At 63.3% G+C, this 57671-nt stretch carries 49 protein-coding genes and 2 tRNA genes (1 of these 51 only partly in view); 27 read left to right on the forward strand and 24 right to left on the reverse strand.

What is annotated here, in order from left to right:
- Positions 1 to 38: 38 nt before the first annotated feature.
- From BMW28_RS09425 to BMW28_RS09435, 3 genes are read right to left on the reverse strand one after another with little or no spacing between them, the layout of a single operon-like run.
- Positions 39 to 431 carry a DsrE family protein gene (locus BMW28_RS09425; RefSeq protein ID WP_091817082.1) on the reverse strand — a complete coding sequence of 131 codons (393 nt, stop codon included), beginning with the start codon at positions 429 to 431 and terminating at the stop codon, positions 39 to 41.
- A gap of 1 nt (position 432) precedes the next feature.
- Complete coding sequence (locus tag BMW28_RS09430; protein ID WP_091817084.1) at positions 433 to 888, reverse strand: glycine cleavage system protein H; 456 nt, start codon at positions 886 to 888, stop codon at positions 433 to 435.
- 4 nt (positions 889 to 892) lie between these two features.
- Positions 893 to 1654, reverse strand: coding sequence for a type II secretion system protein N (locus BMW28_RS09435; protein ID WP_159430742.1), 762 nt, complete (start codon positions 1652 to 1654; stop codon positions 893 to 895).
- Positions 1655 to 1773: 119 nt separating this feature from the next.
- Between BMW28_RS09435 and gspG the strand changes: the two genes are divergently transcribed.
- From gspG to BMW28_RS09530, 20 genes are all read left to right on the forward strand, one after another.
- Positions 1774 to 2220 (forward strand): type II secretion system major pseudopilin GspG, encoded by a 447-nt coding sequence (gene gspG, locus BMW28_RS09440; RefSeq protein ID WP_091817237.1) that lies wholly within the window; start codon positions 1774 to 1776, stop codon positions 2218 to 2220.
- 36 nt (positions 2221 to 2256) lie between these two features.
- Positions 2257 to 2763: a prepilin-type N-terminal cleavage/methylation domain-containing protein gene (locus BMW28_RS09445; protein ID WP_091817090.1), complete on the forward strand. Its 507-nt coding sequence runs from the start codon at positions 2257 to 2259 to the stop codon at positions 2761 to 2763.
- Complete coding sequence (gspI, locus tag BMW28_RS09450) at positions 2760 to 3143, forward strand: type II secretion system minor pseudopilin GspI (RefSeq protein ID WP_091817093.1); 384 nt, start codon at positions 2760 to 2762, stop codon at positions 3141 to 3143. The genes BMW28_RS09445 and gspI overlap by 4 nt, the downstream gene beginning before the upstream one ends.
- Complete coding sequence (locus BMW28_RS09455) at positions 3143 to 3973, forward strand: PulJ/GspJ family protein (protein WP_091817096.1); 831 nt, start codon at positions 3143 to 3145, stop codon at positions 3971 to 3973. Before gspI ends, BMW28_RS09455 begins: the two co-directional genes overlap by 1 nt.
- Before the next feature lies 1 nt (position 3974).
- On the forward strand, positions 3975 to 4964 hold the full coding sequence (gspK, locus tag BMW28_RS09460; RefSeq protein WP_159430743.1) for a type II secretion system minor pseudopilin GspK: 990 nt from the start codon (positions 3975 to 3977) through the stop codon (positions 4962 to 4964).
- Between the two features lie 109 nt (positions 4965 to 5073).
- Positions 5074 to 6387, forward strand: a complete 1314-nt coding sequence (gene gspL, locus BMW28_RS09465; protein WP_091817101.1) for a type II secretion system protein GspL — start codon at positions 5074 to 5076, stop codon at positions 6385 to 6387.
- Positions 6384 to 6899 (forward strand): type II secretion system protein GspM, encoded by a 516-nt coding sequence (gspM, locus tag BMW28_RS09470; RefSeq protein ID WP_091817104.1) that lies wholly within the window; start codon positions 6384 to 6386, stop codon positions 6897 to 6899. Before gspL ends, gspM begins: the two co-directional genes overlap by 4 nt.
- Positions 6900 to 6914: 15 nt before the next feature.
- Positions 6915 to 7808 (forward strand): type II secretion system protein N, encoded by an 894-nt coding sequence (gene gspN, locus BMW28_RS09475; protein ID WP_091817106.1) that lies wholly within the window; start codon positions 6915 to 6917, stop codon positions 7806 to 7808.
- Between the two features lie 6 nt (positions 7809 to 7814).
- Positions 7815 to 10037 (forward strand): type II secretion system secretin GspD, encoded by a 2223-nt coding sequence (gene gspD / locus BMW28_RS09480; RefSeq protein ID WP_091817108.1) that lies wholly within the window; start codon positions 7815 to 7817, stop codon positions 10035 to 10037.
- Between the two features lie 12 nt (positions 10038 to 10049).
- On the forward strand, positions 10050 to 11444 hold the full coding sequence (locus BMW28_RS09485; protein ID WP_091817111.1) for a GspE/PulE family protein: 1395 nt from the start codon (positions 10050 to 10052) through the stop codon (positions 11442 to 11444).
- A 4-nt stretch (positions 11445 to 11448) separates the two neighbouring features.
- Positions 11449 to 12675 (forward strand): type II secretion system inner membrane protein GspF, encoded by a 1227-nt coding sequence (gene gspF, locus BMW28_RS09490; protein ID WP_091817113.1) that lies wholly within the window; start codon positions 11449 to 11451, stop codon positions 12673 to 12675.
- 99 nt (positions 12676 to 12774) lie between these two features.
- Positions 12775 to 13230 (forward strand): BREX-3 system P-loop-containing protein BrxF, encoded by a 456-nt coding sequence (gene brxF / locus BMW28_RS09495; protein WP_200785775.1) that lies wholly within the window; start codon positions 12775 to 12777, stop codon positions 13228 to 13230.
- 35 nt (positions 13231 to 13265) lie between these two features.
- A complete protein-coding gene (locus BMW28_RS09500; protein ID WP_091817240.1) occupies positions 13266 to 16994 on the forward strand; it encodes a DUF6079 family protein in 3729 nt (1242 codons plus the stop codon).
- 46 nt (positions 16995 to 17040) lie between these two features.
- Positions 17041 to 19833, forward strand: a complete 2793-nt coding sequence (locus BMW28_RS09505) for a DNA methyltransferase (protein ID WP_091817119.1) — start codon at positions 17041 to 17043, stop codon at positions 19831 to 19833.
- A complete protein-coding gene (locus tag BMW28_RS12920; protein WP_159430744.1) occupies positions 19830 to 19973 on the forward strand; it encodes a hypothetical protein in 144 nt (47 codons plus the stop codon). The genes BMW28_RS09505 and BMW28_RS12920 overlap by 4 nt, the downstream gene beginning before the upstream one ends.
- Positions 19974 to 21203: an AAA family ATPase gene (locus BMW28_RS09510; RefSeq protein WP_091817121.1), complete on the forward strand. Its 1230-nt coding sequence runs from the start codon at positions 19974 to 19976 to the stop codon at positions 21201 to 21203.
- A 3-nt stretch (positions 21204 to 21206) separates the two neighbouring features.
- Positions 21207 to 21860 carry a hypothetical protein gene (locus BMW28_RS09515; protein ID WP_091817124.1) on the forward strand — a complete coding sequence of 218 codons (654 nt, stop codon included), beginning with the start codon at positions 21207 to 21209 and terminating at the stop codon, positions 21858 to 21860.
- Entirely contained in the window at positions 21857 to 24670 is a 2814-nt protein-coding gene (locus BMW28_RS09520) for a DEAD/DEAH box helicase (RefSeq protein ID WP_091817127.1), read from the forward strand. The genes BMW28_RS09515 and BMW28_RS09520 overlap by 4 nt, the downstream gene beginning before the upstream one ends.
- Positions 24667 to 26697, forward strand: a complete 2031-nt coding sequence (gene pglZ, locus BMW28_RS09525; RefSeq protein ID WP_091817129.1) for a BREX-3 system phosphatase PglZ — start codon at positions 24667 to 24669, stop codon at positions 26695 to 26697. Before BMW28_RS09520 ends, pglZ begins: the two co-directional genes overlap by 4 nt.
- Positions 26694 to 27416 (forward strand): hypothetical protein, encoded by a 723-nt coding sequence (locus BMW28_RS09530; RefSeq protein WP_091817132.1) that lies wholly within the window; start codon positions 26694 to 26696, stop codon positions 27414 to 27416. The genes pglZ and BMW28_RS09530 overlap by 4 nt, the downstream gene beginning before the upstream one ends.
- On the opposite strand, the gene BMW28_RS12785 is transcribed toward BMW28_RS09530, so the two are convergent.
- Together BMW28_RS12785 and nhaR are read right to left on the reverse strand one after the other, a co-directional pair.
- Complete coding sequence (locus tag BMW28_RS12785; protein ID WP_143280577.1) at positions 27386 to 27604, reverse strand: hypothetical protein; 219 nt, start codon at positions 27602 to 27604, stop codon at positions 27386 to 27388. The genes BMW28_RS09530 and BMW28_RS12785 overlap by 31 nt on opposite strands.
- 80 nt (positions 27605 to 27684) lie before the next feature.
- Positions 27685 to 28578, reverse strand: a complete 894-nt coding sequence (gene nhaR, locus BMW28_RS09535) for a transcriptional activator NhaR (RefSeq protein ID WP_091817134.1) — start codon at positions 28576 to 28578, stop codon at positions 27685 to 27687.
- A 171-nt stretch (positions 28579 to 28749) separates the two neighbouring features.
- Here nhaR and BMW28_RS09540 point away from each other — a divergent pair, with 171 nt between their 5' ends.
- Positions 28750 to 29508 (forward strand): TerC family protein, encoded by a 759-nt coding sequence (locus BMW28_RS09540; RefSeq protein WP_091817243.1) that lies wholly within the window; start codon positions 28750 to 28752, stop codon positions 29506 to 29508.
- 102 nt (positions 29509 to 29610) lie between these two features.
- On the opposite strand, the gene BMW28_RS09545 is transcribed toward BMW28_RS09540, so the two are convergent.
- From BMW28_RS09545 to cysS, 13 genes are all read right to left on the reverse strand, one after another.
- A tRNA-Sec gene (locus tag BMW28_RS09545) sits at positions 29611 to 29706 on the reverse strand.
- 11 nt (positions 29707 to 29717) lie between these two features.
- Complete coding sequence (gene selB / locus BMW28_RS09550) at positions 29718 to 31637, reverse strand: selenocysteine-specific translation elongation factor (protein WP_091817136.1); 1920 nt, start codon at positions 31635 to 31637, stop codon at positions 29718 to 29720.
- Positions 31634 to 33091 (reverse strand): L-seryl-tRNA(Sec) selenium transferase, encoded by a 1458-nt coding sequence (gene selA, locus BMW28_RS09555; RefSeq protein WP_407640948.1) that lies wholly within the window; start codon positions 33089 to 33091, stop codon positions 31634 to 31636. Before selA ends, selB begins: the two co-directional genes overlap by 4 nt.
- The gene (fdhE, locus tag BMW28_RS09560) at positions 33088 to 34107 is read right to left on the reverse strand and encodes a formate dehydrogenase accessory protein FdhE (protein WP_091817139.1); all 1020 of its coding nucleotides are present in this window, start codon (positions 34105 to 34107) and stop codon (positions 33088 to 33090) included. Before fdhE ends, selA begins: the two co-directional genes overlap by 4 nt.
- Before the next feature lie 60 nt (positions 34108 to 34167).
- The gene (locus tag BMW28_RS09565) at positions 34168 to 34800 is read right to left on the reverse strand and encodes a formate dehydrogenase subunit gamma (protein WP_091817142.1); all 633 of its coding nucleotides are present in this window, start codon (positions 34798 to 34800) and stop codon (positions 34168 to 34170) included.
- Positions 34800 to 35750: a formate dehydrogenase subunit beta gene (fdxH, locus tag BMW28_RS09570; RefSeq protein WP_234970106.1), complete on the reverse strand. Its 951-nt coding sequence runs from the start codon at positions 35748 to 35750 to the stop codon at positions 34800 to 34802. The genes BMW28_RS09565 and fdxH overlap by 1 nt, the downstream gene beginning before the upstream one ends.
- 13 nt (positions 35751 to 35763) lie before the next feature.
- Positions 35764 to 38829 (reverse strand): formate dehydrogenase-N subunit alpha, encoded by a 3066-nt coding sequence (gene fdnG / locus BMW28_RS09575; RefSeq protein WP_143280578.1) that lies wholly within the window; start codon positions 38827 to 38829, stop codon positions 35764 to 35766.
- A gap of 431 nt (positions 38830 to 39260) precedes the next feature.
- Positions 39261 to 39353, reverse strand: a tRNA-Ser gene (locus BMW28_RS09585).
- A 36-nt stretch (positions 39354 to 39389) separates the two neighbouring features.
- A complete protein-coding gene (locus BMW28_RS09590; RefSeq protein WP_091817150.1) occupies positions 39390 to 40661 on the reverse strand; it encodes an aspartate kinase in 1272 nt (423 codons plus the stop codon).
- Between the two features lie 71 nt (positions 40662 to 40732).
- A complete protein-coding gene (tilS, locus tag BMW28_RS09595) occupies positions 40733 to 41884 on the reverse strand; it encodes a tRNA lysidine(34) synthetase TilS (protein ID WP_091817152.1) in 1152 nt (383 codons plus the stop codon).
- A 29-nt stretch (positions 41885 to 41913) separates the two neighbouring features.
- On the reverse strand, positions 41914 to 42891 hold the full coding sequence (locus BMW28_RS09600; RefSeq protein ID WP_091817155.1) for an acetyl-CoA carboxylase carboxyltransferase subunit alpha: 978 nt from the start codon (positions 42889 to 42891) through the stop codon (positions 41914 to 41916).
- 128 nt (positions 42892 to 43019) lie between these two features.
- A complete protein-coding gene (locus BMW28_RS09605; protein ID WP_091817158.1) occupies positions 43020 to 43721 on the reverse strand; it encodes a DNA-3-methyladenine glycosylase family protein in 702 nt (233 codons plus the stop codon).
- A complete protein-coding gene (gene cysS / locus BMW28_RS09610) occupies positions 43722 to 45101 on the reverse strand; it encodes a cysteine--tRNA ligase (RefSeq protein WP_091817161.1) in 1380 nt (459 codons plus the stop codon).
- A gap of 250 nt (positions 45102 to 45351) precedes the next feature.
- On the opposite strand from cysS, the gene BMW28_RS09615 reads away from it, so the two are divergent.
- From BMW28_RS09615 to BMW28_RS09630, 4 genes are all read left to right on the forward strand, one after another.
- Complete coding sequence (locus BMW28_RS09615; RefSeq protein WP_091817164.1) at positions 45352 to 45906, forward strand: tetratricopeptide repeat protein; 555 nt, start codon at positions 45352 to 45354, stop codon at positions 45904 to 45906.
- Positions 45907 to 46022: 116 nt separating this feature from the next.
- Positions 46023 to 46727 carry a peptidylprolyl isomerase gene (locus tag BMW28_RS09620; protein ID WP_234970107.1) on the forward strand — a complete coding sequence of 235 codons (705 nt, stop codon included), beginning with the start codon at positions 46023 to 46025 and terminating at the stop codon, positions 46725 to 46727.
- 57 nt (positions 46728 to 46784) lie between these two features.
- Positions 46785 to 47285 (forward strand): peptidylprolyl isomerase, encoded by a 501-nt coding sequence (locus tag BMW28_RS09625; protein ID WP_091817170.1) that lies wholly within the window; start codon positions 46785 to 46787, stop codon positions 47283 to 47285.
- Between the two features lie 81 nt (positions 47286 to 47366).
- The gene (locus tag BMW28_RS09630) at positions 47367 to 48212 is read left to right on the forward strand and encodes a UDP-2,3-diacylglucosamine diphosphatase (RefSeq protein WP_091817173.1); all 846 of its coding nucleotides are present in this window, start codon (positions 47367 to 47369) and stop codon (positions 48210 to 48212) included.
- Between the two features lie 81 nt (positions 48213 to 48293).
- Here BMW28_RS09630 and BMW28_RS09635 read toward each other — a convergent pair whose 3' ends face one another.
- Together BMW28_RS09635 and BMW28_RS09640 are read right to left on the reverse strand one after the other, a co-directional pair.
- A complete protein-coding gene (locus tag BMW28_RS09635; RefSeq protein WP_091817176.1) occupies positions 48294 to 48596 on the reverse strand; it encodes a hypothetical protein in 303 nt (100 codons plus the stop codon).
- A gap of 200 nt (positions 48597 to 48796) precedes the next feature.
- Positions 48797 to 49930, reverse strand: coding sequence for a JmjC domain-containing protein (locus tag BMW28_RS09640; protein WP_091817178.1), 1134 nt, complete (start codon positions 49928 to 49930; stop codon positions 48797 to 48799).
- Between the two features lie 14 nt (positions 49931 to 49944).
- Between BMW28_RS09640 and BMW28_RS09645 the strand changes: the two genes are divergently transcribed.
- The gene (locus tag BMW28_RS09645; RefSeq protein WP_091817181.1) at positions 49945 to 50499 is read left to right on the forward strand and encodes an FKBP-type peptidyl-prolyl cis-trans isomerase; all 555 of its coding nucleotides are present in this window, start codon (positions 49945 to 49947) and stop codon (positions 50497 to 50499) included.
- Between the two features lie 90 nt (positions 50500 to 50589).
- Here BMW28_RS09645 and argJ read toward each other — a convergent pair whose 3' ends face one another.
- Positions 50590 to 51822 (reverse strand): bifunctional glutamate N-acetyltransferase/amino-acid acetyltransferase ArgJ, encoded by a 1233-nt coding sequence (argJ, locus tag BMW28_RS09650; RefSeq protein WP_091817183.1) that lies wholly within the window; start codon positions 51820 to 51822, stop codon positions 50590 to 50592.
- Between the two features lie 244 nt (positions 51823 to 52066).
- A complete protein-coding gene (gene secA / locus BMW28_RS09655) occupies positions 52067 to 54856 on the reverse strand; it encodes a preprotein translocase subunit SecA (protein ID WP_091817186.1) in 2790 nt (929 codons plus the stop codon).
- Positions 54857 to 55141: 285 nt separating this feature from the next.
- Between secA and BMW28_RS12925 the strand changes: the two genes are divergently transcribed.
- Positions 55142 to 55453, forward strand: a complete 312-nt coding sequence (locus BMW28_RS12925) for a hypothetical protein (RefSeq protein ID WP_091817188.1) — start codon at positions 55142 to 55144, stop codon at positions 55451 to 55453.
- Positions 55454 to 55603: 150 nt separating this feature from the next.
- Here BMW28_RS12925 and BMW28_RS09665 read toward each other — a convergent pair whose 3' ends face one another.
- Positions 55604 to 56554: an alpha-E domain-containing protein gene (locus tag BMW28_RS09665; protein ID WP_091817190.1), complete on the reverse strand. Its 951-nt coding sequence runs from the start codon at positions 56552 to 56554 to the stop codon at positions 55604 to 55606.
- Between the two features lie 23 nt (positions 56555 to 56577).
- A protein-coding gene (locus BMW28_RS09670) for a circularly permuted type 2 ATP-grasp protein (RefSeq protein ID WP_091817193.1) crosses the window boundary here: on the reverse strand, positions 56578 to 57671 show its 3' portion. 346 nt of this gene lie beyond the right edge of the window; the window shows 1094 of its 1440 coding nt (coding positions 347-1440); the start codon falls outside the window, past its right edge; its stop codon occupies positions 56578 to 56580.

Consider the following 57671-nt stretch of genomic DNA (forward strand, 5'->3'; position numbering starts at 1 on the left):
AGACGTTCAGACGTTCAGACGTTCAGACGTTCAGACGTTCAGAAAACCATTGTCCGCCAGCGCAGGTTGGCCGCCCGCGCCATGAACTGCACCGCGCCGCCATGGCCGCTGCATTCGGGAATCAATCCGTGCGGGTCGATCCCATGGGCTCGCAGGGCATCGGTACAGGCCAACAGACGCACTCCCAGCCCCACGGCTTCGCGCATGGCGGTGGCTACATCCTTCTGGTGGTGCGCAGCGCGCAATCCCTCGGCCACGCCCGGTACCAGCAGGCGCACACTGCCTGCCGTGCAGTAGATTTCCACCGGAACATCCATGGCCGCTGCAGCCGCAGCAAAGAAGAAGGGCGTGTGCAGCAGTTCGGGCTTGTCCGGACTGGCAGACCAGAGCAGGATGGCAATGCCGTCGGCGGCATGGTCCACATAGCCCATGTCAGGACTCCAGGCGGTTCAGCCAGGCGTGGTGGCGCATGGCGGGCACGACAGCGTCGCCATGCAGCAGTTGCCCGCGGTCAGCATCCCAGTCCGTCAGGCGCATGCGGACCAGCCAGCCCTCACCGTAAGGTTGCTGATGTACCCGTTCGGGCTGTTCTTCCAGCAGCGGGTTGACTTGCACCACCTCGCCGGACACCGGCGAACGGACCGCGACAATCGACTTGGCCAGTTCGACCACGGCAATCGCGTCTCCCTGCGCCAGCACCGTGCCGGTACGCTTGGGCCGGCACATGTAGATGTCGCCCGCAAGCGCAATGCCCAGAGCCGTGATGCCGACCGTGGCATGGCCTTCGTCGGCATCGACACGCGCCCAGACCTGTTGCTCGATCAGATAGTGAAGATCGGGGGGGCAGTGCTCGACTGCGGCAGGCGAGTTGGCGGAAGCGTGCTGCATTGGCTCAGTCATCGTTGCGTCGGCGCGAAGGCGATTCGTCTGTACTGGAAGCGTTGTCATTGCCCGCATCGACGGGCGTGGTTGCCTGGATGGAGACCGAAGCACCACCGCCGGAACCAGTATCCGCCGTTGCGGTGCTCTGCGCACGGGACATGCGTCCACCAGGTACGGAGGGGGTAGTCTGCACCGCAGGCGCCACAGGAACCACCGGCTGAACCGGCGTGGCCGATGCACCGTGAGGTGGCACCCCGCCAGCCAGCTTCGCCCCCGTACCTGCCGCAGCGAAGGACAGGGTCACCTCGCGTCCGCTCTTGCCGCGCAGCGTAGCCGAACGTCGGCCAACGGCCTGCAGGGTCCAGCCCTCGGCCACTTCCCGTCCCACGCGGAACGGACGCGCCGGCTGCCCTTCCACCGCGATCACGGCAATGCCGGTACCGAACTGGTTGGCCACGGCGCCCTGCAAGACAAAGCGATCAGTGCCGGCTGCCTGCACGTGCGCATTGTCAGCCGCGGCAACCGGCTCTGCCGGTGCATCCACATGGCCCAGCAGACGTGCCATGGCCTCTTCTTCCGCATGCAGCGCGGTGTCTGCCACCATGGCCCCCGCCATGGCTGCATCGCCCCGGGTGCCCAGCAGCCAGAACGCCAGCGATCCGGCAAGCAGCAGCCAGACCAGCAGCGACAGCAGACGGACACCCCAGCGCTCCTGCAGGGACATGCCTTGCAGCGAAGCAGCAGGGAGCAATGGGAGGGCCAAGGCAGACATGCGGGCATTATGCTGCAAGCAGCCAGTCGCCCCGTGCATAAACGCGACGCGTCACAAATTTGTCCCAAACAGTCACTAGCATTGGCCGGTTGTATTCCGCATTCATTGAAGAACCTGCCATGTCCGACCGAATTTCCCGTTCCCTGCGCAAGCGCCGCAACCAGCGCGGCTTCACCCTGATCGAGTTGATGGTGGTGCTTGTCATCATCGGCGTGCTGGCTGCGCTGGTCGTGCCCAACGTGCTGGGTCGCGCCGATGATGCCCGCGTGACGGCCGCCAAGACCGATGTGAACAACCTGATGCAGGCTCTCAAGCTGTACAAGCTGGACAACCAGCGCTATCCGAGCGCGGAACAGGGCCTGTCGGCGCTGGTCACCAAGCCGGCTGCTGCACCGGTGCCTGCCAACTGGAAACCTTACCTCGACAAGCTGCCCACCGATCCCTGGGGCAAGGACTACCAGTACGCCAACCCCGGCATCAAGGGCGAGGTGGACGTGATGTCTTTCGGCGCTGACGGCCAGCCGGGCGGCGAAGGCAGCAACGCCGATATCGGCAGCTGGCAGTAAGCGGCTGCGGGGCAGCCCCGCACCATGCGCCTTTCCATGGCCGTTCCGCCTTCCCGCCCTCTTCCCGGGCACGCTGTCCGTCGTTCACGCCAAAGCGGTTTCACACTGATCGAGTTGCTGGTGGTGCTGGCCATCATGGCCATTGCCACGGCAGGCGCCAGCCTTGCCCTGCGCGATTCCGACCATGTGCGCATCGAACGGGAGGCAGACCGTCTGGCCGCGCTGCTGGAGGCGGCGCGGGCCCAGTCGCGCGCGAGCGGCATTCCGGTGCGCTGGCAGCCTTCCGGTGAGGGCTTTGCATTCACCGGCCTTCCGGAAACCAGCACCCTGCCCCTGACATGGCTGGAGCCGACCATCGTTGTTTCCGGCGGCACGGCACAAGCCCTGCGCTCGAACAACATCCTGCTGGTTCTGGGGCCGGAACCCGTGCTTCCGGCACAGACGCTCACGATCGCCATTGCGGGCAAGCCTCAGGTACAGCGCACGCTGGCAACCGATGGAGTACGCCCTTTCCGGCCTGTGGCTGCAGGAGTGGCGCCATGAAGAATCGCCTGCACCGAAGAACCGAAGCACGGCAAGCCGGCTTCACCCTGATCGAGGTGCTGGTTGCCCTGGCCATTGTCGCCATCGCGCTGGTCGCCGGCAGCCAGGCAACGCAGGCGCTGGTGCGCCATGGCGAGCGCCAGAGCGACATGCTGCTGGCACAGATCTGCGCCGAAAACCAGCTGGTCGCCATGCGCCTGTCCCAGGTGTTTCCGCCCGTTGGTGACAGTGTAGTGAGCTGCCCGCAGGCCGGTGTCGACCTGACGGTCAGGATCACCGTGATGCCCACGCCCAACCCCAACTTCCGTCGGGTCGATGCGCATACGCACAAGGGTGCGCTACCGCTGTTCCGGCTCTCGACCATCATGGGGCGGCTCTGATGACCGCTTCTGTACGTCCATTCTGCCCGAACGATCGGCAAGCTCCAGTTGCGGGCCAGCATGGCTTCACGCTGATCGAACTGATGGTTGCCATCGGCATTCTGGCGCTGGTCGCCCTGCTGAGCTGGCGTGGCCTGGACGTGATGGTGCGCGCCCAGCAGGGCACGCAAGCGCGCAGCGACCAGATCGCCGTGGTCCAGACGACGCTCGCGCAATGGCGCACGGATCTGGATGCCATGCTGCCCGCCAGCACCGGCAAGCAGGCAGTTCTGGACTGGGATGGCAACACCTTGCGCGTGTTGCGGCTGGCCAGCCCCGACACGCTGGAGTCAGCGGAGGATTCCCAGAACAGGCAGCAGTCCCTGTGGACCCCAGCGACGGTGGTCGTCGCCTGGACGCTGCGCAATGCCTGCCCGCGCAATGCCACCGCTGACGGTTCACACCCGGCAGCGCAAAGCGCTGCGGGCAGTTGCTGGATGCGCTGGCAGTCTCCGCAGTTGCGCACCCAGGGCGAGCAGCAGCAGGCCTGGCAGCAAGCCGCCAGCTGGGGATCGGGCACACAGGGCGATGCGGCAGGATCGCAGGTGATGCTGCCGCTGCAGGCCTGGGAAGTGCTGGGCTATCGCGAGCAGGCGTGGGGTCCGGTCAATGGCACTCCTGCCGCACCACGCCCGCCCGGTGAGCAGGATGGCGCAATGCCTGCTCCCGAAGCCGGCAGCGTACCCGACGGACTGCGCCTGCAACTGACCCTTCCGGGCCAGGGCAGCGGTCTGGCCGGTACTCTCACGCTGGATTGGCTGCAGCCAACACTGACGCGGGAGCGTTACTGACATGCCTCGTCTATCACTCCTCCGTTCGCCATCACCCCATCGCCAGCGCGGTGCCGCGCTGCTGCTGGCCATGCTCACCGTCACGCTGGTGGCCACCTTTGCCGCTGCCGCGGTCTGGCAGCAATGGCGCAGCACCGAAATCGAAACTGCCGAACGGGCCCGGCTGCAATCCGGCTGGATTCTGGCGGGAGCGCTGGACTGGTCGCGCCTCATCCTGCAGGAAGATGCACGCCAGGGTGGTGCCGATCACCTGTCCGAACCCTGGGCCGTTCCGCTGATGGAGGCACGGCTGTCCACCTTTCTGGCGGCCGAGCGCAACATTACCGTCGATGCCGGCAACCTGCCCGATGATGCTTTTCTTTCCGGCCAGATCGAGGATGCACAAGGACGCTTCAATCTGCGCAACCTGATGCGCAATGGGCAAGTGTCCGGCACCGACATGCAGACGCTGCAACGCCTGTTCACCAACCTGCAGCTGCCGCCTGCGCAGGCCGAGCAGCTGGGGAACCAGTGGATACGCGCCGCCAGGGCAGAAGCACAGGGTCCGGACAGCGATCCCGGCGCACCCCTGCTGCCCGCACGGCTGCAGCAACTGGCGTGGCTGGGTGTGGAGCCTGCGCTGATCCGCCTGCTCGCCCCGCATCTCACCATCCTGCCGGAGCGCACCAGCATCAATGCCAACACCGCCAGCGTCGAAGTGCTGACCGCCGCTGCTCCGAACGTGCCTTCGGGCGACATTGCGCGCGCCGTGGCGCAGCGTGCAGGCAAACCGTTTGCGGATACCGCCGCGCTGCAGGCAGCCATCCCGGCAGGCGAAGGTCAGGCCGATATCGGCATCACGAGCAAGTATTTCCTGGTGCGCGGCAGTCTGCGGCTGGGCAGCATCCGCATCGACGAGCAGGCGCTGGTGGAGCGCCGCGGCCAGCAGAGCGTCATGCTCTGGCGGGAAAAAGGCAGCGTATCCACGCCCGAAGGGCCGTCGACGCCGTGAAGCGCACTGCCACAAGACACCATGACAAAGCGGCTGCCGCCACGTGTCATCCTGATTGTGTTTTTATGACATTCCGGTGTCATATAGCCCCCCTAGAATCGCGCGATTCATGGCCCAACTCCTTGTCCGCCTTCGTCTTACTGCTGCCTCCGATGCATCGTTTGCCTACGTCCTGAGTCCGGATGGCCAGGCGGTGGACAGGCACGCCCATGCCGAAGCTGCACTGCTCCCGTTCCAGGATGCCGATGAGGTCGTGGCGCTGGTTCCGGCGCAGGCGCTTTCCTGGCACCGCGTGCAGTTGCCCAAGGGAAGCGCCGCCAACCCGGCGCGCCTGCGCACCGTGCTGGAAGGGCTGCTGGAAGAACGTGTGCTGGACGACATGGCCGAACTGAACTGCGCACTGCAGCCCGATGCGGCAAAGGCATCCGGTCCGGTCTGGGTGGCCATCTGTCATGCCGGCTGGCTGCGCGAGCAGCTGAACGAGCTGGAAGCAGCCGGTTGCGTTGCCGGCCGCATCGTTCCCGAATTTGCACCGCAGCCGTTCCGCGCTGCGCCTGTTGTGACCACCGAACCCGGCATGGAAGCCCCGCCCCTGCCCGAGGATGCGCGCATCCATGCGATTGCTGACGAAGATGGCAGCGCCTGGTGGGTACGCACCGGCAGCGACCTGGAAGCTGGCGAAGAAGCACCGGGCGTGTTGTTGTGGCCCTTGCCCGATCCCGCGCTGGCCGACCTCAACCAGGCGGAGCCACCCGAGGCAGTGCGCCGCGTGGCCCAGCATGCGCCCAAGGCCGTGCTGGCCGATGCCGCCATCGCCCAGTGGGCCGAACAGTCCCTGCGGCAACCCGTCACCGTGCAACATACTGCCCAGCGCTGGCTGCATGCGGCCGGCACGCCGTGGAATCTGGCGCAAATGGCCTTTGCCAATCGCCAGTCCGACCGTGTGCGCAAGCAAGCGCTGCAGTTGTGGCAACGCTTTCTGCATGCACCGCAATGGCAAGCCGTGCGCTGGGGGCTCGCCGGTCTGGTGCTGGTGCAACTGATCGGCCTGAACTGGGCCGCGCTACAGGAGCGCCGCATGCTGGCCGACAACAAGCAGGCCATTGCCAAGGTGCTGACCGACACGTTTACGCACGTCAAGCTGGTGGTCGATCCTCCCACGCAGATGCAGCGCGAACTGGCGGCACTGCGCCAGGGCAGCGGTGCGCTCGCGGCCACCGAGGTGGAAGGGATGCTCGCCTTGGTCAGCCGCGCATTGCCAGATGCGCAGGTGCAGGCCCTGCAATGGGATGGCACGCAGCTGCGCATGAAAGGCATCACGCTCTCCACCGAGCAACAAGGCAGCCTGCAGGCCACGCTGCGCCCTTCCCGACTGGCGCTGTCGCAGGACGGCAATGACTGGTTGATCCGTCTCGCACCATGAGTACCGCCACCACTGCCTCCCCGCGTTTTCAGGCCCTGCAGCAACAGCTGCAGCCCTTGCGCACTGCCTGGAAAGGACTGTCCGCCCGCGAGCGCCGTATGCTAGTGGTGGCCGGCGTGGTGTTACTGGTGGCGGTCCTGTGGCTGGTCGCCATTGCACCCGCGCTGCGCACCCTGCGCGATGCCCCGCCGCAGCGTGCCATGCAGGAGCAGCAGCTGTCCCAGATGCGCCAGTGGCAGAGCGAAGTACGTGCGCTCAAGCAGCAGCCGCGCATCAGTCCGGAAGAAAGCCAGCGTGTGCTGCAGGAGTTGGGTGAACGCTTGCTTGGCCCCGGCAGCGTGACGCTGCAAGGCGCACAGGCGCAGGCACGTCTGCAGGGTGTTTCCCCCGAGGCGCTGGCCCAATGGCTGCAGCAGGCCCGCACCCTGGCGCGAGCCGTGCCGCAGGAGATGCAGCTCGAACGGACATCCGATGGCTGGAGCGGCGCCATGGTGCTGCGCCTGCCGTCCTGAAGGAGAGCCGACAGCATGGCATTGCGCATCGCCCTCCCCGCACGTCGCTGGCAAACTGCAGCGCGCAAGAACACCGCTGCACGCGGCAGCACCGCGGCAGGACGCCTCCATCCCTGGCGCTGGGCTGCGGCCGGCATGCTCATCGGCCTGCTGCTCACCTGCCTGATCTGGGCGCCGGCGCGCTGGCTCGCTGGTGCCGTGGCCTGGGCCACGCAGGAAAAGGTGCAGCTAAGTGCCGCACAGGGCACGGTCTGGAACGGATCGGCCTGGCTGGTGCTTTCCGGCGGCCGCCAGAGCCGTGATGCCACCACCCTGCCCAGCCGTCTGCACTGGAAACTGCAGCCGCGCTGGCTGGGCGCCAACATGGAACTGCACAGCAGTTGCTGCACCACCAAACCGGTGCAGGCCCGCCTGCGCTGGCAACCCAGTGGTGCGCGCCTGCATGTGGATGACAGCACCCTACAACTGCCCAGCAGCCTGCTGGCCGGCCTGGGCACCCCCTGGAACACGCTGCAGCTGGATGGCACGCTGAGCGCCAGCATGCAGCAGGTGCAGTTCTGGTTCGGCCAGCAGCGCGTGGATTACGCCGGCACCGTCAACGCCACGCTGCAGCAGGCCTCCACCCGCCTTTCCACCATCCGCCCCATCGGCAGCTATCGTGTGCATCTGCGCGGCGGCAAGCCGCTGGGCGCGAACGAAACACCGGCGCAAGCCACCCCCGCAGAATTCAGCCTCGAGACCCTGCCCGGCAGCAGCCTGCAGCTTACCGGAAGCGGCCAGTGGGTGGGCGGGCGCCTGCGTTTTTCCGGCGAGGCCTATGCCGTGCCCGAGCGGGCTGCGGCCCTCAACAATCTGCTGAACATCATCGGTCAGCGCAGCGGCGAGCGCTCGCTGATCACCCTGGGATAAGCCTCCATGTTTTCGACTCCGTTTTCGCCCCGCCGCCTGCGCAAGCCGCTCGCCCGCCTGACGCTGGCAGCGCTGATGGCGTCCACTTTCACCGCCCCCGCTGCGCTGGCACAGGGCCTGGTCACGCTGAATTTTTCCAACGCCGAAATCGAATCGGTGGCGCGCACCATCTCGGCCATTACCGGCCGCAACGTGGTGCTCGATTCGCGCGCCAAGGGCACTATCAGCATCCAGTCCGAGCGTCCCGTCACCGCCGCGCAGGCCGTCAACCAGTTTGGAGCGGCGCTGCGCCTGCAGGGCTTTGCGCTGGTGGAATCTGGCGGTATCTACAAGGTGGTGCCCGAGGCCGATGCCAAGCTACAGGCGCGTGTGGTGCCTCGCAGCAGCACGGCCATGGGCAACCAGGTGGTGACGCGCGTGTTCAAGCTGCGCTACGAGAACGCCAACAACCTGGTGCCGGCACTGCGCCCGCTGATCAGCCCCAACAACACCATCAACGCCAGCAACGCGCAGACGCTGGTGGTGACCGACTATGCCGACAACATGCAGCGCATCGAGCGCATGATTGCGGGCATGGACCAACCGGTAGGCAGCGACGTGGAGGTGATTCCGCTGCGCTACGGCATTGCCACCGACATGGCGCCGCTGGTGCAGAAGCTGCTGGATGGCAGCAGCACGGCGGCTGCCGCTGCTCCGGGTGGTGCTGGTGGCGGCTTTGGCCGCACCACGGTGCTGGCCGAGGCGCGTAGCAACGCGCTGATCGTGCGCGCCCCCACCAATGCCCAGGCCACCCAGGCGCGCAGCCTGATCCTGCGGCTGGACCAGCCGGCCATGAGCAACCACAGCGTGAACGGCGAGGCAGGCAATATCTGGGTGGTGCACCTCAAGAACGCCGATGCCACGCGCATGGCCACCACGCTGCGCGCCGCGATGGCGGCAAACGAGGTGAACAGTGGCAGCGGCACGCCGGGCATGTCGGTCTCGGTGGGCAACAATACCCAGGCGGGCGGTGCACCCCAGGTGCAGGTCACAGCCACTTCTGCGCTGCAGGGCAGCGGCTCGCCCTCCACCGGCGGCCCGATCCAGGCCGATCCGTCCACCAACTCCCTGATCATCACCGCCAGCGAGCCGGAATACCGCCAGCTGCGCGCCGTGATCGAGAAGCTGGATACACGCCGCGCGCAGATCTATGTGGAAAGCCTGATCGTGGAAGTGAGCGCCAACAAGGCGGCCGAACTGGGCGTGCAGTGGCAGAGCCCGCTGTCGTCAGGCGGTCGCGTCGGGCTGCTGGGCACCAACTTCGGTAAGGCCGGCAACATTCTGGGCATGTCAGCCGAACTGGCCAACAACACGCTGCCCAGCGCCAAGGCCGGCATCAACCTGGGCGCGCTGGCCACCTTCCGCGGCACCCCGATTCTGGATTTTGTCGCCAACTTTCTGCAGACCACGGGCGATGCCAACGTGCTCTCCACGCCCAACCTGATCACGCTGGACAACGAGGAAGCGCGCATCATGATCGGCAAGAACGTGCCCTTCGTGACCGGCCAGTACACCAACAACAACGCCAACAGCGTCAATCCGTTCCAGACCATCGAGCGCAAGGACGTGGGCCTGACGCTGCGCGTGAAGCCGCAGATCAGCGAGAACGGCGCCGTGCGCATGCAGATCTACCAGGAAGTCAGCAATGTGGACCCGGCCTCCTACACCTCGGCCACGGGGCTGATTACCAACAAGCGCTCGATCGAATCGAACGTGGTGGTGGATGACAGCCAGATCATCGTGCTGGGCGGCCTGCTGTCGGACGAATATGCCAACGGCCAGGAAAAGGTGCCGCTGCTGGGTGACATTCCGGTGGTGGGCAGCCTGTTCAAGAACGAGAACCGCAGCCGCCAGAAGATGAACCTGATGGTGTTCCTGCGCCCGGTGATCGTGCGTGATGCGCGCGACAGCGAAAGCCTGTCGCTGGACCGCTACGACATGATGCGCGTGAGCCAGTTGAACACGCAGCCGGCCAGCGGCGTGGTCAAGCCCTATGACGCACCCGTGCTGCCGCCGGTGCACCATCCCGAAACGGCCTGGACGCCGGTGAGCAATCCCGGCCGCACGGCACCCGCACCGCTGATGTACCAACCGCTGGCCGGCGACGCCACCGGCTGGCGCGCCCAGCCTGCCGGCACCGCACCGGCCGAAGAGGCGCAGCCCTACAACGGCGCCGACACCAATCCCTGACCGCCCGCCGCCATGCGCTACCCCCTGCCCTACGCCTTCGCGCGCCGCCACCAGTTGCTGGTTGAACAGCAGGACGACGGAAGCCTGCTGCTCTGGCACGGCCACGGCGTACCGCCCGGCCCGGCCTGGAGCGAAGTGCAGCGCAAGCACCGCATCGCCAGCGTGCAGGCGATCGAACCGCCGCAGTTGGCGCAGCGCATAAGCGCTGCTTATGCGCAAGGTGAATCCAGCGCCGCCAGCGTGGTAAGCGAGGTGCAGAGCGATGCCGACCTGAGCCGCATGATGCAGGAACTGCCGCCGGTGGAAGACCTGCTGGAAGCCGCCGATGATGCGCCCATCATCCGCATGCTCAACGCCCTGCTCACCCAGGCCGCGCGCGATGGCGCCAGCGACATCCACATTGAGCCCTTCGAGCACCACAGCGCGGTGCGCTTTCGCGTGGACGGCAGTCTGCGCGAGGTGGTGCAGCCCAACCGCGCCCTGCACGCCGCCCTGATCAGCCGCCTGAAAATCATGGCCGATCTGGACATCGCCGAAAAACGCCTGCCGCAGGACGGCCGCATCAGCCTGCGTCTGGGCACGCGCGCCATCGACGTGCGCGTCTCCACCCTGCCCAGCGCCTTTGGCGAGCGCGCCGTGCTGCGTCTGCTGGACAAATCCGGCAACCGCATCAGTCTGGAAGCGGTGGGCATGCAGGGCGAAACGCTGCGCCAGTTCGACCATCTGATTCGCCAGCCGCACGGCATCATCCTGGTGACCGGCCCGACCGGCTCCGGCAAGACCACCACGCTGTATTCGGCGCTGAGCCGCCTCGATGCCCACAGCGGCAACATCATGACGGTGGAAGACCCGATCGAATACGAGCTGCCCGGCATCGGCCAGACGCAGGTGAACGCCCGCATCGACCTGACCTTTGCCAAGGCGCTGCGCGCCATCCTGCGCCAGGATCCAGACGTGATCATGATCGGCGAGATCCGTGACTTCGAGACGGCGCAGATCGCCATCCAGGCCTCGCTCACCGGCCACCTGGTGCTGGCCACGCTGCACACCAACGATGCCGCCAGCGCCGTCACGCGCCTGGGCGACATGGGGGTGGAGCCTTTCCTGCTGGCCAGTTCACTGCTGGGCGTGCTGGCGCAGCGTCTGGTGCGCAAGGTGTGCACGCACTGCCACGGCAAGGGCTGCGAACACTGCGGCCAGAGCGGCTACGCAGGGCGCACCGGCATTTTCGAGTTGCTGCTGGTGGACGACGCCATTCGTGCGCAAATCCACCAGCGCGCGTCCGAAGCCGAGATCCGCAACGCGGCGTTGGCCAACGGCATGACGCTGATGCGCGACGACGGCGAACGTCTGGTGGCGGCCGGCATCACCACCACCGAAGAACTGCTGCGCGTGACGCGCGACTGACGCCATGCCGGTCTACCAGTTTCAGGCACTCGACGCCCAGGGCCGCACCCGCAAGGGCACGCTGGAGGCCGACACGCTCAAGGCCGCCCGCACCGCCCTGCGTGCGCAGCAACTGGTGCCGATGGAGGTGCAGGCCCTCAACGCCGACCAGCTGGCACGCGGCAGCGGGCTGAACCGCGCGCTGTTCGTGCCCAAGGCCTTCAACAGCACGGCGCTGGCGGTGTGGACGCGCCAGCTGGCCGGTCTGGTCGGTGCCGGTCTGCCCATCGAGCGCGCGATGCAGGCACTGACCGAAGAAGCCGACAGCGAACGCCAGCGCCAGCTGGTAACCTCGCTGCGCTCCGAAGTGAACGCAGGCAGCAGCTTTGCCAAGGCGCTACAGCAGCATCCACGCGAATTCAGCCCCATCTACACCGCCGTGATAGCCGCGGGCGAACACAGCGGTGGCCTTGGCGCCGTGCTGCTCAGCCTGGCGGACGATCTGGAAGCACAGCAGGAACTGCGCTCCAAGCTGATCGGCGCCTCGCTCTATCCGGGCATCGTCACGCTGGTGGCCATCGTGATCGTGGTGTTTCTGCTCACCTACGTGGTGCCGCAGGTGGCGAACGTGTTTGCCAGCAGCAAGCGCACCCTGCCCCTGCTGACGACCCTGATGCTGGCGCTGAGCGACTTTGTGCGGCACTGGGGCTGGCTGCTGGCGCTGCTGGTGACAGGTGCTGCGACGGCGCTGGTGCAGCTGCGCAAGCGCGACAGCTTCCGGCAGCGCTTCGATGCGCTGTGGCTGCGGCTGCCGGTGGTGGGGCTGCTGGCGCGCAACTTCAATGCGGCGCGCTTTGCGGGAACGCTGGCAATGCTGGTGCAGGCGGGTGTGCCTATCTTGAAGGCACTGCAGGCGGCAAGCGAAACGCTATCGAACCGGGCCATGCAGGTGGACGCGGAAGATGCGATCGTGCTGGTGCGTGAAGGCGCGCCGCTGGCGAGTGCGCTGGCGCAGAAGAAGCGCTTTCCGACGCTGGTGAGCATGTTTGCGCGGCTGGGGGAGCAGACCGGGCAACTGCCGGCGATGCTGGGGCGGGCGGCGAAGCAGTTGGGGAATGAGGTGCAGCGGCGGGCGATCCGGTTGGCCACTATACTAGAGCCGTTACTGATTGTAATGATGGGGTTGGTGGTGATGCTGATTGTGCTGGCGGTGTTGATGCCGATTATTCAGCTCAATCAGCTAACTGGCTGAATCAGGACATTCAGTAGACTCGGATCGTCGAGCTGAAGCTGGTGTCACAACTAGATCAACCCTGGCCAGAGATCACCGAGATGGCCTGAGGGGATGAACATGCTCGCAAAACTCGAACGACTCATCGGCGAAATCGGCGACCTCAACAGCAAGTTAATCCTGCTGGTTGGTCCCAGCCGCAGTGGCAAGACCCAACTGCTGCGCCAGATCGGCACCAAGCTCAACATCGAGCCGCTCAACGTCGGCCTGGAGCTGGGGCGTCGTTTGGCCGCCACGCCGAACAACAAGCGCGGCTTCTCGGCAGGCGAACTGCTGCGGGAGATCACGGACAAGGAACGAACTGAAGACCCTCTGTTGCTCGACAATCTCGAGTTGTTGTTCGAGCCGGGCCTGCAGATCAACCCGCTTGACCTCGTCAGGCGGCTGGCTCATTCCAAGCGCGTCGTGGCCGTCTGGCCTGGCGAGCTGCGCGGTGACCGCTTGTTATACGCAGACATCAGCCATCCAGAACATCGTGACTACAGCCGCGACGGCGTGGTCGCAATCGATATTTGACGCAAGGGAGAAGAGAAAACTATATGGCCATGAACATGAAATACGGAGATCTGATCCAGTTCGAGCAGATCGAGTCAGTCATTCAGCTGCTCGATGCCGGGCGCCCTGACGAAGCCAAGAAGCTCGTCGCGACCTATGTCATCTCCGACGACATGGCCGAGCGGATCTCCAAGCTCATGGTTCCCCAGCTCAGTTTCGACGACTCGGTCGATCACAAGGGCGTGCTGATCGTCGGCAACTACGGTACAGGTAAGTCGCACTTGATGTCGGTGCTGTCGCTGGTGGCCGAAGACGCTGCCTACGCGCCGATGATCCGCCACCCCAAGGTGGCCGAGGCGGTTGCCCCGATCGCTGGCCGCTTCAAGGTGCTGCGTATCGAGGTGGGTGGGCTGCAGATGCCGCTGCGCCAAATCATCACTCTGCAGCTTGAGCGTTTCCTCGAAAAACTCGGCGTCGATTACACATTCCCGACCGCCGACAAGGAGCTCAACAACAAGGACTCCTTCGAGGAGATGATGGCCGCGTTCGCGGAGAAATTCCCGGACCAGGGTGTGCTGCTGGTGGTCGACGAGTTCCTGGAGTACCTGCAGTCCCGCCGCGATCACGAGCTGGTGCAGGATCTGGCCATCCTGCGGCAGATCGGCGAAGTCACCAAGCACCTGAAGTTCCGCTTCGTGGCCGGTGTGCAGGAAGCCATCTTCGACAGCGTGCGCTTCCAGCATGTGGCCGACAGCATGCGCCGCGTCAACGAACGCTTCACTCAGATCCTGATCGACCGTCAGGACGTCAGCTTCGTCGTATCCGCGCGCCTGCTCAAAAAGACGGCTGACCAGCAGAACAAGATCCGCGAATACCTCACGCCGTTCGCCAAGTTCTACGGGTCCATGAACGAGCGCATGGACGAGTACGTGCGGCTGTTCCCGGTTCACCCGGATTACTTGAAGACCTTCGAGCAGATCCACTTCACCGAGAAGCGCGGCGCACTCAAGACCATCGAGGCCGCGATGCTGGCCATCCTCGATCAGGACGTACCCGCCGACAAGCCGCTGTTCATCAGCTACGAGAGCTTCTGGAACACCGTCAAGGCCAACTCGGTCCTGCGCGCCGACCCGAACATCAAAGAAGTCATGCGCGTGTCCGAAGTGCTGGAGTCGCGGGTCCAGCAAGCCTTCACGCGCCCGGCCTACAAAGCCATGGCGCTGCGCGTCATCAACGCGCTGGCCGTCCACCGTCTGACCACCGGCGGCGACATCCATGTGCCCATCGGCCCCACGGCTGCCGAGCTGCGTGACGCGCTGTGTCTGTTCCAGCCGGGCGTGGAGGACATGCCGGGCGATCCGGCCGAGAACCTGTTGTCGATGGTGCAGACTGTGATGCGGGAAGTGCTGAAGACCGTCAACGGCCAGTTCATCTCCAAGGCGCCGGACACCGAGCAGTACTACCTCGACCTAAAGAAAGACATCGACTACGACGCGCAGATCGAAAAGCGCGCCGAAGCGCTGTCCGACGATGCGCTGGACCGCGCCTACTACAGCGCCATCAAGGCATTGATGGAGTGCAGCGACGATCTGCGTTACCCCGGCTTCCAGATCTGGCAGTACCAGATCGAGTGGCAGGAGCGCCGCGTCGAACGCATGGGCTACCTGTTCTTCGGGGCGCCGAATGACCGGCCCACGGCCCAGCCCGAGCGCGACTTCTACATCTACTTCATCCAGCCTTTCGACAGGCCGAAGTTCAGCGATGCCAACCTAGCGGACGAAGTGTTCTTCCGCCTGAAGTCGCCAGACGAGGACTACAAGCGCTACCTGTCGCAATACGCAGCGGCCTTGGATCTCGCATCCACCGCCAGCGGCGGCGCGAAGGCCATCTACCTATCCAAGGCCCAAGATTCCTTGCGATCCATGAGCAAGTGGCTGCAAGAAAAGCAGATGACTGCGTTCGAGGTCACTTACCAGGGCAAGACCAAGACGCTGCAGGACTGGTCCAAGGGCGTATCCCTGCGCGACCGCGCCCGACTGGGCCCGGACGAGCGCATCAACTTCCGCGATGTGGTGAACGTCATCTCTGGCCTGGTGCTGGGCCAGCGCTTCGTCGATCTCTCGCCGGAATACCCCACCTTCTCTGTGCTGGTCACCGAGGCCAACCGCAAGCAACTGATCGGCAATGCGCTGCGCGCACTGGCCGGCGGCACTCGCACCAAGGATGCCCTCGCTGTGCTCGATGCGCTGGATCTGCTCGATGGCGACCGCGTCGATCCGGCCAACTCCCGCTATGCGCAGGAAGTGCTGAACCGGCTCAAGGCCAAGGGCCACGGCCAGGTGCTCAACCGCAGTGAGCTGCTGTCGGGTACCTCAGACGTCGAGTATTTCGCGCCGATCAAGTACCGGCTGGAGCCCGACCTGCTGGTCACCGTGCTGGGCGGCCTCGTCTACTCCGGCGACATCGTGCTCTCCATCACCGGCGACAAGATCGACTCCGGCAAACTGACTCAGCTGGCAGAACGCTCGCTGGAGGAACTCAAACAGTTCAAGCACGTCGAGGCGCCCAAGGAGATCAACCTCGCGGTGCTGCGTGCCTTGTTCGAGTTGTTCGACCTGCCGTCCGGTCTGGCCCAGAAGGCCAGCCAGGGCGACACCGAGCCGGTCATTAAACTGCAGGAGAAAGTCAGTGGGCTGGTGCCGCGTGTGCTCAAATCTGGCTCCGACCTGCAGCAAGGCAAGCTCGGCTTCTGGGGCCAGAACCTGCTGCGCGAAGAAGAAGCCAAAGACTGGCACGCCCGGCTGGATTCGCTGAAGAAGTTCACTGAGTCGCTGGCGCCGTACAACACCGTCGGCAAGCTCAAGAACCTGCGCGTCACGCAGGAAGACCTGGACGGCCAGAAGAAGAATCTGGAGATCCTGGCCGCCGTTGAGCGTCTGCTCGAACTGGTGGTGGAACTGGGCAGTACGGCGTCCTACCTCTCGCAGGCCGAAATGGTGCTCCCTGCCGAGCACCCGTGGGTGAAGCAGGCCGAAGCAGCCCGCAAGGCCCTGCAGGACAAACTGAGCCAGGACCGCACCGCCGAGCACGCCGCCGAATACCGGCAGACGCTCAACCAGCTCAAGAAGGACTACATCACCGCCTACATCGCCAGCCACAGCAAGGCGCGACTGGGCGTGGCCGAGGACAAGACCCGCAATGCCCTGCGCAAGGACGACCGTCTGCTGGCGCTTCGCGTGCTGGCCGGCGTGTCGCTGATGCCCACCAGCCAGCTCACTGCCTTCGAGGAGTCGCTCAACGGCTTGAAGAGCTGCTCATCGCTGGACGAGCCGACCCTGGTCACGGCCGCCGTCTGCCCGCACTGCCAGTTCCGCCCGTCTGCCGAGCAGTTGGAGCTGATCCCGGCGGCCAACCGCCTGCACAAGCTCGACGATGACCTGGATCAGTTGGTGGCCAACTGGCAGCAGACCCTGCTGGAGAACCTGGAAGACCCGTTCACGCAGGACAGCCTGGGCCTGCTGCCGCCCGCGTCCAAGAAGCTGATCGATGCCTTCCTGGCCTCACGCAAGCTGCCGGACCCGATGACCTCCGAGTTCGCCAACGCCGTGCAAGAGGCGCTGTCGGGGCTGGAGAAGATCGCGGTCAAGGGCGACGAGATCAAGCAAGCGCTGCTGCAAGGCGGCTCACCGGCCACGCCGGACGATCTGCGCAAGCGCTTCGACACGTTCATGAACGAACGCTGCAAGGGCAAGGATGCGACCAAGCTGCGCTTCGTGATCGAGTGACACGGTGATCGCTCGACCATGACAAGAAGAATTTGAGGAACGACTGATGAGTGATCTTTTCCAGAACCACGCGGCCAAGTCCGGCCCGGTTGAATGCCTCGGGCAAACATTCCCGAGTGATGAGGCTCGCCGCGAGCACTACCTGAAGCTGCTTGCCGAAAAGCTCAAAGATCCAGCGTTCCGGAAGATCGAAGGTTTTCCCGTAGGGTCGGACGAAGACATCCTGGCGCTTTCCGACCCGCCGTACTACACGGCGTGCCCCAACCCTTTCATCGAGGAGTTCGTCAGGCATTGCGGCAAGAGCTACGACTCATCGGTTTCATACAGTAAAGAACCCTTCGCCGCCGATGTTAGTGAAGGGAAGAACGACCCGATTTACAACGCACATAGTTATCACACCAAGGTTCCGCATAAAGCAATCATGCGGTACATCCTGCACTACACGCAGCCTGGTGATGTGGTCTTTGATGGATTTTGCGGCACTGGAATGACCGGCGTCGCCGCTCAGCTTTGTAGTGACAGATCGGTCGTTACGTCACTTGGCTACCGGGTTGAAGCAGACGGAACGATCTTGGAACCACGCCAAGAGGATGGAAAAACTACTTGGAAGGCGTTCTCGAAAATCGGGGCGCGGCACGCGGTATTGAATGATCTGTCTACAGCGGCCACTTTTATTGCGTACAACTACAACACCCAAGTCGACTCGCTCGATTTCGACGCGCAGGCTAAACGAGTTCTAGGGGAGGTCGAAAAGAAGCTCGGATGGATGTACGAGACCACACATACAGATGGCGTGGCCAAGGGCCGAATCAATTACACGGTCTGGTCAGATGTCTTCACCTGTCCCGAATGCGCGGGCGAAGTAGTCTTTTGGGATGCGGCAGTTGATCAGGTGGGGAAGCGGATCCTTGATGAATTCAAGTGTCCGCATTGTTCTGCACAGATCACCAAGCGGAGCTTGGACCGTGCGTGGGCGACTCTATTCGATGAGTCGATCAAGCAGACGGTTCGTCAGGCAAAACAGGTTCCGGTGCTAATCAACTACAGCGTTGGCAAGTCGCGGTTCGAGAAGACGCCAGATGCGTTTGATCTTCAATTAGTCGAAAGGATTGCCGCGAAGCCAGTCAGTGATTGGCATCCTTCAGAGCGAATGATGGAAGGCGGTGAATCGCGCAGGAACGACCCGATAGGAATGACACACGTCCATCATTTCTTTACACAAAGAAATCTTCACGTCATTTCAACGCTAATGCGCCAGATAACTGACCAAGCCGCATCACCCCTCTTGAAGCTAGCGTTGCTTGATTGTTTTTCTGTGCTGACGCGGATGTCGCGCTTTCGCGCTCCAGCATGGTTCGACAAGTCTACAGGCCCGATGAAGGGGTGGACTGCTGGTACCTTGTACGTGCCTTCGCTCCAAGGCGAGCAAAACGTATTCAACGCTTTTGCCGAGAAGGTCGAAATGATTCGACGCGCCTACAAAGCGGCGCTAAAAAGTCAGTGCGTTACTACCGGTCATAACGCATCGATAACGATGCCGGCGAACAGTGCTGACTATGTATTTTTCGATCCGCCGTTCGGAGCGAACATCAACTACTCAGAGCTGAATTTCCTGTGGGAGTCTTGGCTGAAAGTAATAACTAACAACAAGCCAGAGGCGATAGAGAATAAAGCGCACAAAAAAAGTCTCGATGACTACAGGCATCTGATGACCGCCTGCTTCGCAGAAGCCTATCGGATTCTCAAGCCTGGGCGTTGGATGACCATCGAGTTTTCCAACACGCAGGCGTCAGTGTGGAACGCGATTCAGATTGCTCTGCAGGAGGCAGGATTTGTTGTCGCCAATGTTTCTGCTCTTGACAAAAAGCAAGGAAGTTTCAAGGTGGTCACTACAACAACGGCTGTAAAGCAAGACCTCGTAATTTCAGCCTACAAGCCAAATGGTGGCCTTGAGGATCGCTTCGCCAAAGCCGGCGGCAGCGAGGATTCAGTATGGGATTTCGTGCGAACGCACCTGAGCTATCTGCCAACCGTCAAGGTCAAGGCTGGCGATCTTGAGTTTATTGCTGAGCGCGATCCTCGGATCATATTTGATCGCATGGTGGCATGGTTTGTACGACACAACTTCCCGGTTCCAATGTCCACCCATGAATTCCAGGCTGGTCTTACCCAGCGCTTTGCGCATCGCGATGGAATGGTGTTCTTGGCGGATCAGGTTGCCGAGTACGACAGGAAGCGAGCTCAGGTTGCGCAAGCACCACAAATGGAGATGTTCGTTTCCGATGAGCGCAGCGCGATTGATTGGTTGACTGATTTCTTGAAGCGTCGCCCATCAACCTACCAAGAGGTCCACACCGATTTCATCAGCCAGCTCGGGGCAGGCTGGAAGAAGCACGAGTCGAAGCCGGAACTTGCCGCCCTGCTCGAAGACAACTTCATTCAGTACGACGGCACGGGTGAGGTTCCGAGCCAGATCCACAGCTACCTCTCGACCAACCACAAGGATCTGCGCGGTTTGGAGAAGAACAGCCCAGCCCTTGTGGCCAAGGCCAAGGATCGCTGGTACGTGCCCGACCCGAACAAGTCACAGGACTTGGAGAAGAAACGCGAGAAGGCGCTGCTCAAGGAGTTTGACCACTACCGAGCGTTCACGGGTCGCCGTCTGAAGGAGTTCCGCCTGGAAGCGTTGCGCGCTGGCTTCAGGGCCGCATGGGGCAATAAGGACTACCAGACGATCATCGACATCGCGAAGAAAGTGCCCGACGAAGCGCTGCAAGAGGACGAGAAGCTGCTCACCCTCTATGACCTCGCGCTGACCCGTACCGAGGATGGTCTATGAGCACATTCCAGGAGGTCAATGATGCATCGCTGATCCAGCTCATCGGCGAGGCGCAGCAAGGTGTGGGCGACTGGAATCATGATTTTGATGCGGCCAAGGCGATTGATCATCTAGCTACGGTCAGTACTAAGGAGAAATAGATGGCCATCATTGAAGGATTTCGCGTTCAGAACTTTCGGGCGTTGCGTGATGTGTCACTTGGCAAACTGTCAGGGGAACAGGCTGGTGAGCCACTCACGCCATTCACTGTTGTGATTGGCAAGAACGGGGTTGGTAAAAGCACGTTGTTCGATGCATTCGGATTTGTGGCGGATTGCCTAGCCACCGACGTGGAAACCGCTTGCGACATGAAACAGCGAGGTGGCTTCGAGCGCATGCGGTCAAAAGGCATTACAGAGCCCATTCGATTCGAGATCTACTACCGTGAAGCGCAAAACGAACGCCCTATCACCTACGAGTTGTCGATTGATCTGGATGCCAACGGTCGCCCCTTCGTGCTATCCGAAGTGTTGCGGCAGCGTCGTAAGAATCAGAAATACGGGCGGCCCTATCCCTTTTTGCGTCTTGAACACGGCAAAGGCACAGTGTGGGCAGGTGAAGAAGCCATTGGTGATACCGCAGAGGAAGACAGTTCAAGTAGCCCCGTAGAGCTGACCGACCCACGTGAACTGGGTATTTCGACGCTGGGGACGTTGAAGGAGCATCCACGGATTCGGAAATTCAGAGACTTCCTCAAGGGTTGGTACCTGTCGTACTTCTATCCGGATGCAGCTCGCAGTCTGCCAACTGCTGGTCCTCAGCGACATTTGAACGTTCATGGCGACAACATCGGGAACGTGGTTCAGTTCATGGAGCGCGAGCATAAGGACCGCTTCAGGAGCATTCTGGATCGCATCGCCAGCAAAATTCCTGGTATAGCCAAGATCGATACCAAAGTGACCGACGACAAGCGCGTATTGCTGCGCTTCAACGATGGTGCATTTGGCGACCCCTTCTTTGCCCAGCAGATGTCTGACGGCACGCTGAAGATGTTCGCCTATTTACTGCTGCTGGAAGATCCCGAACCGCCGCCTTTCATCTGTATCGAGGAGCCGGAAAACGGGCTCTATCACAAGCTCTTGGAGGCCCTGGCGCAGGAGTTCCGAGCCCATGCCACGGGTAAAAAGAATGCGCCGCAAGTGTTTGTCACTACACATCAACCCTACTTTGTGGATGCATTGTCGCCTGAAGAAGTCTGGATCTTGGAAAAAGGCTCTGATGGCTATTCCACGATCCGCCGTGCGTCTGAGTTGGAGGTGGTTAGAAACCTGGTAGCCGAAGGTTTGCCGCTGGGCGGGTTGTGGTACAGCGACTATCTTGATGCGAGGTGAGCAATGCATATCGAGATACTGGTCGAAGACAGCTCTGGGGAGACGCTGCTGGAAGTAGTGCTGCCCAAGCTGCTGGGTGAATATGGGAATCCGCACACATGGAGCATGCATTCCTACAAAGGCATAGGTCGCATTCCAAGAAACCTCAAGGGTAGTGCTGATCCGGCCAAGCGGATTTTGCTTGATCAGCTACCTCGGCTGCTGCAGGGGTATGGGCGAACGCCAGGTATTGACGCGGTGGTGGTTGTGCTGGACACAGACAGGCGAAGCTGTGTGGATTTCTTGAATGAGTTAAAAGCGTTGGCTGCAGGCTGTCACCCTGCACCGAACACACTGTTCCGGCTAGCTATCGAGGAGGTGGAGGCTTGGTATTTAGGCGATAGGCAAGCACTGATAGATGCCTATCCGCGTGCCAAGGCGGATGTGTTGAATCGCTATGTGCAAGACAGTGTTTGCGGCACATGGGAGTTGTTGGCAGATGCGATTTATCCAGGAGGTTCAGCTGCAATCAAGAAAGCCGGTTGGCCTTTGCCGGGACAGGTAAAGCATGAGTGGGCGGAGAGAATTGGCCCATTATTGGATCCGGACCGTAATGTCTCTCCGAGCTTCGGCAAGTTGCGTGATGGGCTGCGTCGCTTGGTCGCGGAGGCTGTTTGAACGCTGCCAACGGAAAATTCACCATCGGCGACTGGTGCTGGTTCACCCGGCAGGCATCGCCGTGCCGTGTGATCGAACGTCAGGATGTGTGGGGCGAGGTCGCCTACCGCGTGTGGCTGCCGGCCAAGGACGCGGTGGTGCGCGCCCGAGCGACGGACCTTGCTGCGCTGGAAAGCGTGCGCCCGAGCGTCGAGCAGATCCTGCACACCACGGCGGCAGCCAAGCTGCTGGACGCGCTGGAGGACAACCTGCTGTTGGCGCCGATCCAGTCTAGCGTGGTGCCACTACCGCACCAGCTCTATGCACTGAATCGCGCCATCAGCCGTGATCGCATCCGCTACCTGCTGGCCGATGAGGTGGGCCTGGGCAAAACCATCGAGGCTGGCTTGGTGCTGCGCGAGTTGAAGTTGCGTGGCCGGGTAAAGCGCATCCTGGTGGTGGCGCCCAAGGGGCTGGTACGCCAGTGGCAGGCGGAGATGCGTCTGCACTTCGGCGAGAAGTTCCAGTTCATCGAACCGTCCGAGCTGGCGGCCTTCCGGCAGTGGCGCAGCGGCGGCGCGGGCGAGGAAGAAAACCTGTGGCGCATGCACGACCAGGTGATCTGTTCGCTGGACTCGGTGAAGCCCATGGAAAGTCGGCGCGGCTGGAGCCTGGAGCAACTCAATACCTACAACCGCGAGCGCTTCGAGGACCTGATCTCAGCGTCGTGGGATCTGGTCATCATCGACGAGGCCCACCGCATGGGCGGTAGCACCGAGCAGGTGGCGCGCTACAAGCTGGGCGCGGCGCTGGCCGAAGCGTCGCCCTATCTCTTGCTGCTGTCGGCCACGCCGCACCAGGGCAAGACCGACCAGTTCATGCGGCTGATGCAGTTGCTGGACCGCGAAGCCTTCCCGGACGAGAGCAGCGTCAGCCGTGACCGGGTGCGGCCCTTCGTGATCCGCACCGAGAAGCGTGTGTCCATCAATGCCGAGGGCCAGCCACTGTTCAAGCCGCGCGTCACCCGGCTGCAGGCGGTTGCCTGGCAGGCACGCCACGGTTCGCAGCAGCGCCTGTACGAGGCGGTGACCGACTATGTGCGCCATGGCTACAACCAGGCCATGGCGGCCAAGCAGCGCCACATCGGGTTCTTGATGATCCTGATGCAGCGGCTGGTGACCTCCAGCACGGCAGCCATCCGCACCACGCTGGAAAAGCGCCAGGCCCTGCTGGAAGCACCGCAGCCGCAGGCCAACCTGTTCGAGAACACCAGCGCCGATGAATGGGCGGACCTGGACGGCCAGTCCCAGGTGGATCTGGCCATGCAGTCCAGCGGCTGGGAGTTGGAGAAGTCCGAAGTCGAGATGCTGTTGGAATTGGCGCGGGAAACCGAAGCTGCAGGCACCGATGCCAAGGCCGAGGCACTGCTGGAGCTGATTTACAAGCTGCAGCAGGAGGAAGGTGACCCGGCGCTGAAGGTGCTGATCTTCACCGAGTTCGTGCCAACCCAAGCGATGCTGGCCGATTTCTTGGAGAGCCGTGGCTTTTCGGTGGCGACGCTCAACGGCAGCATGGATCTGGAAACCCGTACCCGTGCGCAGCAGGCGTTCTCCAAGGATGTACGCGTGCTGATATCGACCGATGCCGGTGGTGAAGGTCTGAACCTGCAGTTCTGCCACGTCATCGTCAACTTCGACATGCCGTGGAACCCGATGCGGATCGAGCAGCGCATTGGCCGGGTAGACCGCATTGGACAGAAGCATGTGGTCCGCGCCATCAACTTCGTGCTCGAAGACACCGTGGAGCACCGCGTGCGCCAGGTGCTGGAAGAAAAGCTGGAAGTCATCGCACAGGAGTTTGGCGTCGACAAGGCGGCTGACGTGATGGATTCGGTCGAAGCCGACCCGATCTTCGATGAGCTGTTCGTGCATGGCCTGCAGAACCCGGATGCCATCGAACAGGAGTGCGACGCGGTGGTGTCGCAATTGCGTTCCACCCTGGCGGAGTCGAAGAAGAACAGTGATCTGCTGACCACCGAACATGATCTGGATGCCGACGATGCCCGCAAGTGGCGTGACCACCCGGCGCAGTTCTGGCTGGAGCGCGCCATCACCAGCGGGTTGGCTGCGCGCGGCGGCTCGGCAACGAAGATTGGCAATGCGTGGCGGGTGAAGTGGGCAGACGGCAGTGAGTCGGCACATGCCTGCTTTGACGCCCGCACGGCGGACGAGAACCCGGAGTTGGAATGGGTCACGATGGAAGACCCACGCGCCCGGGCTGTGATCAGTGAGCTGCCACGCTTTGTCGCCGGGCAGCCACTACCGGTGATCCGCGTGACCGGCTTGCCGGATTCGGTTCGCGGTATCTGGTCGCTATGGGAGATCAGCCTGGCGGCTGAGGGCTTGAGTCGGAAGCGCTTCCTTCCGGTGTTCATCAACGAGGAAGGCCGGCCCTTCGTGCCGACCGCCAAGCGCGTCTGGGATCTGCTGCTGACCGAAACCGTAGACGTGCATGCCGTGACGGGTGCCGAGGAGTCGGCGAAGTGTTTCGAGGCATCGCAGGCGGCTGCCAGTACCCAGGGCGAACGGATCTTCAACGAACTACTGACCGAACACCGCGCCCGGCTGAAGGAAGAACGCGAACGTGCGGTGTATGCCTTTGAGGCCCGAGGTCAGGCCATCGGGCGAATCGGCCTGCCCGCCGTGCGCGAGCACCGGCGCAAGCGACTGCAACAGGAACACGATGCACGCATGGCCGCCCTGGACGACATGGAGGCCAGCGTGCCGGATTTGAATGCCGTGATGATGGTGCGCGTCGGAGGTGATGCATGAGCCTTTGGACGGAACGCATCCTGAGCCATTTCACAGCCGACCTCACCCGGCTGTGGGTGGCGTGCGACCCTGACGATGTGTTGCTCGACGAGAAGCTGTTGACCGAGCTGCGCGGGCGCGGCTTCGAGCTGATGCTGTACGAAGACCCGTTCGCCTTCCGCGCGGAATATGAGGAACGCTATCGCGCCGCCTGGGATCGGGGTGAGCAAGGGCCTGCGCCATCGTTGGTTCTGCATCTGCGTAGCGCCGACGCGAATGCGTTGCCGTGGGACATCGTGCATCACGGGCGTGTGGTGCGCCTCAGCCTTGCCGATCTGTTCCCCAAGCTGGCTTACAGCGCAGTGCAGCAAGTCGAGCCGGAGCATCTTGCCGGACTGTTTCATGCCCACCAGATGGAATTGCAGAATGCACGGGGCGAGAACGAGTCCAAGGACTTCATCCTCGAACACGTCTACCAACTGGCGCCGAGGTCGATTCGCAATCCGGTGGACTTCTGGCGTGAGCTGCTGCGGCTTCACTTTGCCAACCGCTCGTTGCCGCCCCTGTTTGCCCAGCACGCGGCAGGCATCATTCAAGGCAAGGGGCTGTTCACCGACCAACCCGTCGCCACATGGCTGGCGTCCAAGAGCTCGCTGCTGCGCGTGGTGCAGGATGCGTGGTATCGCTACCTGAAGACACTTGGACTGGATGGCACGCGCACGGGCGAACCGCCACCGCCAGCTTATTTGGGAAAAGATGGCGTCGCCAAGATCGATATCCCCTTCGATCACTCCGATGTGCAGGTGCTGGTCGACTCCATGTTCCTCGACGGCAGCTTGCATCCCTTGGCGGTGCACAGCGTCCCGGCGGGGATGCCGAGTTGGATCAAGGCGGGGATTGTTCAGGACCCGGCGGCATTGCAGGCTTTGGTGCTCAAGGGCATCGATGGTCTGATCGAGACGACGCCAACGGCCGCCTCGTCGCACAAGGACTGGAGCGAGTTCGCCAAGCGTTACGGTGAGATCCTGGCTCGCACGCATGGTCTGCCAGGCACGGAAGGCAGCGAACACTTGCCTGCGATCCGGGATCGCATCAAGACATTGCAAGCGCAATCGGACGAGCGCCTGCAAGCCTGGGTCGCAGCCAAGCATTACGCCGACCTGATCCTGCAGCCGGTGACCAAGGGCCCGGTGATGGTGCACCACGTGCCGCGTTTCTTGCGCCATCGGCGATCCGCAGGGGAAACCAAGGTGGCTCTGCTGGTCTTCGACGGACTGGCCTTCGACCAGTGGGTGCAGATCCGCGAGCGCCTGATCGCCACCACCAAGCGATTCGCGTTCGACGAGGGAACCGCGTTCGCCTGGCTGCCGACTGTGACATCGGTGTCGCGCCAGGCGCTGTTTTCTGGGTTGAAACCGCGTGAGTTCGATGACTCCATCGACCGGACGGACAAGGAGGAATCCTTGTGGAAGACGTTCTGGCAGAACGAAGGCGTCAACTCGAATGAGGTGATGTACCGACGCGCGCTGCGCCAGATTGATCAACTGGATGTGCTTGAGGCGGACTTGAACGACCGGCGCCCGAAGGTGGTGGGCCTGGTCATCGATGAGGTGGATGACCGGCTCCACAAGGAGCGGTCCAAGAAAGACGTGGCGATGTGGATCGGCAACTGGCTGACAACCGGATTCGTCGACCGGCTGTTCTCGCTGCTGCTGGATAAGGGTTACCACATCTACCTCACGGCGGACCACGGCAACGTGGAATCCACTGGCGTCGGCAGACCCAACCAGGGCGTTATTGCCGAGACCCGCGGTGAGCGCGTGCGGGTCTACCGAAGTGAGCCGTTGCTGGCCGATTCCGCTGCGGCCTATCCCTCCACAGTGAGGTTGGACATCGCTGGACTACCCGCGAACTTCATGCCCCTATTCGCAGGCGGACGAACCGCCTTTGTGCCGGAGGGCGAGCAGGTGGTGGTCCACGGCGGGGTGTCGATCGAAGAGCTGATCGTGCCCTTTGTGAAAGTCAGTTATGTGATTGGTACCGAATGAATTCATCAGCCCCAAAAATAGGCTTTGATCGGTTCATTCAGCTTGATTGGGCGGCTGCGGCACTGAATATTCGTGCGGGCGTGGCTGGGCTAGATGATCTGAATGCACTGCTCGATGCAGCCGAGCTTGGCGTGGAAGCCAAGAAGAAAACACGCACCGTATTGAATCGGCTGTGGCTGGAGCCGCGCGCCGAACTGGTCGATTACGCGGATCGCGGCGTGGCCATCCACAAGACGCAGCCGGACATACCGGTCGCGGCGCTGTGCTGGGGCATGTCGGTGGCGACCTACCCGTTTTTTGGCAAAGTGGCCGAGCTGGTGGGCCGCCTCTCCGCCATCCAGGGCGACTGCGCGTCCGCCGAAGTGCATCGCCGGATGAGCGAGACCTACGGAGAGCGCGAAGGCACTCGGCGCATGACCAACATGGTCATCCAGAGCCAGGCGAGTTGGGGCGCCGTGGAGCGGGTCGAGAAAGGCAAGCGGGTCATTCGCTTGCCACAGACGAGTATCGATGACGATGCGCTCACTGCTTGGCTGATCGAAGCTGCCGTCCGCTACGCAGGTAAGCCCGTTTCAGTGCCCAGCCTGCAGTCGCTACCCGTGCTGTTTCCGTTCAACTTGACGCGGCCTCTGGCCTACGTGGTGTCGAACAGTGCAAACCTGATGCTGCGGTCGGAAGGGCCGAGTAATCAGTTTGTCGCTTTGCGCAGCGCGATTTGAAGAAGAAGGAAAAAGAGAATGCCCACATCGGAAACCACAAATAGAGCATTGAGGGAACATCCCGTGAGTGCTTCTACATCGTCCCAAACTTCCAGCGCGAGTGCATCTGGATGGACAAGGAAGTAAGTCAGTTTGCTGGAGGACATCGACGATCTGATCAATTCGGGCACAACGCGGGAATGTTTCATTGACGCAGTCTTGGTGCCGCCAACCAAGCGGGAGTGTCAGAATATCTGTGCGCCAGGCGGTTGGGTGATCGGGGAGGGTTTTACCCCAACATCCCCCGCGCCGCCTCCGTGATCGCCACCACACACCGATGCGTAATCCTGCGCTCAATCGACAGCGCATAAAACTCATCCCGCACCCCCTGCGCCAGTCCCACCGCCAGCATCCCGTGCTGCGCGGTGATTGAAGGCGCAAGAAAAGCCGGCCCGACGAAGAAACCGACGCCTTTCTTGCCAAACTCCTGCGCCAGCGCACTGTCGTCAAACTCCCCCACCACCACCGGGCGCACGCCAGCACGTTCGAACCAGGCGCGCAGGCGCTGGCTGATGGCGGCATCGGCGCCCGGCAGCAGCACTGGCGCGCCATTCAGGCAGGCCGGAAACTCCCCCGCAAAGCGCTCGCGCAGGCTCCCCGCCGCATAGAAGGCCACCTCCGTCGCTCCCAGCCGGTGGCTGTAGGCGCGCACGCTCACGGTGGACGGCACGGGTGCATCGGCCAGCACCAGGTCCAGCCGGTGCATGCCCAGTTCGGACAGCAGGCGCTCCATGCGCCCTTCCTGGCAGACCAGCCGCACCGGGTCGGGCAGTTCCAGCGCCGGCTCCACCAGGTGGAAGGCCACGGCCTTGGACACGCTGTCCGCCACGCCCACCCGGAACTCCAGCGCCTTGCCGCGCCCGCTGCGGTCGCGCAGCACGGCTTCCAGTTCGGCCCCCGTGGTGAAGATGTCGCGCGCGTATTGCAGCGTGAGGCGGCCGGTTTCGGTCAGCTCCAGCGAGCGCCCGTTCTTGACGAACAGCTCCACGCCCAGCCGGTCTTCCAGTTCGGAAATCTGCGTGCTGATGGTTTGCGGGCTGACATGCAGGCGCTCACTGGCGCGCGAGATGCCGCCGGCCTCGGCCACCTGCTGGAAGTAATGAAGATGCTTGTAGTTGAGCATGCGCTTCTCCTTGCTATGCCCAATTATCAGTTTTTCTGGAAATTTCAGTGCGAAATTTCTAATTTACCGAATGATCGACAGTTTCTAGAATCACACTTTCTTCGGGAAGGGGCTGCCGCATCGGGCACGGCGGCTCTGCATGCCCCGCGTTTGCCCTTCTGTTTCACCATCATGGAATTTCTGCTGGATCCGAACGTCTGGATCGCCTTCGCCATGCTGACCGCACTCGAGATCGTGCTCGGCGTGGACAACATCATCTTCATCTCGGTGCTGGTCGGCCGCCTGCCGGTGCAGTTCCGCAACCGCGCGCGCCAGCTGGGCCTGGGCTTTGCCATGATCACGCGCCTGCTGCTGCTGTTCTCGCTGAGCTGGGTGATGGGCCTCAAGGCCGACCTGTTCCAGGTGTTTGGCCAGGGCATCAGCGGCCGCGATCTGGTGCTGCTGCTGGGTGGCCTGTTCCTGCTGTACAAGGCATCGCACGAGATTTTCGTGGAAGTGGAAGCGCGCGAGGAAGACGCGCCGCCGCAGACCGACGGCGAGGCCATCAAGGCCGGCGGCAGCAAGCTGTTCTGGAGCATCATTGCCCAGATCGCCATCATCGACATCGTGTTTTCGCTGGATTCCGTCATCACCGCCGTGGGCATGGTGGACCAGATCTGGGTGATGGTCGCCGCCGTGGTCACTTCCGTGGGCGTGATGATGTTCGCCGCCCGCCCGATCGGCGAGTTTGTGGACAAGCACCCTTCCGTCAAGGTGCTGGCGCTGGCCTTCCTGGTGATGGTGGGCATGGCGTTGACGGCCGAGGCGTTCGAAGTGCACATGCCCAAGGGCTATATCTACGCGGCCATGGCGTTTTCGCTGGCGGTGGAAGCGCTCAACATCCGCGCCCGCGCCAAGCGACAGAGACTGGCTGCGGTCAAGGCCGAATAAGGTAACGGGTTCACCTCAGGGCGTTAGCCCCTTCATAGCCTGTCCCTGCGGGGGCGGGCTTTTTTTGCGTTGTGCATTCGGCTCAAGCGCATCAATGCCAATTGGCGGAAGGGCATGGGAGTCGAACCCACCCGGCAGCGCTTGGCGCCACCCACCGGGTTTGAAGCCCGGCCGACCCACCAGGATCGTTGCCCTTCCCTTTTGCCGCTTCAGGCAGACTCCTGAAACAGCGAACAATCCGTGCGCAGCTTGTGCACGTCGCCAACACGGCGCAGCAGGCCGATGCGGTCGAAGTATTCCAGAATCTGGATCGCGCGCTTGCGGCCGAGGCCGGTGGCGTCGCGGAAATCGGCGGCCTGCAGTTGCCCGTCCTGCGCTTCTGCCAGCCGGCGCACAGTATGCGCCAAATCGCGCATGATTTCGCCGGCATAGTACAAATCCTTGACGACCTGGTGCAGTTCTCCACGACACGCCAGACGCGCCAGCGTAGCGCGCAGCAGCGGCTCGGGCTCTGCGGTGAGCTTGGCGAGATCACGAGCCCAGGCGCCCTCGGCGCCGGACTGCAGCAGATGCGGCAGTGCCTTCTGCGCCACGCGCTCCTCGGTGGCAGAGAGGCGCACGCCGTGTTCTGGCAGATGGACGAACGGGCCTTTGAGTTGGAGTATGCCCTGCTGCTCCGCATGCTCAAGCACGGCCTGCCACAGAGCTTCCGGCATGCGCGGCTGTGCGAGGCGGCGCAGGCGGGAGTTGACAGGGCCGAGTTCGTCCGGGTGCTGCTCGTGGTAGCTTGCCAGCACCGTCGCCAGATGCGCCAGCACCGCTTTCAGCGGAGTTGCGGCCAGAATCCAGTGGGCATCGCCATCGCGGCGCTCCAGAGCATCTTCCGGTCGAGTGGGAGCTTGCAGAATCCCTTGTGACCTAGAAAAATTACGCAAATCCATCCCGTTCGGGTTTATTTCTGAATATTCAGATAACCGAGCAGTGACCGATGGCTGTTGTAAAGCCGCCAGCAATGCCAGCCGCTGCGGCGTACGACGGTAGCGCACCGGAGCACGCGGATCAAGTACCTGCCCGCCCGCCATGGTCCGCGTGGCCGAGGCGTCACGCAGCACCACACGGTCGCCATGCCAGGCGCCCAGCGGCGTACGGGTGATGATCTGGGCCTTGGCCGCGCCGCCTGGTGGCAGTTGCTCTGCATCCAGCAAGGCCACCGTTCCCGGCACGCTCGCAGCGCCCAGATGTACCTGTACGCGCGCGCCGGAGCGCAAGGGCTTCTCTTCGTCCTTCCACAGCGTTAGCGTCACGTCGAAACGGTCCGTCGCAAGCGCCACTGCGGAATCAACCAGCCAGTCGCCACGGTGCACGGCGTCCTTGTCGATGCCGGCTAGCGCCACCGCACAGCGTTGGCCCGCCTGCGCCTGCTGCACCGGCTGGTTCTGCGCATGCAGGCTGCGCACGCGCACCTGCTTCATCGACGGGACCAGGGAAAGCGTATCGCCCACGCGCACGCTGCCGTGGTGGATGGTACCGGTCACCACCGTGCCGGTGCCGCCCAGCGTGAAGCTGCGGTCAATGGCAAGGCGGAACGCCAGCGCCGGCTGTACCGGAACTTGATCAGCAGCCCGAAAGCGCGCCTCCTGCCACAGCAACTCCCGCAGCGCGTCCACCCCCTGCCCCGTCTGCGCAGACACGCGCACGATGAGAGCCTGCGCCAGGGTACTCCCCTGCAACAGCTGCCGCACCTCAAGCTCCACAGCATCCAGCTGCGCAGCATCCACCCGGTCCGCCTTGGTCAGCACCACCGCGCCGCGCTCCTTGCCCAGCAGCGACAGCACCGCCAGATGCTCGCGCGTCTGCGGCATCACGCCATCATCCGCCGCAACCAGCAACAGGGCAAAGTCGATCCCGCTGGCGCCCGCCAGCATGGTGTGCACCAGTCGCTCATGGCCGGGCACATCGACAAAGCCGATCCGCTCGCCACTCTCCGGCACATCCAGAAAGGCATAGCCCAGCTCGATGCTGATGCCGCGCTTCTTCTCTTCCGGCAAGCGGTCGGTGTCCACGCCCGTCAGCGCGCGCACCAGCGTGCTCTTGCCATGGTCGATATGGCCCGCCGTCCCGACGATCATGCGAGCGCCTCTTGCAGGGCAGGCAACTGGTTCAGCAGTTGCGCGGAATCCTCCAGGCAGCGCAGATCCAGCAGCAGCCGGTCTTCCGCGATGCGGCCGATCACCGGCAGCGGCAAGCGGCGCAATGCCGTCGCCAGCTCATCCAGCGCACGGCCAGCCCCCTTTTTCTGCACAGGCGCAATCGCCAGACCGGCAGAAGGCAGACGATCCACCGGCAGCGAACCAGAGCCGATCTGCCCCTGCAGCGCCACTACACTCACGACAAAGCGCGGTGCCACGGCCTGCGCGACCGCATCCAGCAATTGCTGTGCCTGTGCGCGAATCTGGGCCTCCGGCCGCGTCAGCAGACGCAAGGTGGGAAGATCCTGCGTCAGCCGCTCCGGACGCAGGTACAACATCAACGTAGCTTCCAGCGCGGCCAGCGGCAGCTTGCTCATGCGCAGCGCCCGCTTCATCGGGAACTTGCGGATGCGCCCCACCATTTCCTTGCTGCCGACGATCAGGCCCGCCTGCGGTCCACCCAGCAGCTTGTCCCCGCTGAAGGTCACCACATCGCAGCCGGCCGCGATCATTTCCTGCGGCAAGGGCTCGCGCGGCAGGCCGTAGCTGGCCAGATCCACCAGAGAGCCACTGCCCAGATCGGTCGCCAGCGGCACGCCACGGGCACGCGCAATGTCGGCCAGTTCGGCCTCGCTCACCGCCTTGGTAAAACCCTGCACCGCATAGTTGCTCGTATGCACCTTCATCAGCAGCGCGGTGTTGGCATTGATGGCGCGCTCGTAGTCCTGCGCATGGGTGCGGTTGGTCGTGCCCACCTCCACCAGCCGGGCACCGGCGCTTTCCATCACGTCCGGCATGCGGAAGGCTCCGCCGATTTCTACCAGCTCGCCCCGCGAGACGATCACCTCGCGCCCGCGTGCCAGCGCGGCCAGCGTCAGCAGCACGGCTGCGGCATTGTTGTTGACCACCGTAGCCGCTTCAGCGCCGGTCAACGTGCACAGCATCTCTTCGATGATGCTGTCACGGTCGCCGCGCGCGCCGGTTTCCAGATCGTATTCCAGGTTGTTGGGGCCGGCCATCATGGTCAGCATGTGCTGCAGCGCCGGCTCGGCGAGCAGGCTGCGGCCCAGGTTGGTGTGGATGACGGTGCCCGTCAGGTTGAGCACGGCGCGCATACGGGGCTGCAGGCACTCCTGCACGCGCTCCTGCAGCTTGGCGGAAAGCACGGGCAAGACTACATCGTCCAGCAGCACGTTGCCACCGATCACTTCGGCACGCTGGGCATCCAGCAAGGCACGCGCCTCACCAGCCAACAGCGTGTGGCCATGTTCGGCCAGCAACGCTTGCACCGCCGGCTCGCGCAGCAGTCGGTCTACAGAAGGAAGATCGCGTGGCTGGGCTGTCTGCCCGGCCCGCGAACCGTGCACCACGGATTCGTCGGGCCGCTGCATCATTGCAACTCCGGATCGGGAGCCGGCTCTTCCGACTCCCCGAACAGCAGCAGCAGGTTCACGCCATGGCGCTGCAGGCCGGTTTCGGCCACCAGCAGGTCCAGCGTGAGGGTGGCCAGATCATCCGCCACCGGCTCGGCCATCACGTCGCGGTCGGCATGCACCAGCTTGAGGTAATGCCCGCATTCGCTGCAGGCCTCGGCCTGCACCACGGGTTCGCGGCCCTTGCTTTCCTCTTCGGTGGCGTCGACTGGCGCCATCGATTCGTACACCAGACCCTTGGTCGATTCGCAGTGCGTGCACTTGATGCGCACCATGTGCCATTGCGTGCTGCACAGCGAGCAGTGCAGGTAGCGCTGGCCGCCACGTTCGGCCCCGGCCTTGACCACACTGGCCGTGGGCCGGCTGCCGCAGCAGGGGCAGGCCGTGGCATCGTCCACGCGGCCGAACGGCTCGGCGAGCCCCGCCGGTGCGCCCTGCTCCTGCACGGCAATCACCAGATGCGTCCAGTACACCTGCAAAGCGGAAGCAATGATGGGCGCAGCGGCCATGTCCAGCCCCTGCATCACACCGTGCAGCAGCTTGTCGGCCTGCTGCTCCAGCCACTCGCCATCGGCCTGGGTCAGGTCTTGCAGCACTTCGCGGCCGCCCTCCGGTGCCTTGGGCAACACCTCCGTCGCAATCTGGCGCAGGCACTGCTGCCATGCGGGATCACGCGGCCAATGCTCGCCCGGCAGCGGCGGCATGCCCAGGCGCGATGCCTGCATCAGCGCCTCGCCATCCGGCAGCGGAACAACGGGAAAACTCGCCAGCGCGCGCTGCTGCGCATCCGCCAGCTCGGCCATGAATTGCAGGAACTTGCCCATGGCATGCCCGCTGGCGAGTTGGCGCAGGCGCATGGAGCGCTCGGCAAACACGCTGCTGCGTGCCGGCAGTTGCAGAAAGCTGGCCTCGCCGGCCTGGCGCTGTGCCAGTTCTTCGGCGTCCATCAGACGCGCGGTGGATGTGATCTTGTCCATAAATCCAAAAAGAAAGCCCCGGCTGCACTTGCCGCCGGGGCCTGTTACCGGCAATGCGGATCAGGTACGGTCGGTACTGCCTCCAGTGACCTTCTTGTACCACAGATAGTGATGCTGCTTGGCCCAGCCGGCAGAAACCGTGCCCTGGGTCATGGCGCGCACGGTGCCCTTCACCCACAGCGCTGCATAGATGTGGATGACCACCAGCAGCGAGATGATGAAGGCAGCCAGCGCGTGCAGCACCACGGCCAGACGTTGCAGCGGGATCGGCACGGAATCGGCAAACCAGGCCTGCCAGAACAGCACACCAGTCACCAGCAGCACGATCAGGCAGATGCACACGCCCCAGAACACGCCTTTCTGGCCGGCGTTGTACTTGCCCACCGGCGGCATGGCGGTCTGGTTGCCCTTGAGCATGTCGCCCGAGTGCTTGATCCACTCCGCGTCATCCTTGGTCGGCAGGTTGTCGCGCCAGTAGCGCGCCAGCATGAACAGGAAGGCGATGAACACGCCGATACCGAAGTACGGGTGCACAATGCGCGTCCATTGCGGGCCGCCAAAGATGCCGGTCAGCGGGAACAGGTTGGGATGGAACAGCGCCAGCCCCGAGAATCCCGCCAGGCCGAACAGGATGACCATGATCCAGTGGTTGAAGCGCGTCACACCACTGTGTCGATGCAGATAGCGTTTCATCACGATTCTCCTTTCTCGGACTCGTGCGCCGGCAGGATCTGCACCAGTCTGCCATCGGCAGTGCGCACCGGATCAGGCACATCGGCCTCATCCTCGGGTTCCTCTTCCGGACCGACCTTCACGTAGTGGAAGAAGCCGGTCACGGCCGCACCGATCATGGCCGCCAGGGCCAGCGGCTTGGCAATGCCTTTCCACAGGCCCACCAGCGGGCTGATGGCCGGGTCCTTGGGCAGGTCGTTGTACAGCTCCGGCTTGTCGGCGTGCTGCAGCACGTACATGACGTGCGTGCCCTGCACTCCTTCGGGGTTGTACACGCCGGCGTTCTCGTAGCCACGCTCCTTCAGGTCGGCCACGCGGGTGGCGCCGAAGTCCAGCATGTCGGACTTGGTGCCGAAGCGGATCGCGCCGGTCGGGCAGGTCTTGACGCAGGCCGGCTCCAGGCCCACGCCAACACGGTCCGAGCAGAGCGAGCACTTGTAGGCCTTGTTGTCCTTGGTGCTGATGCGCGGCACGTCGAACGGGCAGCCCTTCACGCAGTAGCCGCAGCCAATGCAGTTTTCACTGATGAAATCCACAATGCCGTTGGCGTACTTGACGATGGCACCGGGGGCCGGGCAGGCCTTCAGGCAGCCCGGGTCCTCGCAGTGCATGCAGCCGTCCTTGCGGATCAGCCACTCGAGCTTGCCCTGCTCCACCTCCACTTCGGAGAAGCGCATCACGGTCCAGGCCTCGGGGGCCAGATCGGCCGGGTTGTCGTACACCCCGACGTTGTGGCCCACTTCGGGGCGCAGATCGTTCCACTGCATGCAGGCGACCTGACAGGCCTTGCAGCCGATGCAGGACGACACATCGATCAGCTTGGCGACTTCCGGCACCGCAGTGCGCACCTGCGGGGTGGGCGTGGTGGTGGCGGAACGCTTGGCGATATCCAGGGATTGCAAAGATGACATGTTTCGCTCCCCCTCAGATCTTCTCGATGTTGACGGTAAAGGACTTGTACTCGGGTGTCTGGGTATTCGCATCGCCCACGAACGGGGTCAGCGTATTCACCAGATAACCGGGCTTGGTCAGGCCCACATAGCCCCAGTGGTTGGGCAACCCCACGGTATCCACCTTCTGGCCGTCCACGGTCAGTTGCTGGATCCGCTTGGTCACCACCGCCACGGCCTTGATGAAGCCGCGGTTGGAACTGACCTTGACGCGATCACCCTGCGCGATGCCCTTGGCCTTGGCCAGCTCTTCACCGATCTCGATGAACTGCTCGGGCTGCAGGATGGCGTTGCTCAGCGCGTTCTTGGTCCAGTAGTGGAAGTGCTCCGTCAGACGGTAGCTGGTCGCCACATACGGGAACTCCGACGGCTTGCCGAAAGCCTCCATGTCGCCCTTGAACACGCGCGCGGCCGGGTTGGACATGGCCTTGGCGTTGTTCGGGTGCATGGGGTTGCGGGTCAGCGGAGACTCGAAGGGCTCGTAGTGCTCGGGCAGCGGGCCGTCAGCCATGCCGCTGGGCGCGAACAGGCGTGCCACGCCTTCGGCCGTCATGATGAACGGCTGCATGCGCTCGGCATCGGCCGGGTTGGCGTCGGCCTTGTAGTCGGGCACGTCGGAACCGGTCCATTGCTTGCCGTTCCAGAACACCAGGCGGCGCTTGGCATCCCAGGGCTTGCCATCAGGGGCAGCCGAGGCGGCGTTGTACAGGATGCGGCGGTTGACCGGCCAGCACCAGGCCCAGTTGGGCGTCTGGCCGTTGTTCCACGGATCGCTGTTGTCGCGGCGCGCCATCATGTTGCCTGCCTCGGTCCAGGAGCCGGCGTAAATCCAGCAGCCGCATGCCGTGCTGCCATCATCGCGCAGTTGCGCAAAGCTGGACACCTGCTGGCCCGCCTTCAGGATCACGTTGCCGGTGGCGGCGTCGGTCAGTTCGGCTAGCGCCTTGCCGTTCGATTCCATGGCCAGCTCGGAAGCCGTGGGCGCGTGCGGCACACGGTATTTCCAGTCCAGGTTCAGGATCGGGTCGGGGAAGGCACCACCATCCTTGCGGTAGGCGTTGCGCAGGCGCAGGAACAGCTCGGCCATGATTTCCATGTCCGGCTTGGCTTCACCCGGCGGGTTGGCGCCCTTCCAGTGCCACTGCAGCCAGCGGCTGGAGTTGGTGATGGAACCATCCTCCTCGGCAAAGCAGCAGGTCGGCAGGCGGAACACCGTGGTCTGGATCTCTTCGCTCTTGACGTCGTTGGACTCACCGAAGTTCTGCCAGAATTCCGACGTTTCGGTGTTGAGCGGATCCATGGTGACCAGGTACTTGAGCTTGCTCAGGCCGGCGATGATCTTCTTCTTGTTGGGGAAGGAGCCCACCGGGTTGAAGCCCTGGCAGAAATACCCATTGAGCTTGCCCTGGTTCATCAGCTCGAACGCGACCAGCACGTCATACAGCCGGTCCCACTTCGGCAGATAGTGGTAGGCCCAGTCGTTCTCGGCCGTGGCCGCATCGCCAAACCAGGCCTTCTGCATGCTGACGAAGAACTTGGGATAGTTCTGCCAGTAGCTCATCTGGTTCGGGCGCAGCGGCTTGAGGGCACGCGCCGCATAGTAGGTTGCCAGATCCTGCTCGCTGTCGCGCGGCAGGGACAGGTAACCCGGCAGGTTGGTGGAGAGCAGGCCCAGGTCCGTCAGGCCCTGGATGTTGCTGTGACCGCGCAGCGCGTTCACGCCACCGCCCAGCTGGCCCACGTTACCCAGCAGCAGCTGCATGATGGCGGCCGTGCGGATGATCTGCGAGCCGATGCTGTGCTGGGTCCAGCCCAGGGCATACATCACCGTCATCACACGATCCGTGGTGGACGTGCTGGCAATCATCTCGCACACCTTCAGGAACTTGTCCCTGGGCGTGCCGGTGATCTGCTCGACCATCTCGGGCGTGTAGCGGCTGTAGTGCTGCTTCATGATCTGCAGCACGCAGCGCGGGTGCTCCATGGTCATGTCGACCTTGGCGTAATCACCCTCTTTCTCGTAGCCCCAGCTCGCGTTGTCGTACTTGCGCGCCTCGGCGTCGTAACCCGAGAAGATGCCGTCCTCGAAACGGTAACCCTCGCCCACGATGAAAGTGGCATTGGTGTAGTTGCGGACGTATTCCGTCTGGATCTTGTTGTTGCTCAGCAGGTAGTTGACCACACCGCCCAGGAAGGCAATGTCACTGCCGGCACGCAACGGTGCGTAGTAATCGGCCATGGCGGCCGAGCGCGTGAAGCGCGGATCGACCACGATCAGCTTCGCCTTGTTGCGCTGCTTCGCCTCGATCACCCATTTGAAACCCACGGGATGCGCTTCTGCAGCGTTCCCGCCCATGATCAGCACGAGATCGGCGTTCTTGATGTCCTCCCAGTGGTTGGTCATCGCGCCGCGGCCAAACGTCGGAGCCAGACTGGCTACCGTCGGGCCGTGTCAGACACGTGCCTGGTTATCGAATACCAGTGTGCCGAGGCTGCGCATCACCTTGTGCGTGATGTAGCCAGCCTCGTTGGACGATGCCGATGCAGCCAGAAAGCCGGTGCTCGTCCAGCGGTTGACGACCTGTCCGGCGGCGTTGGTCGTCTGGAAGTTCGCGTCGCGGTCTTCCTTCATGAACTTGACGATGCGCGTCATCGCCTCGTCCCAGCTGATGCGCTTCCATTCCTTGCTGCCCGGCTCGCGCACCTCGGGGTACTTCAGGCGGTTGGGGCTGTGGACGAAATCGAGCAGGCCGGCGCCCTTCGGGCACAGCGAGCCGCGGCTGACCGGATGGTCCGGGTCGCCCTCGATGTGGATGATGCTGCCGCGCACGTTCTTGGAGCCATCACCCAGGGTGTACATGATCAGGCCGCAACCAACCGAGCAATAGGTGCAAGTGTTGCGGGTTTCGATGGTGCGGGCCAGCTTGAAGTTGCGCGTTTCGGCAAGGGCAGCCGTGGGCGAGAAGCCCAGAGCCACCAGGCTGGATCCCACCAGCCCTGCGCCACTGACCCGGAAGAATTGTCTCCGGTCCATGTCCATTGTTTCAGCCCTCCTTCTTCCTGTTCGGGATACTTCTTGACACGGCTTATCTTAGCCCTTCAAGACCCCTTAAATTCAAGGGTTAACCCATGCCAGCGCAGAGGCTGTTGACTAAATTTCAATGGATTCTTGCCATTTTTTAAATTCCTTGAACGGCGCGAACCCCTGCAGCTCAGCCAGAGCCGGAACGAGTGATGCTCCCCAGGCCATTGCGCGCAGATGGAATAGTTCCCTTCCAGAGAGCCACCATGAGATCCCTGAACTTGACCGGCAACCGGAATGGAGGAAAAAGGATTTGAATTGGCGTGAGCTCGTTTCTTGCGTTGCCTCCGATCACACGGCCATGCCCGCATGGAAAAAGCGGAACTTAATGCTTCGGCACCCCGAAAAACAAAAAAGCCAAGTGAAATCAATCACTTGGCTTTTTATTCTGGCGGAAACGGAGGGATTCGAACCCTCGATGGGGCTCTACACCCCATACTCCCTTAGCAGGGGAGCACCTTCGGCCTCTCGGTCACGTTTCCTAAGAAGGCTGAATTATAGCCCAAAACCGGCCAGGTTTACGCCTGCGGCGCCTGATCCAGTTCAAATGCGCGGTGCAGCGTACGCACGGCCAGTTCCATGTACTTTTCGTCGATCACGACGGAAGTCTTGATCTCGGAAGTGGAGATCATCTGGATGTTGATGCCTTCATCGGCCAGCGCCTTGAACATCTTGCTGGCAACGCCGACGTGGCTGCGCATGCCGATGCCGACGATGCTCACCTTGGCAATGCGCGGATCGCCCACCACTTCGGCAGCGCCCACTTCGGGCTGCACCTTGGTGCGCAGCAGTTCCAGCGCGCGCTCGAAGTCACCGTGATTCACGGTGAAGCTGAAGTCGGTCTTGCCATCCTTGCTGATGTTCTGGATGATCACGTCCACTTCGATGTTGGCTTCGGCAACGGCGCCCAGGATGCTGTAGGCAATGCCCGGCTTGTCCGGCACACCCAGCACGGAGATCTTGGCTTCGTCGCGGTTGAAGGCGATGCCGGAGACGATGGCTTTTTCCATATTCTTGTCTTCCTCAAAAGTAATCAGGGTACCGGATTTGGCTTCCACGTTGATGTCGATGTCCCAGGGGGTGAAGCTGCTCAGCACGCGCATCGGCACCTTGTACTTGCCGGCAAACTCGACGGAACGGATCTGCAGCACCTTGGAGCCCAGCGATGCCATTTCCAGCATCTCCTCGAAGCTCACGCTGCCCAGGCGACGCGCCTCGGGCACGATGCGGGGATCGGTGGTGTACACGCCATCCACATCGGTGAAGATCAGGCACTCATCGGCACCCAGAGCAGCCGCCACAGCCACGGCGGAGGTATCGCTGCCGCCACGGCCCAGCGTGGTGACGTTGTTGTGCTCGTCGATGCCCTGGAAACCGGTGATGATCACCACCTTGCCGGCGTTCAGCTCGGCCTTCACGCGCTGGTCATCGATGGAATCGATGCGCGCCTTGGTGTAGGAGTCGTTGGTCTTGACCGGAACCTGCCAGCCGGTGAAGCTGATGGCGGGCTGGCCTTCGGACTGCAGTGCCAGCGACAGCAGGCCCACAGAAACCTGCTCGCCAGTGGAGGCGATCATGTCCAGTTCGCGCAGGACTTCCTTGGTGGACTTCTCGGGCGACAGCTCACGGGCCAGACCCAGCAGGCGATTGGTTTCGCCGCTCATGGCGGAAGGAACCACCACCACCTGGTGGCCGGCACGCGCCCATTTGGCGACGCGCTTGGCGACGTTGCGGATACGATCGGTCGAGCCCATGGAGGTGCCGCCGTACTTGTGAACAATCAGTGCCATAGTGTTATCAGCAATTCATTGGTGCACAGGCCTGCGCCTGCGCGTAAAAAAACCGTGCCAGCCCTTTCGCCTCACGACGAGGGCGGACAACCCTTTATTGTACCAAGGTGTTGCGGCACCCAAGTGAGACGCGCATCCCTCCGTTGTACATAGCCCGCACCGACACGGATGTGGATCTGGTGCCCGCGCGTGGTGCACGCAGCCAGCACTTCGAGCAGAGCCCGCATCTGCGCCTCGCTGCCGACCGCGCCATGGCGCTGCTTGAGCCACCAACGCAGTACATTGGTCTGCCGTTCGCGGCTCAGCGTTTGAAGGGGCTTGATGGCAGGCGGCTCACCCACGGCAGCCAGATCGTGCTGCGCCAGCTCGCCCAGCAGCAAGTCAGCTTCAGCCGCCAGCCTGGCGCTGCGCGCAAAACTGGTGCGGAATGCCGGCATGGCCTGCTCCAGCGCCGGAAACACGGCATGGCGAAAGCGGTTGCGGGTAAAGCGCAGATCGGTGTTGCTGGGGTCTTCCTGCCAGGGAATCTGCAACTCGCGCAGCCAGTCACGCAATGCCTGTCCAGGCACCTCCAGCAAGGGCCGCGCAAACCGTGATCCCTGCCGTGTGAAGGCAGTGCTCATGCCAGCCAGCCCTGCCACGCCTGCACCCCGGCTCAGCGCCAGCAGCACGCTTTCGGCCTGGTCATCGGCATGATGACCCAGCAGCACCACGCCAGCGCCCTCTTCCTGCGCCATGCGTGCCAAGGCGGTGTAGCGCTCTTCGCGGGCACGGGCTTCCAGGCTGTCGCCGGCTGCCAGCGCGATGGTCACCCGCGCACTGCGCCATGCAAGGTCAGGGGGTGCTGCAAGAGTCCGGAGTGCTTCGTTCTCTGCCTTCCCCGATTGGGTAGCCAGCGCATCCCGCAAACACCTGCAGAACTCCTCTCCAGCAGCTTCAAACCGGTCCGCAGCCTCCTGCAAGCCATGATGCACATGCAGTGCCACCACGCGCCGCGGCAAAGCGGCCGCATCCCGCTGCCGTGCCTGCACCGCCATGCGCCACACCGCCAGCAGCAAGGCCGTCGAATCCGCCCCGCTGCTGAATGCCACGGCCAGCACCTCGGGCTGCTGTGGCAATGCCTGCCACCAGCGGCGCACCGCGTCATCCACCACGGACGGCGGCGCCTGCAGCCAATGCAGCTCACCGGCAGAAGAAGACAACCTGGCGCGAGAAGACGTCATGACCCCACCCCGCGCCGCAAGCCGGCCCCTTATTCCTTGTCGGCGCGCGTATCGTTGAAGCGGCCGTAGCTCTGCAGGCGCTCGTAACGGCGGTCCAGCAGTTCCTTCGGCTTGAGATCGCTCACGCCACGCAGTGCATCGCCCAGCGCGCGCTTGAGCAGCGAGGCCATCTGCTTGTAGTTGGTGTGCGCGCCACCCACCGGCTCGCTCACGATCTTGTCCACCAGACCCAGCGCCTTCAGGCGGTGCGCGGTAATGCCCAGCGCCTCGGCAGCATCCTGTGCACGGTCCGCCGTCTTCCACAGGATGGAAGCGCAGCCTTCCGGGCTGATCACGGAGTACACCGCATATTGCAGCATCAGCACCTGATCCGCCACGCTGATCGCCAGCGCGCCGCCGGAGCCACCTTCACCGATGATGGTGGTGATGATCGGCACTTCCAGCTGCGCCATCTCGAAGATGTTGCGGCCGATGGCCTCGCTCTGGCCGCGCTCCTCGGCATCGATGCCGGGATAGGCGCCGGGCGTGTCCACGAAGGTGAACACCGGCAGGCCGAATTTCTCGGCCGTCTTCATCAGGCGCAGCGCCTTGCGATAGCCCTCGGGCTTGCTCATGCCGAAGTTGCGCAGGCCGCGCTCCTTGGTGTCGCGGCCCTTCTGCTGGCCCAGCACCATGCAGGGCGTACCGTTGAAGCGCGCCAGCCCCCCCACGATGGACTGGTCATCGGCAAAGTGGCGGTCGCCATGCATTTCCACGAAGTCGGTGAAGATTTCGCGGATGTAGTCCAGCGTGTAGGGACGGTCGGCATGGCGCGCGATCTTGGTGATCTGCCAGGGCGTCAGGTCGCTGTAGATGTCCTTGGTCAGCTGCTGACTCTTCTTGCTCAGCTGTTCGATTTCTGCCGAAATGTCGACAGCCGATTCGCTCTGCACATAGCGCAGTTCCTCGATCTTGTTTTCGAGTTCGGCGATGGGCTGTTCAAAATCTAGAAAGGTCCGTTTGGCCACGGAAAGACTCCTCGATGATGCCGGCAACAAGCCGGCTGGGCCAGAGAATCTGGTTCGGGTACTTGGGTGCTATTGTAAATTTAGCCAGTGCCTGCATGTGACATGCACTGCATTTCGCTTTACGCAGGTCAATACGCCACCGGCAAGGGACTGAGCGAACGCCACAGATACCAGGTGGCGACGCTGCAATACGGCTGCCAGGCCTGCGCCACTTCGCGCATGTCGCTGCGACTCACCGGCTCGCCGGAAAAATAATTGTGGCTGATGCCCTTGATCAGCCCCGCATCGTCCAGCGGCAGCACGTTCGGCCGCAGCAGGTGGAAGATCAGGAACATCTCCGCCGTCCAGCGGCCGATGCCGCGGATCGCCACCAGCTGCGCGATGATGGCTTCGTCGTCCATAGCGGTCCAGTCGGCTTCATTCAGCTTCTTCTCGCTGAAGTGCAGCGCCAGATCAACCAGGTATTCCACCTTGCGCGCGCTCAGGCCGGCTGCGCGCATGTCGCCAATGCGCAGGCGCAGCACCTGTTCGGCATCCAGTTCGGGAGCCAGCGCGGCAAAGCGATCCCACACGGATTGCGCCGCCTTCACCGAAATCTGCTGCCCCACGATGCTGCGCGCCAGCGTGGTGAAGGCATCGCCGCGTGATTCCAGGCAGGCACTGCCGTGCTGCGGAATCAGGCGCTTCATCACGCGGTCTCGCTTGGCCAGGGTCTTGCAGGCCTCGGCCCAGTACGCGGGCGTGATCAGGGTGCTGCCATCCGCAGCCACCGCCACTGACGCCGGAGCCTCCGCAGGCTCGGAAGCCGTCTGTCTTGCTCGTGCCTGCATTTACTGCGCCATTTCCCAGGTCGTACCGGTGGGCGAATCCTTCAGCACCACGCCCTGCTCCAGCAGGGCCTTGCGGATGCGGTCGGCCTCGGCCCAGTCCTTGGCGGCCTTGGCTGCGGCGCGGGCGTCGATCTGCGCCTGGATGGCATCGGCATCCAGTGCGGAACCAGCCTGCAGAAAGCCTTGCGGATCGTCCTGCAGCAGGCCGATGCAGCCCCCCAGGACACGCAGCAGGCCGGCACGTTCCGGCGATTGCGTGCGGTTGACTTCGCTCGCCAGCTCGAACAGCACGGCCACTGCTTCGGGGGTGCCGAAATCCTCGTCCATTGCCGCCTTGAAGCGTGCGGCAAAGGGATCGTTCCAGTCAATTTGCGCGGGCACTTCCGCCTTGACCAGGCTCAGCGCGGTATACAGGCGCTTGAGCGCGGCACGCGCATCATCCAGATGCGCATTGCTGTAGTTGAGCGGGCTGCGGTAATGGGCGCGCAGGATGAAGAAACGCACCGTCTCGGCATCGTAGTCCTTCAACACCTCGCGGATGGTGAAGAAGTTGCCCAGGCTCTTGGACATCTTCTCGTTGTCCACGCGCACAAAGCCGTTGTGCATCCAGAAACGTACCGGCGCCTTGCCGGTCGCGCCTTCGCTCTGCGCAATCTCGTTCTCGTGGTGAGGAAACTGCAGGTCGGCCCCACCTCCATGGATGTCGAATTGCTCGCCCAGCAGCGCACAGCCCATGGCCGAGCACTCGATATGCCAGCCGGGGCGGCCGATGCCATAGGGGCTGTCCCACTTGGCATCCTCAGGCTCGCTCTCCTTGGCGGATTTCCACAGCACGAAATCGAGCGGATCCTGCTTGCCGTCCTGCACTGCCACACGCTCGCCGGCGCGCAGTTCGTCCACCGACTTGCCGGACAGGCGGCCATAGTTGGCAAACTTGCGCACGGCATAGTTCACATCGCCGTTGTCAGCCTGGTAGGCCAGACCTTTGCCCTGCAGCGTCTCGATCAGCTGCACCATCTGCGGCACATATTCGGTGGCGCGCGGCTCGTGCGTGGGGCGCTCGATGCCGAGCGCGTCGGCATCCTCATGCAGCGCATCAATCATGCGGTCAGTCAGGCCGCGGATGGTCTCGCCATTCTCCAGTGCGCGCTTGATGATCTTGTCGTCGATATCGGTGATGTTGCGCACATAGGTGACGCGGTAGCCGCTCACCTTGAGCCAGCGCTGCACCACATCGAAGGCCACCATGGCGCGGGCATGGCCCAGGTGGCACAGGTCGTACACCGTCATGCCGCACACATACATGCGCACATGACCGGGTTCCAGGGGAGCAAAAGGCTGTACCTCACGCTTGAGCGTGTTGTAGATTTGCAGGGACATTGTTTCAATTGGTTCGTGGAAGCAGGGTCACCGTGATCATGCAGCACAGCACGCCAAGCCGCAACTGCCATGCGGCATACAGACGTGACCCGGAACGCGGCAGGCGGACTGCCGCACAGACATCATGGTACCGTATCCGCGTGGCGGCTTGCCCCTGATCAGGTGCAGCCGGCAACGAACCTGCAATAATCCGCACATTCCGACCTTCGCAAGTCGCGGCGCCAGCCGCCGCCCGTACCGCCCGATGCCCATGCGCCTGCTGTCCCTGCTCCGCCCTGTTTCCTTCCGCTCCAGCGGCTCCCGTACCCCATGGCTGGCCGCCGCGCTGCTGGGCGCCCTGCTGAGTGCGCCGGCTTTCGCCCAGGATGGCCTGGTGGGCGCCGACTACAGGAAAGTGCAGCAGATGATGGGCAGCGGCAATCTGGCCGGTGCCTCGCAGGCCGCCGACAACTACCTGGCCGGCAACCCGCGCGATCCGCAGATGCGTCTGCTCAAGAGCCGCATCCTCACCGCCCAGGGCCAGAAGGACCAGGCCCGCACCGTGCTGATCGGACTGACGCAGGAGTATCCCGAGATCCCCGAGCCCTTCAACAACCTCGCTGTGCTGTACGCAGAAAGTGGCGAGCTGGGCCTGGCACGCGAGGCACTCGAAGCGGCCCTGCGCAGCAACCCCAATTACGCGACCGCGCTCGAGAATCTTGGCGACGTCTACCGCCGCATGGCGCATGACAGCTACAGCCGTGCACTGGCCCTGCAACCGGGCAATGCCGCCCTGCGCGCCAAGCTCAAGTCGGCCGATTCCTGAACCCGGCACCCGCTGCGCTGATGGCAGCACTTACCCTTGTACACACCCCTCGGGGAACTGCAACGGATAATCCGCGTCAACTGCTTGTCCCTTGCCCCTGAAGAAGAGGATTTTCCATGCCCCATACCCGTCGCCAACTGCTTGCCCGTAGCGCACTGATGAGCACGCTGATCGGCGCAAGCCTGACCCTCTCAGCCGGTGCTGCGCTGGCTGCGCCCAAGGCCAGCGCCCCGCAGGTGCGCTTCAGCACCAGCCAGGGCGATTTCGTGATCGAGGTCTATCCGGACAAGGCTCCCAAGACCGTGGCCAACTTCCTGCAGTACGTGCGCAGCAAGCACTACGACGGCACCGTATTCCACCGCGTGATCGACAACTTCATGATCCAGGGTGGCGGCTACGATACCCGCTATGTGGAGAAGGCCACGCGCACGCCGGTGCCGCATGAAGGACGTCAGGCGGCCAAGGCCGGCCTGCGCAACACGGTCGGCACGGTCGCCATGGCACGCACCAACGACCCCAACTCGGCCGCAGCCCAGTTCTTCATCAACGTGAAAGACAACAGCTTCCTCGATCCGGTACAAATTCCCGATGGGGATCCGGTGGCGCGTTTTGACTATCAGGGTCGCACCTACACCAATGTACCGCGTGCCAGCCTGCTGCGCTCCAGCCAGCTCTATGGCTATACCGTCTTCGGCAAGGTCGTGAGCGGCATGGATGTGGTCAACCGCATCCGCAAGGTGCCCACCGGCGGCAATGCCCAGTTCCCGAGTGATGTTCCGAAGCAGGCCGTGGTGATCAATTCGGCCACACAGATAAAATAAGCCATCCCCGCGGGCCGGCCGGCCCGCTTTCTTCATACCGACAACTCCCATAAAGACATGAGCACTGTAGAACTGCACATCGCCAACCATGGCACCATCACCATCGAACTGGACGCTGAAAAAGCGCCCATCACCGTGGCCAACTTCCTGGAATATGTCCGCGCCGGCCACTATGAAGGCACCGTGTTCCACCGCGTGATCCCCGGCTTCATGGTGCAGGGCGGCGGCTTCGCCCCCGGCATGCAGCAAAAGCCCACCGCCAAGGAAATCCAGAACGAAGCCAACAACGGGCTGAAGAACGACAAGTACACCATCGCCATGGCCCGTACCTCCGCTCCGCACTCTGCCAGCGCCCAGTTCTTCATCAACGTGGCCAACAACGACTTCCTGAACCACACCGCTCCCACGCCGCAGGGCTGGGGCTACGCCGTGTTCGGCAAGGTCACTGGCGGCACCGACGTGGTCGACAAGATCGCCAAGGTCGCTACCGGCCGTCGTGGCTTCCACGATGACGTGCCGAAGGACGACGTCGTGATCGAGAAAGCCGTGGCGCTGTAAGCGTCGCGCCAACGCTTTTTTCCGGAGCCACGCAGGGCATCATTGCTTGCGTGGCTTTTTCTTGCTTCGAATGCTGCCCTGATGTCCGACCTGCCCCCACCCACTGCCCCCGAAGCAGCCGTGTCCCATGTGCTCGCCCCTACCGCCTGGCGCTGCGCCGATTTTGTCTCGGACCTGCACCTGCAGCAGGACGACGCCACCTGGCGCGCGTTTGCCCGCTACCTGGAGCAGACACCCGCCGATGCCGTGTTCCTGCTCGGAGACATCTTCGAAGTGTGGGTCGGCGATGACATCACGGGGGCTGCCGGTCACGATTTCGAGCGCGACGTGGCGCGCACTCTTCGCGCAGCCAGTGAGCGCCGGGCCCTCTACTTCATGCACGGCAACCGCGACTTTCTCGTCGGTGCGGCATTCTGCGCCGAAGCCGGCATGACCCTGCTGCACGACCCCTGCGTGCTGGAATGGCCGCTGGCGGCAGGCAGCTCGGAACGCATCCTGCTCAGCCATGGGGATGCGCTGTGCATCGACGACGTGCAGTACATGAAGTTCCGCGCCCAGGTGCGGCAACCCGCCTGGCAGCAGGCCTTGCTGCAGCAGCCGCTGGAGCAGCGCCTTGCGCTGGCGCGCCAGCTGCGCGCACAAAGCGAATCACGCAAGAACGAGCTGGGGGTGGAAGGCTATGCCGATGTGGACGCCCCCCTCGCCTGCCGCTGGCTGCAGGAGCGTGGCTGCCACACGCTGGTGCACGGCCACACGCACAAGCCGGCCGAGCATGTGCTGGACGGTACGCAAACCCCTGCCCTGCGCCGTCTGGTACTGAGCGACTGGGAAGCCGCGCGCCTGCCCGCGCGGGGCGATGTGCTGCGCTGGTGTCCGGAATCGGCACAGCCCTGGGAACGGCTGCAGATGGCAGCGCCCAACGCCTGAGCAGTTCCCAGACGCAAGAAAGCCACCCGAGGGTGGCTTTCCTGTTGCTGGCCATGGCACAAGGCCATGGCAGATATCCAATTACTTGGAAGCAGCGTCCACAGCAGCGGAAGCAGCGTCAGCAGCGGCGGTAGCAGCAGCGGAAGCAGCGTCACCAGCAGCAGCAGCGGCTTCGGAAGCAGCGCCAGCAGCAGCGGAAGCAGCGTTGTCAACGGTGGTAGCAGCAGCGGAAGCAGCGTCAGCAGCAGCGGAGGAAGCGTCAGCAGCAGCGGAAGCAGCCACGTCAGCAGCGGAAGCGGCTTGCACAGCAGCTTCTTCTTTCTTGCCGCAAGCGACCAGAGCAGCAGCAGCGATCACGGAAGCGATGACGAGAGACTTGTTCATTGGATATCCTTGTATGTCAGGTGAATAAAAACAATTTCCGGAAATTGTTCTTACCGTTTCGGCAAAAACTGAGGCAGAACACCCGAGCTCTGCCTCCGTCGCCAATTATAGGGAAATTACCGAGATTCCTGACGCTAGCTGACGAGTTTCCTGACAAAAACGTCAACTTCGTTGTATGAAGGTGACAGCAAAGCGTCAGCCTACTGTCCGTCCAGCAGCCAGCCGGCATCCACCCAGGACAGCATCAGTTCGCGCGCCGCCTCGCTCGCACGCGCAACTGCCTTGGCATCCAGCGCGCGATCGTCTGCCAGTTGGCGCATCAGGCGGGCATCCTTGCCGGCTGCGCGGTAGCTCTCGCCGTTGATGAAGATGTGATGGGTGTCGTACAGCATGCGGGTGCGGCGGTCCAGGCGCACGCCGCCAGTCTGCAACTCGGTGGGCTCCAGTTCGGGCGCGTCGAACCAGACATTGGCCTTGGGCTCGGTCAGATACTCACCCAGCGCGCAGGCGATGTTGTCGGCATCGAGCAAGGCGGCCTGCACCGCGCCGAAGGCAAACTGCTGCATGGCATCGGGAATTTCCGCACCCTGCGCCACGGCCGGCTGGCCGGCGTCCTTGTACAGGCTCTCGCCCAGGGCGTCAGCCGCCGGTTCGGCCATGCGCAGCAGCAGCTCGCGCGCCAGATCGCCCTTCTGCGGCACACGGAAGCCGATGGAATAGGTCATGCACTCGCCGACGGCCACGCCATCATGTGCCCAGCCGGGCGGCAGGTAGAGCATGTCGCCGGGATTCAGCACGAACTCCTCTTCCGGCTGGAAGTCGGCCAGGATGCGCACAGGCATGTCGGGCAGCAATGTGCGGTCCTTCTGGCGGCCGATGCGCCAGCGGCGCTGGCCGTGCGCCTGCAGCAGGAACACGTCGTAGCTGTCGAAGTGCGGGCCGACGCCGCCGCCATCGCTGGCATAGCTGATCATCACGTCGTCCAGACGCGCATCGGGAATGAAGCGGAACTGCTGCATCAGCGCATGCACGCGCTCGTCGTGCAGGTCCACGCCCTGCACCAGCAGCGTCCACTGGGCCTGCTTCCAGGCCGGCAACTTGCTCTTGGGGAAAGGCCCCTTTGCAAAGGTCCAACCCTTGGCCGTACCGGAAGTGATGAGGCGGGATTCCACATCCTCGCGTTCGGCCAGCGCGGCCAGCTCGCGGCGATCCAGGAAGGGCTGGAAGCCGGGGATGGCCTGGCGCACCAGCAGCGGCTTGCGCTGCCAGTGGCGGCGCATGAATTGGTCGGGCGACAAATTGCCGAGCAGGGGGAGTGCTTGATCGGTGTTCATGGGACAATTGTGCAATGGAAAATTCATCCGACAAGACTCTGGTGACCGATCAATCGGTTGTGGCACTGACCTGGATCATGAAAGACATGCAGGGCGAGGTGCTGGACGAACTGCAGGAGCCGGTCGAATTTCTGGTGGGCGGCGACGACCTGCTGGAAGCCATCGACGAGGCGCTGCTGGAGCACAAGGTGGGCGACAACCTGGAACTGCATCTGGAGCCGCATCACGCCTTTGGCGACTACGACGAGGAGAAGGTGTATCTCGAAGCGCGCAAGTGGTTTCCGGCCGAACTGGAAGAAGGCATGGCCTTCGACGGCCACGCCCTGCCCGCGGGCTGCAATGCCGACATCCCGAAGGACGCGCTGTACATCGTGACCGACATCTACCCCGACCATGTGGTGCTGGACGGCAACCATCCGCTGGCGGGTATCGGGCTGGAATTGCGCATCAAGATCCACAGCGTGCGCGAAGCCACGGTGGATGAAGTGGGCCGTGGCTCAGCGGGGACCGGCTTCTTCAAGCTGGAATCGGGCAGCACGCTGATGCCGGGCAACGATACGCTGCACTGAGTTGCAGGCAGATGCATGAAGAATGGCGACCGGTCGGGTCGCCATTTTTGTTGCGGATTCAAATGCGCCCCATTCCGGGGCACGCGCCGGTCAGGAACGATAGTCTGCGTTGATGCTCACGTAGTCGTGGCTCAGGTCGCAGGTCCAGACGGTGTCGCTGGCCTCACCACGACCCAAATCCACGCGCACAGTGATCTCGGCCTGCTTCATCACGCGCTGGCCCTGCTCTTCCTGGTAGGCGGGGTTGCGGCCGCCCTGGGTGACCACATGCACGTCGTCCAGATACAGCTCGATCCTGCCCTGATCCAGATCGTCGATGCCGGCGTAGCCCACAGCCGCCAGAATGCGGCCCAGGTTCGGGTCGCTGGCGAAGAAGGCGGTCTTGACCAGCGGAGAGTGCGCGATGGCGTAGGCCGCCAGTCGGCACTCTTCCTGCGTCTTGCCGCCATCCACGCGCACGGTGATGAACTTGGTGGCACCCTCGCCGTCGCGCACGATGGCCTGGGCCAGCTGGCGGGACACCACCAGCATGGCGGCCTTGAGCGCTTGCCCGGGCACGCTGTCCAGGCTGGTGATTTCTTCGTGGTCGGCCTTGTTGGTGGCAATCACGACAAAGGAGTCGTTGGTGGAAGTGTCGCCGTCGATGGTGATGCGGTTGAAGGAGCCATCGGCCAGCTCACGTGCCAGTTGCGCCATCACGCCCTGGCTCACGCGCGCGTCGGTCGCCAGAAAGCCCAGCATGGTGGCCATGTTCGGACGGATCATGCCGGCGCCTTTGCTGATGCCGGTCACGGTGATGCTGGCGCCATCCACTTCGGCCTGCAGGCTGTAGGCCTTGGGCACGGTGTCGGTGGTCATGATGCCTTCGGCGGCCTGCGCCCAGTTGTCGGGCTGAGCGTTGGCAATGGCAGCGGGCAGGCCGGCAACGATGCGGTCGACCGGCAGGTTTTCCATGATCACGCCGGTGGAAAACGGCAGGATTTGCTGCGGCTGCACGCCCAGCTCTTTCGCCAGCGCAGCACAGGTGTCGCGCGCGGCCTGCAGGCCGGGGGCACCAGTGCCGGCGTTGGCATTGCCGGTGTTGATCACCATGGCGCGAATCGCGGCCTGGCCGCCTTCCAGATGCTCGCGGCAGACCTGCACCGGAGCCGCGCAGTAGCGGTTGCGCGTGAAAACGGCGCCGACCGAAGCGCCCTCGTCCAGCAGCAGCACGCTCAGATCCTTGCGGTTGGCCTTGCGCACGCCGGCTTCGGTCACGCCCAGACGCAGGCCCTGGACGGGATGCAGGTCTTCGGCACGGGGGGCAGTCAGATTCACGGGCATGGACAAATCTCCGGGAGACAAATCATTGGTGAGGTTGCGGGGTCGCAATTTTTCAATTGTGCCGCCAAAAAGGCAGAAAACAGGCGCTGGGCCTGTTTTTGCGTTCCCCTGTACGAGGAGAAATCTTGTCGAGCAAGCATCCGGGCAGCTGTCGATGCGAGTTGACACACCGCCACCTGCGCCAGCCGGCCTCATGGCTCGTGCGCTGCCCCGCCCTCAGGCTCAGCGCAAGAAGGAGCGCTCATCAGCTCAGCTTGCCATGGCACTGCTTGTACTTCTTGCCGCTGCCGCAGGGGCAGGGATCGTTGCGGCCGACGCCGACGAAGGCTTCGGCCGGCATGTCGGCCACCGCACCGGCTGCCAGTGCCGCACCGGCAGCAGCCGGGGTGCTTTGCGGTTCGCCGGTTTCGCTGGGCGAGGTGTAGGTGATGTTGATGTAGCCACCGCCATCGCTGGGCAGCGCGGCTTCGGTGGCCTCGTCCAGCTGCTGGGGCGACTCGATGCGCACGTTCATCAGGATGCGGGTCACGTCGTTCTTGATGGCGTCCAGCATCTGGCCGAACAGCTCGAAGGCCTCGCGTTTGTATTCCTGCTTGGGCTGCTTCTGGGCGTAGCCGCGCAGGTGGATGCCCTGACGCAGGTGGTCCAGCGCGCTCAGGTGTTCACGCCAGTGCGTGTCCATGCTCTGCAGCAGCACCGCACGCTCGAAGTTGACGAAGTGCTCCTCGCCCACCATGTCGAACTTGGCCTTGAAGGCCGCATCGGTTTCCTGCAGCACCTTCTCGACGATCTCTTCGTCGGTGATGCTGTTGGAGGCCTCGACCATGCCGCGCAGGTTGATGTCCAGGCCCCAGTCGTCCGCCAGCGCCTTTTCCAGGCCGGCCAGATCCCACTGTTCTTCCATGCTCTGCTGCGGCACGAAGCTGTGCACCAGATCGGTGAAGCTGCTCTGGCGCAGGCCGTCGATCTGCTCCTGCAGGCCGATGGATTCCAGCACCTCGTTGCGCTGGCGGTAGATCACCTTGCGCTGCTCGTTGGACACGTCATCGTATTCCAGCAGCTGCTTGCGGATGTCGAAGTTGCGCGCCTCGACCTTGCGCTGGGCACTTTCGATGGAGCGCGTGACCATGCCGGCCTCGATCGCTTCGCCCTCGGGCATCTTCAGGCGATCCATGATGGCGCGCACGCGGTCACCCGCGAAAATGCGCATCAGCTGGTCGTCCAGGCTCAGGTAGAAACGGGAGGAGCCCGGGTCGCCCTGGCGGCCGGAACGGCCACGCAGCTGGTTGTCGATGCGGCGCGATTCGTGGCGCTCGGTGGCGATGATGCGCAGGCCGCCCAGTTCCTTGACCTTCTCATGGTCGCCCTGCCAGTTGGCGCGCAGGTCCTCGATGCGCTGCTGCTTGGCGGCATCATCCAGACTGGCGTCGGCCTCGACCGCGGCAATCATCTTCTCCAGGCTGCCGCCCAGCACGATGTCGGTACCGCGGCCGGCCATGTTGGTGGCGATGGTGATCATGTGCGGGCGACCGGCCTGCACCACGATCTCGGCTTCGCGCTCGTGCTGCTTGGCGTTGAGCACCTGGTGCGGCAGGCCGGCTTCCTTCAGCAGGCCGGAGATGATCTCGGAGTTCTCGATCGAGGTGGTCCCCACCAGCACCGGCTGACCGCGCTCGTAGCACTCGCGGATGTCGTCGATGGCGGCCTTGTATTTCTCGGGTGTGGTCTTGTAGACGCGGTCGAGCTGGTCGGTGCGCTGGCTCGGACGGTTGGGCGGAATCACCACGGTTTCGAGACCGTAGATTTCCTGGAATTCGTAGGCTTCGGTGTCGGCCGTACCGGTCATGCCGGACAGCTTGGTGTACAGGCGGAAGTAGTTCTGGAAGGTGATGGAGGCCAGCGTCTGGTTCTCGGCCTGGATCGGCACGCCCTCTTTCGCCTCGACGGCCTGGTGCAGGCCATCGCTCCAGCGGCGGCCTGCCATCAGGCGGCCGGTGAATTCATCGACGATGACGATCTCGGGACCGTTTTCGCCCTGCTGCACCACGTAATGCTGGTCGCGGTGGTACAGGTGGTTGGCACGCAGCGCGGCGTACAGGTGGTGCATCAGGCTGATGTTGGCCGGATCGTACAGCGAGCTGCCTTCGGCCAGCAGGCCCAGTTTGGCCAGCACTTCCTCGGCGTGCTCATGGCCCTGCTCGGTCAGGTAGACCTGATGGGCTTTTTCGTCCACGGTGAAATCGCCGGGGGTGATCACGCCTTCGCCGGTGACCAGGTTCTCTTCGCCTTCCTGGCGGGTCAGATAGGGCACCACCTTGTTCATGGCAAGGTAGGTCTCGGTCTGGTCTTCGGCCTGGCCGCTGATGATCAGCGGCGTGCGCGCCTCGTCGATCAGGATGGAGTCCACCTCGTCGACGATGGCGTAGTTGAGCGGGCGCTGCACGCGCTCGGCCAGCTCGTACACCATGTTGTCGCGCAGGTAGTCGAAGCCGAATTCGTTGTTGGTGCCGTAGGTGATGTCGGCCGCGTAGGCTTCCTGCTTGAGATTGCGCGGCATCTGCGGCAGGTTCACGCCCACCGTCAGGCCCAGGAAGTTGTACAGGCGACCCATCCACTGCGCATCGCGGTTGGCCAGGTAGTCGTTCACGGTCACCACATGCACGCCGTTGCCAGACAGGGCATTGAGGTACACCGGCAGCGTGGCGGTCAGGGTCTTGCCTTCGCCGGTGCGCATTTCGGCGATCTTGCCTTCATGCAGCGCCAGGCCCCCGATCATCTGCACGTCGAAGTGGCGCATCTTCATGATGCGCTTGGAGGCTTCGCGCACCAGGGCAAAGGCCTCGGGCAGGATGGCGTCCAGCGTTTCGCCCTTGGCGACGCGCTCGCGGAATTCCGCTGTCTTGGCAGGGATCTGCTCATCGGACAGTTGTTCGAAGTCCTTCTCGAGCGCATTGATGCGTGCGACCGTCTTGCGGTACTTGCCCAGCAGGCGATCGTTGCGGCTGCCGAAGATTTTGGTCAGGATGGTGGCCATGCATTCACACTGCCGCCCGGGGTGCTGCCGCCGGGGCGGAAGCTGCAGGACGGGCAGTGTCCTTGTAGTTTGTTGGGTGTTGAGGCGGATTCCGGTTCAACAGATAGGGGCGGTGCGGACAATCTCAACTGCACGATGCTGCACCGCGTCAACCAGGAATCGGCAATCAATCATTCTACTATCCGGCTTGGTTACAGATGCAGCAATGCCGCGTCGCAATCGATTGCATCTGTGCGCAAATGTGAAAAGCGGCCGCCCTGCCCCGTGCGCACCGATAATGGCGCCATGCAACGCAGACATCAAGCCATCCGCCTGGAACAGGCCGCACAGGAAGCCCCGGTGCTGGGCACCCTGATGCAGCGGCTGCGCCACGCACAGGACTGCGGGCGCTGCATCACGCCGCTGATTCCACCCATGCTGCGCGCGCACATCACCTTTGGCGTGGTGGAGGATGGCGAGTGGTGTCTGATCGTGTCGGGCAATGCGGTGGCGGCCAAGGCACGGCAATTGCTGCCGATCTGGCTCAAGCAGCTGAAGACGCAGGGGTTTGAGGTGCAGCATATCCGGCTGCGGATGAAGGGCAGCTTGCAGACCTGAGGGCGCGCCCTGCGGCTGGTGCGGAAACAGGGATGCCTGGCCAGAGCCAGGAGCCCGAAGCCCGAAGCCCGAAGCCCGAAGCCCGAAGCCCGAAGCCCGAAGCCCGAAGCATTGGACACCCGCTGCGCGCGACGTGCTATTCACAGCGCTCTAGTAGAGGAACTCGTCCGTAATCACCTGCCCCAGCTCGTGGATGCGCTCAAGGAAGCGCGTGAGGTAGTTGTGCAGGCCGGTTTCCAGGATGTCGTGGATTTCCCCGTATTGCAGTTCGGACTGGATGCGGCCGGCCAGACGGCGTGACGGGCTGCTGAGCGTTCTGGCGCCAATGCGGTCGAGGTTGGTCAGCACTTCGTCCATGCTGGCGAGCAGCGAGCGCGGCATGTCGGGGCGCAGCATCAGCAGTTCGGCCACGCGGTCGGGACGGATCACGTCGCGGTACACCTTGCGATAGACCTCGAAGGCCGACACGCTGCGCAGGATGGCGCTCCAGTGGTAGAAATCCAGTTCCTCCTGGTCCACCAGATCACTGACGTGGAATTCGTTGTCGCGGGCGTGGAATTTCACGTCCAGCAGGCGCGCGGTGTTGTCGGCGCGTTCCAGAAAGGTGCCCAGGCGCAGGAACCAGAGCGACTGGTCCATCAGCATGGTGCCCAGCATCACGCCGCGTGCCAGGTGCGAGCGATCTTTCACCCACTCGAAGAAACGGCTGGGGTCATCCTCCAGGATGTCGGTTTGCAGCAGGGCTTGCGCCTCGATCCAGGTCTGGTTGTAGGTTTCCCAGACTTCGGTGGTGAGCTGGCCACGCACAGCGCGGGCATTCTCGCGCGAGGCCTGGATGCAGGCGATGATGGAGGACGGATTGTCGGCATCGGCGGCCATGAACTGGATGATGTGCCCGGGCCGGATATCGTCATGCTGACGACGGTAGGCAGGCAGCAACTCGCAGATGGACAGCAGGCCTTCCCAGCCCTGCTCGGCCTGGGCGGCAGAGATCGGCAGCATGCCGGTCTGGCAGTTCACATCCAGCATGCGGGCGGTGTTTTCGGCGCGCTCGATATAGCGGGCCATCCACAACAGGTGATCGGCGGTGCGTGACAGCATGGTTTCCCTTTCTTGTTGTGTTCTCAGAGCACCCAGGTGTCCTTGGTGCCGCCGCCCTGCGAGGAGTTGACGACCAGCGAGCCCTCCTTGAGCGCCACGCGCGTCAGGCCGCCAGCCACCATCTGCACCTCCTTGCCGCAGAGCACAAAGGGGCGCAGGTCGATATGACGCGGAGCCACGCCGCTGTCAACAAAGGTCGGGCAGGTGGACAGGCTCAGCGTGGGCTGGGCAATGTAGCGATCAGGGTGCTGCTGCAGCACGGCGCGGAATTCCTCGATCTCTGCCTTGCTGGCAGTCGGGCCGATCAGCATGCCGTAGCCCCCGGCGCCATGCACTTCCTTGACCACCAGTTCGTCGAGATGGTCCAGTACATAGCGCAGATCGTCCTGCTTGCGGCAGAGCCAGGTAGGCACATTGGCCAACAGCGGCTTTTCGCCGAGGTAGAACTCGATCATCTGCGGCACGTAGGGGTAGATGGACTTGTCATCGGCAATGCCGGTGCCGATGGCGTTGCAGATGGCGACATGGCCGGCGCGGTAGACATCCATCAGGCCGGCGCAACCCAGCGTGGAATCCTTGCGGAACACACGGGGATCGAGAAAGTCATCGTCGATGCGGCGGTAGATCACGTCCACGCGCTGCGGGCCTTCGGTGGTGCGCATGTAGCAGAAGCCATCCCTGACGAACAGGTCCTGCCCCTCCACCAGCTCCACGCCCATCTGCTGCGCGAGGAAGGCGTGCTCGAAATAGGCACTGTTGTACATGCCGGGCGTCAGCACCACCACGACCGGATCGGACACTGCCGCCGGGGCGCTGTCGCGCAGGGTTTCGAGCAGCAAATCGGCATAGTGCGCGACCGGGGCCACCTTGTGTGACTGGAACAGCTCAGGGCACAGGCGCATCATCATCTTGCGGTTTTCCAGCATGTAGCTCACACCGCTGGGCACGCGCAGGTTGTCTTCCAGCACGAAGTACTGGCCCTCTTCCTCGCCATGGGTGGCGCGCACCACGTCGATGCCGCTGATGTGGGAGTACACCCCGTTGGGCACAGTCACGCCGATCATCTGCTTGCGGTACTGGACGTTGCCAAGCACCTGCTCGGACGGAATGATGCCGG

Source organism: Allobrachymonas denitrificans DSM 15123 (genome assembly GCF_900110225.1).
GTDB classification, from domain to species: Bacteria; Pseudomonadota; Gammaproteobacteria; order Burkholderiales; family Burkholderiaceae_C; genus Brachymonas; species Brachymonas denitrificans.

What these genes read in the sequence shown, in the direction of transcription:
- BMW28_RS09430 (WP_091817084.1), bottom strand. Translation starts at nt 888, where the DNA reads ATGCAGCACGCTTCCGCCAACTCGCCTGCCGCAGTCGAGCACTGCCCC.
- BMW28_RS09455 (WP_091817096.1), top strand. Translation starts at nt 3,143, where the DNA reads ATGACCGCTTCTGTACGTCCATTCTGCCCGAACGATCGGCAAGCTCCA.
- fdhE (WP_091817139.1), bottom strand. Translation starts at nt 34,107, where the DNA reads ATGGACAAGATCACATCCACCGCGCGTCTGATGGACGCCGAAGAACTG.
- fdxH (WP_234970106.1), bottom strand. Translation starts at nt 35,750, where the DNA reads ATGTCATCTTTGCAATCCCTGGATATCGCCAAGCGTTCCGCCACCACC.
- gspK (WP_159430743.1), top strand. Translation starts at nt 3,975, where the DNA reads ATGCCTCGTCTATCACTCCTCCGTTCGCCATCACCCCATCGCCAGCGC.
- BMW28_RS09505 (WP_091817119.1), top strand. Translation starts at nt 17,041, where the DNA reads ATGAGTGATCTTTTCCAGAACCACGCGGCCAAGTCCGGCCCGGTTGAA.
- BMW28_RS12925 (WP_091817188.1), top strand. Translation starts at nt 55,142, where the DNA reads ATGCAACGCAGACATCAAGCCATCCGCCTGGAACAGGCCGCACAGGAA.
- brxF (WP_200785775.1), top strand. Translation starts at nt 12,775, where the DNA reads ATGCTCGCAAAACTCGAACGACTCATCGGCGAAATCGGCGACCTCAAC.
- gspD (WP_091817108.1), top strand. Translation starts at nt 7,815, where the DNA reads ATGTTTTCGACTCCGTTTTCGCCCCGCCGCCTGCGCAAGCCGCTCGCC.
- cysS (WP_091817161.1), bottom strand. Translation starts at nt 45,101, where the DNA reads ATGTCCCTGCAAATCTACAACACGCTCAAGCGTGAGGTACAGCCTTTT.
- pglZ (WP_091817129.1), top strand. Translation starts at nt 24,667, where the DNA reads ATGAGCCTTTGGACGGAACGCATCCTGAGCCATTTCACAGCCGACCTC.
- selA (WP_407640948.1), bottom strand. Translation starts at nt 33,091, where the DNA reads ATGATGCAGCGGCCCGACGAATCCGTGGTGCACGGTTCGCGGGCCGGG.
- BMW28_RS09540 (WP_091817243.1), top strand. Translation starts at nt 28,750, where the DNA reads ATGGAATTTCTGCTGGATCCGAACGTCTGGATCGCCTTCGCCATGCTG.
- BMW28_RS09500 (WP_091817240.1), top strand. Translation starts at nt 13,266, where the DNA reads ATGAAATACGGAGATCTGATCCAGTTCGAGCAGATCGAGTCAGTCATT.
- tilS (WP_091817152.1), bottom strand. Translation starts at nt 41,884, where the DNA reads ATGACGTCTTCTCGCGCCAGGTTGTCTTCTTCTGCCGGTGAGCTGCAT.
- BMW28_RS09645 (WP_091817181.1), top strand. Translation starts at nt 49,945, where the DNA reads ATGGAAAATTCATCCGACAAGACTCTGGTGACCGATCAATCGGTTGTG.
- gspN (WP_091817106.1), top strand. Translation starts at nt 6,915, where the DNA reads ATGGCATTGCGCATCGCCCTCCCCGCACGTCGCTGGCAAACTGCAGCG.
- BMW28_RS09445 (WP_091817090.1), top strand. Translation starts at nt 2,257, where the DNA reads ATGGCCGTTCCGCCTTCCCGCCCTCTTCCCGGGCACGCTGTCCGTCGT.
- BMW28_RS09620 (WP_234970107.1), top strand. Translation starts at nt 46,023, where the DNA reads ATGCCCCATACCCGTCGCCAACTGCTTGCCCGTAGCGCACTGATGAGC.
- BMW28_RS09615 (WP_091817164.1), top strand. Translation starts at nt 45,352, where the DNA reads ATGCGCCTGCTGTCCCTGCTCCGCCCTGTTTCCTTCCGCTCCAGCGGC.
- gspM (WP_091817104.1), top strand. Translation starts at nt 6,384, where the DNA reads ATGAGTACCGCCACCACTGCCTCCCCGCGTTTTCAGGCCCTGCAGCAA.
- gspL (WP_091817101.1), top strand. Translation starts at nt 5,074, where the DNA reads ATGGCCCAACTCCTTGTCCGCCTTCGTCTTACTGCTGCCTCCGATGCA.
- BMW28_RS09640 (WP_091817178.1), bottom strand. Translation starts at nt 49,930, where the DNA reads ATGAACACCGATCAAGCACTCCCCCTGCTCGGCAATTTGTCGCCCGAC.
- BMW28_RS09605 (WP_091817158.1), bottom strand. Translation starts at nt 43,721, where the DNA reads ATGCAGGCACGAGCAAGACAGACGGCTTCCGAGCCTGCGGAGGCTCCG.
- gspI (WP_091817093.1), top strand. Translation starts at nt 2,760, where the DNA reads ATGAAGAATCGCCTGCACCGAAGAACCGAAGCACGGCAAGCCGGCTTC.
- BMW28_RS09565 (WP_091817142.1), bottom strand. Translation starts at nt 34,800, where the DNA reads ATGAAACGCTATCTGCATCGACACAGTGGTGTGACGCGCTTCAACCAC.
- BMW28_RS09510 (WP_091817121.1), top strand. Translation starts at nt 19,974, where the DNA reads ATGGCCATCATTGAAGGATTTCGCGTTCAGAACTTTCGGGCGTTGCGT.
- gspG (WP_091817237.1), top strand. Translation starts at nt 1,774, where the DNA reads ATGTCCGACCGAATTTCCCGTTCCCTGCGCAAGCGCCGCAACCAGCGC.
- BMW28_RS12920 (WP_159430744.1), top strand. Translation starts at nt 19,830, where the DNA reads ATGAGCACATTCCAGGAGGTCAATGATGCATCGCTGATCCAGCTCATC.
- selB (WP_091817136.1), bottom strand. Translation starts at nt 31,637, where the DNA reads ATGATCGTCGGGACGGCGGGCCATATCGACCATGGCAAGAGCACGCTG.
- argJ (WP_091817183.1), bottom strand. Translation starts at nt 51,822, where the DNA reads ATGCCCGTGAATCTGACTGCCCCCCGTGCCGAAGACCTGCATCCCGTC.
- BMW28_RS09515 (WP_091817124.1), top strand. Translation starts at nt 21,207, where the DNA reads ATGCATATCGAGATACTGGTCGAAGACAGCTCTGGGGAGACGCTGCTG.
- BMW28_RS09625 (WP_091817170.1), top strand. Translation starts at nt 46,785, where the DNA reads ATGAGCACTGTAGAACTGCACATCGCCAACCATGGCACCATCACCATC.
- BMW28_RS09590 (WP_091817150.1), bottom strand. Translation starts at nt 40,661, where the DNA reads ATGGCACTGATTGTTCACAAGTACGGCGGCACCTCCATGGGCTCGACC.
- BMW28_RS12785 (WP_143280577.1), bottom strand. Translation starts at nt 27,604, where the DNA reads ATGAAACATTCCCGCGTTGTGCCCGAATTGATCAGATCGTCGATGTCC.
- gspF (WP_091817113.1), top strand. Translation starts at nt 11,449, where the DNA reads ATGCCGGTCTACCAGTTTCAGGCACTCGACGCCCAGGGCCGCACCCGC.
- secA (WP_091817186.1), bottom strand. Translation starts at nt 54,856, where the DNA reads ATGGCCACCATCCTGACCAAAATCTTCGGCAGCCGCAACGATCGCCTG.
- BMW28_RS09485 (WP_091817111.1), top strand. Translation starts at nt 10,050, where the DNA reads ATGCGCTACCCCCTGCCCTACGCCTTCGCGCGCCGCCACCAGTTGCTG.
- nhaR (WP_091817134.1), bottom strand. Translation starts at nt 28,578, where the DNA reads ATGCTCAACTACAAGCATCTTCATTACTTCCAGCAGGTGGCCGAGGCC.
- BMW28_RS09630 (WP_091817173.1), top strand. Translation starts at nt 47,367, where the DNA reads ATGTCCGACCTGCCCCCACCCACTGCCCCCGAAGCAGCCGTGTCCCAT.
- BMW28_RS09665 (WP_091817190.1), bottom strand. Translation starts at nt 56,554, where the DNA reads ATGCTGTCACGCACCGCCGATCACCTGTTGTGGATGGCCCGCTATATC.
- BMW28_RS09425 (WP_091817082.1), bottom strand. Translation starts at nt 431, where the DNA reads ATGGGCTATGTGGACCATGCCGCCGACGGCATTGCCATCCTGCTCTGG.
- BMW28_RS09530 (WP_091817132.1), top strand. Translation starts at nt 26,694, where the DNA reads ATGAATTCATCAGCCCCAAAAATAGGCTTTGATCGGTTCATTCAGCTT.
- BMW28_RS09435 (WP_159430742.1), bottom strand. Translation starts at nt 1,654, where the DNA reads ATGTCTGCCTTGGCCCTCCCATTGCTCCCTGCTGCTTCGCTGCAAGGC.
- BMW28_RS09635 (WP_091817176.1), bottom strand. Translation starts at nt 48,596, where the DNA reads ATGAACAAGTCTCTCGTCATCGCTTCCGTGATCGCTGCTGCTGCTCTG.